Consider the following 55,521-nt stretch of genomic DNA (forward strand, 5'->3'; position numbering starts at 1 on the left):
TGGCGGCGAGCCTCTAGCAACTCCTGGCGCTTTTGATCGTTTTGCTGGATCGCGCGGCGAACTGGATCGCCGTGCGCTCCAGGAGACGTCCTATGTCAGCAGATCGAGACGAAGAAATCCGTGCCCGCGCCTATGCTCTTTGGCAAACGGACGGAGCGCCTGAAGGCCAGGACGAACATTACTGGCACAAGGCAGAGCGCGAGCTTGCCGAGGAATCTGATGTGGATCTGTCCGAGCAGGCCAGCGAAGTCAGTGCGACGCCCCTGCCCGCTGGAACGCTTGCTCGCTAGCTTCCGGGTCTGTCGATGGTTTTGACTCAAAATGCAGTGCGCCTGTCGGAAGACAAGCGCACTGCATTTTTGTTGCGCCCTAGCGTCAGACGGGCTCGGAGGCCTTGTCGCGGGTGATCCAGGCGCCATCGCGCCATTCTCGGACGGTGATCGTGATGTGCTCAGTGGTGATGTCGATCAGGTTATAGGCATTGGGCTCGCCGCGCAGACGGGTCGAGATGGCAGATGATGCCTGGGCGATCAGGATGGGCGCGACTGTAGACTTGCTGAGGCCCATGGGTTCGCCTTCGCGCGATGCGTCTGCCGCTTCGTGCTTGCGAACGTAGGACAGATGGAAATGACCGGATAGCACCAGGCGCACACCGAGGCCGGCAAAGGTGGCAAGTGCGTCATCGGCGCGCTTCACGCGTTTGGTTTTTTGCAGCATCGGCTCGGTGGGGAACAATAGCGGATGGTGGGCGACGATCACGCGGACAGCGTTGGGCGAGGCCTTATCGAAGCGATGGGCGAGGTCTTCGAGCTGGCTGCGCGAAATGGTGCCGTGGCCCCAATTCCATTCGAGGCGCGCACGACGCGAAGTGCGCATGCCGACCAGCGCCACTCCGTCCATTTCGAGGAATGGCTCAAGATCGTGGGCAATGTATTTCTTGTAGAGCCCATACGGGTTGAAGAACCGGCGCAGGATGTTGACGGCGGGCACGTCGTGATTGCCTGGTACGGCGAACACCGGGGCGTGTAGCGTGTCGAGGAAGGCGCGGGCCTGGAGGAATTCTTCCTTGGTGCCGATCTGGGTGAAATCACCGCTGGCAACGACAAGGTCGGGCTTTTGCGCATTGATGTCGTCGGCAAAACCTGCGGCCAGTGCTGGATCGTGGTGGCCGAAGTGAAGGTCGGAAACGTGCAGTATCTTCATGCGGCGGCCCCTGCGACAGTACCGGCAACCGAGGCGGCCGGCACGATGACCGACAGCGCCAGTGGGCGAATCTTGAACTCAAGGGGCGTGTGCAGCATCTCGACTTCGCCATCAAACATGACCTGAACCATGGGTTTTCGGACATTGATGGTGATGGCTTTGACGCTTTCCACCGTCAGCGCCTCATCGGACTTCCAGCGGCCAAGCAGCATGCTGGCAGTCAGGCGGAAGAAGTCGCGCGTGGTGAGGTGGTGCAGCACGTAAAGGGTCAGCGTGCCGCGATCGAGGCTTTGCCGCGAGAAGAACTGGCCGAGGCCTTCGTCATAGGAATTGCTGGCGACGGCAATGGCCTGCACGCGTTCGACGCGGCGCACGCCTTCGTTTGGCTCAATGACCACCGCGAGGCGACGGGCGCGGGCCAGGCGGCGGAAGAAGTAGCGCATGAAGCCGATCTTTGCGGAAGCGTCCTGGCGACCACGAATGTGTTCGCGCCCCGCCGCCATGCCGGGAATGAGGCCGATGACCACCTTGTGCAGGAACATGCGGCCGTTGACTTCGCCCACGTCGATGCGCTGCTCAACGCCGGTGGCAAGCGCCGCCACGGCCGATGGCAGGTCGAGCGGCACGTGCAGATCCTTTGCGAGTGCATTGACAGTGCCGAGTGGCAGGATGGCGAGGCTTTTTTCGGCGCCGACCAGCGTTGCTGCCAGCGCAGTAATGGTGCCATCGCCACCGGCGGCAACGATGGTCGATGCATCGCTGGCCATGGCGTCGTTGATCCGATCGGACAGTGGGCGATCGCTATCGGCGTCAATGGTGGCCTTGAGGCCGTTGCGAGAAAACAGTTCGAACAAGGCCTCGGGCGTAACACCTGTCGCATTGGCCGTGCCGGCATTTGCGTTCAGGATTACGTAGTAGGACGTGTCGGTCATGGTTTTGTGTTCCCGCGCACAGGTGCGTCAATCAGTGGTACGTGCCTTGGGAACGTGCGTGCGGGCCGTACGTTGCGTGCATAGTAAGGGAAAAAGCGTCACATGTTTCAACGACTGGTTTCATCCACCCATTATCGCCGGGTCCACGCCTTCGTCACCGGAGAGGCGAGGCTGCTGGCCGCAATCGCTTTGGCAAGCGGGCTGGTGCTGGCATTTCTGGGGCTGGCGGACATTGTGGCCGAGGGTGAAACGCAGGCGTTCGATAATGCCGTGCTGATGCTGTTTCGCGATCCCAACGACATCACGCAGGTGATCGGGCCCGCCTGGGTGCACGAAATGGTGCGCGATATTACCGCGCTGGGCAGCTTTTCGCTGCTGGGGCTGCTGGTGATGGCGGTTGGTAGCTGCCTGTTGCTGGCGCGGATGAGGAACTCTGCCATCCTGCTGGTTGTGTCGGTGCTGGGCGGAACCGTGCTCAGCACGCTGCTCAAGATGACCTATAACCGCCCTCGCCCGGACCTGATGGCGATGTCGCAGCAGTTTACCTCGAGCTTTCCAAGCGGGCACGCCATGCTGTCGGCGGTGACGTTTTTGACCGTTGGCGCATTGCTGGCGCGGATCGCGCCGACGCGCTCGATGAAGGTGTTCAGCATTTCGCTGGCGATTTTCCTCACCGTCATCGTGGGCTTCAGCCGGATCTATATGGGCGTGCACTATCCCAGCGACGTGCTGGCCGGCTGGTGCCTTGGCGCTGCCTGGGCATTGTTGTGCAGCACGGTGGCGACTGTGCTGCAGCGGCGGGGTGAGATTAGCGAGATGAGCACTCCAAACGGAGATTCGGCCGCCCGATAGGTGGTTACGAGACTTTGGCGGCTTTTTCGGCGCTGGCGGCGCGGTTTTCGGTGCGCAGTACGCGCAGGGAATCGCGGCTGTTGAGCAGCAGGCCACGCATAAAGCGGCGTACGATGGTCAACTCGTCCTCCGAAAAGGCCGAAAAGACGACCTGATTCATACCAATGAACCGCTCGCGGAGCGCCAAGAGGCCGGAGCGCTGCACCTCTGGGCCAATCGATAGCAGAACACCTCGCCGGTCGGTTGGGTGTGGGCTGCGGATGATGAAGCCGGCCTTATCCAGACGATTGAGCATGATGGCTGTGGCGCCCGAGGTCATTCCCAGATGCTGGGAAACGGCCTTGGGCGTGGCGGTGCCGTCGGCCGTGCGCACGTAAAACAGGCACATCAGATCGGTGTGGTTGATGCCGGCGCTTTCGGCCAGCCATCGATAGAGGTGGGTGATTTCGCCTGTCAGGTCGCGCAACAAATCGTCGAGCTCGATATCTGAGTCCACGGGGTATTCCTCGTTCACAATTTAGCTATGCAGCAAAGTATCTTTATTGCATAGCGACTTCTTGTCGTCTACATAGACCGCATCAAACGGAGCGGACTATGACACAGGGGAAAGAAATGGTGGACGACAAAGACAGCGCAAAGGCCGTGGTTTCGACCGAAGCGAATGTGGTGGCCATGCCTGTGGCGCGCGCCAAGGAGATCGAACCTGCGCCGCAGCCGGAGCTGCCGGTCGCGGCGCCCGTGGAAATTGCAGAGCCAACCGAGGTGGTTGCCGTTGCGCCCCCGCCAAACGCCAGCCGCCGGAAGGCGCGCATGTTTGGCTATGGTGTGTTGGTGCTGCTTGGCGCCATCGTCGCCTGGTATCCGCTGTCGGACCACTATGCTCCCTACGCCAGCGGCGCTTCGATCACCGCGCAGGTGACACAGATTGCACCCCGCGTTGCCGGACCGGTTCAGCACGTGTTGATCGCCGACAATGCCGAAGTGACGGCCGGGCAGCCCCTGTTCCAGATCGACGACACGACCTTCAAAATGGATCTGGCTCAGGCCCAGGCTCAACTCGATCAGGCGCTCAATGGCGCGACTGCAGGCGTTGCGGCTATCCCCGCTGCCGAGGCCAAGCTGGCACAGGCCGAGGTCGCGCTCGATACTGCCGAGCAGGATCTGGATCGGGCGACGCAGCTCAATGAACGCGGCCTGTTGCCGGTCGCCAAACTGACCGCAGCCGACGCCAACTATCGCACGGCGCAGCTCAACGTCTCTGCAGCCAAAGCGGAAGTGGAGCGCGTCAAGCTCTCGGCCAACACCGCCGACAGCAGCAATCCCAATGTGCGGGCCGCGCAGGCAGCGCTTGATCGCGCCACGTTTGCGCTGGCCAATACCACTATCGTTGCGCCAGCGGATGGCTATGTGTCCAACCTGTCGTTGGCCGAGGGGCAGTTCGTCGCCGCCGGCACGCCGGCCATGACCTTCATCAACCCATCGACGCAGATGGTGATCGCCGATCTGCGCGAAAACCAGTTGCTCAATGTGCAGCCCGGCGACCGTGCCGTGGTGATCTTTGAGGCCGCCCCCGGCCGCCAGTTTGAAGCGACCGTCGACAGCATCGCATGGGGCATCAATGCCGGCCGCACCACGGTGAATGGCCTCGCTCAATCCTCGACCGATACGCGCTGGTTCCCACCAGCCCGCAAGGTGCCGGTGCGTGTCACCATCGACGATATGTCGACCCTGCCCGCCAATGTGCGCCTTGGTTCGGAAGCGGCCGTGCTGATCCTGCCTGATGAGGGCTTCGTCCCGACCATTGCGCGTGGCCTGCTTCGGGTCTCGAGCGTTCTGTCCGGCTTCAACTAAGGATCATTGATTATGGAAGAGCTGACCCGAGTCGATCCCAACGAGGACCCCTACCTCGCGCTGCGCACTGCCTTGGCCGTGGCCATCTGCGTGATCCTGGCGGAACCGCTCGGCGTCACTCAACCCATGATGCCAATCGTTTTTGCGATGTCGCTGATGTCCAATCAGCGCGGCGCACTCAACATATCGGCTTTCGCCGGCCCGATCGCCCTGCCCGTCATGGCGTTCTTGTTCAGCTGGATCGCGGCGGCTACCGTTGCCGAACCCATGCTGTTCATCATCGTCAACGTCGTGCTGGCGGCAGCGGGCATTGCGCTCATGCTGTTCAAGGGCTCGCGCGGCGGCATCATCCTGACGGTGTTCCCGGCCATGATGTCGATGTCGGCGCTGTTCAGCGATCAGGCGCTGGTGGCTATTCGCGACAGCATGGCTTCGGGTGGCGTCATTTTGGGCGTGGCGATGCTGGTGCTCAACGTCCTGTTCCCACCGCAGACCAGCCGTGTCCATGTGGCCAAGGCCAAGCCGTTCGATACCGCCAATCCAACCGCTGAGCTGCTGATCCGGCTCGCGGTCTATGTGCCGATAATGCTGGCGACTTTTGCGACGGGCGACATGAACATGTTGATTGTGCCGATCATGCTGGCCTTTGTCTGCGCCGAGCCTGATCGCGGTGGCCGTATCGACCAGTTGGTCGACCGTGGCGGCGGCACTCTGATCGGCGCGCTGGTGGCGATTGCCGCCATGGCGATCTATCAGATGGTGCCACAGTTCGCCGTGCTGGCCGCGCTGATCACCATCATCACCTACTTCCTCATAGACAAGATGACGACCGGCAAGGCTCGCCCACTGTTCTACCAGTACATCTGCTCGGTGGCGTTGGTGATGCTGGTCTCCGCGACGTTTGGTGCCCGCGACGCGTTTGAAGTCGTGGTGCAGCGCGTGGTTCTGACCAGCGGGGCCATGGTTGGCGCTATTGCCATGCTGTCGCTGCTCGAAGCCATCTTCATCCCCAAGCGGGCTGAAGAAGTAATCGGCGTCGGCTGAACGCCAGTCGTTTCTAGGCGATATGGATCTGGATATCTGCACGCTCGAACGCCGAGAGATCCCCGGCGTTCCCCTCGACCACCAGATGATCGATCCGTGAGGCCTCGGCGAGCTTGAACGGCGCGATGGTGCCGAGCTTGTCCGAAGTGGCCGCGATCAGCAGCAAGCTGCTTTGCGACATCATTGTGCGCTTTATTTCGGCTTCGGCGGAGTCGAGGGCCGTGACGCCGATTTCCGTGTCTATGCCGCAGGCGCCAAGGACGAACATGTCGGCGAAAATCTGCGATGCCTCGCGGACGGCCTGCGAGCCAAGGCAGGCGCCCTTACTTTGATCGTAGATACCGCCGAGCACAATTACCGTGAGATTTGGATGATCCGATAGCGCCGAGGCAATGGCAGGCGCATTGGTGATCACCGTCAGTGGCTTTTCGCGCGGCAGGGCCTGGGCGATGGCAAGATTTGTCGAGCCAGCGTCGATGAAAATGGTCTGGCCGTCCTTGATCAGAGCGGCCGCAGCGCGTGCCAGATTGGCCTTGCCGCCCTGCTGATCGATGTTGCGCGCGGCCAGAGTGCCGCCATCTGGCGCAGGGAGCAGCGCCCCACCATAGACCCGGCGGCAGAACCCGGCCTTGGCCAGTTCGCGCAGGTCGCGGCGGATCGTGTCCTCGGAGACGTCAAACTGCACGGCGAGGTCATTGGCCAGAACCTTGCCGTTGTCGTTGAGCTGCTGACGAATGCGATCAAGCCGTTCTTCGGTGAGCAAATTCATCCCCTTCACGTTCTTGCACGTTCTTGCACGTTATTGCGTATTTGTGCATATTCTGCAATAGGACGCCAATAAAGATCCATTCTGCTGGCGGCGCGCCCGGCGCGATATTGCCCAAGTCACCAACCAAGCGAACGAAAAATGTCTGCTACCAACACTGTCTTGAACGCACATTCCCCGGCCGGGTTTCGCGAGCAATGGGCGACACGGGCCGTCTTCCTCGTGGCGGGGCTCGCCATGGCGGCTTGGGCGCCGCTGGTGCCGTTCGCCAAAGCGCGCGTCGGCGTTGAAGACGGCGGACTTGGGCTGCTGCTGCTGTGCCTCGGCCTTGGCTCGATCCTTGCCATGCCAATCACCGGGATTTTGGCCAACCGTTTTGGCTGTCGCGCGGTGATCGTTGGCGGTTCGCTGGCCGTAGCATTGGTGCTACCACTCCTAGCGCTGGTCGATACCGTCCCCGCTCTTGCGATTACGCTAGCCTTGTTCGGCGCGAGCGTTGGCACGGTGGACGTTGCTGTCAATATCCAGGCGGTGATGGTCGAGAAGGACAGCGGCCGTAATATGATGTCGGGGTTCCATGGGCTGTTCAGCCTGGGCGGCATTCTGGGCGCAGGTGGACTTAGTCTTCTTATCGGCGCGGGTATTTCACCACTATTGGCGACAGTGACGATCAGCGTGATGCTGGTTGTTCTGCTGGTATTCGCATTCTCGGGGCTGCTGCCTTATGGCAATCACGAAGGAGGCAAGACGCCGCTATTCGTTGTGCCAAAGGGCATCGTCATTTTCATCGGCATCCTGTGCTTCCTAGTATTTCTGGGCGAAGGCGCCATTCTTGACTGGAGCGCGCTGTTCCTGATCGGCACCCATCTGGTCGATCCATCGCAGGCCGGTTTTGGCTACACGATGTTTGCCATCGCCATGACGGTGGGCCGCCTGACCGGTGACTGGATCGTCAAGACTCTTGGCGGCATGATCGTGGTGGTCGGCGGCGGGCTGTTGTCGGCAGCGGGCTTCCTGCTCGCCGTCTACGCGCCCAGCCAGCCGCTGGCGTTTGCCGGCTTCCTATTGGTGGGCATTGGTGCGTCCAATATCGTGCCGGTGCTGTTTACCGCAGCCGGCAAGCAGACGCGGATGCCGGCCAGCCTTGCCATCGCCTCGATTACAACGCTGGGTTATGCCGGTATTCTGGCCGGGCCGGCAGCGATCGGGTTTGTCGCGCAGCATTGGAACCTAAGCACGGCTTTCGTTCTGGTAGCGGCAGGGCTGATCTTTGTGGCAGTGAGTTGGCCGTTTACGGCGCGGCGTTGATTTTCCTTGCGGTCGGCTCGGTCTCAGCGACGGGATTGGTTGACACTCACGCAGGCGATATGCAGACCTCAGAACGGTCAGTTGCGAACTGTAACTGGCCGTTTGGCTTGCAGCGTAGGACATCGATTGGGAACCGCAGACACAGGTGGCAAGGCGCCGATTGGGACGCGACTGCCTCAGCTTGAATCGACGCGCCTTTATCGCCGCATTGCCGATCTTCTTGAGACCCGCATCGAGCAAGGGCTGTTTCCCGTCGGCACGTTTTTGCCGGCGGAGCGCGAACTCGCCGAGCAGTTGGGTGTCAGCCGGACGTCGGTGCGCGAGGCGCTTATTGCGCTTGAGGTCAACGGACGCGTGGTGATCCGGCAGGGTCATGGCGTTCAAGTGCTGGCGACGGCGCAGAGTGTCGAGGACACGACGCCGCCGGATGTCGATATCGGGCCGATACAGGTGCTCGAAGCGCGGCGGCTGATCGAGCCAAGGATTGCCGAGCTGGCGGCAACCAATCACGGACCGCAGAACCTTGAGAACATGCGGGCCGCCATGGCGTTGCAGGGCAGCGCCTCGACCTGGACGGCGGATGCCTATCGCGAGGGCGACCGCCGGTTTCATGTCGAAATCGCGCGCGCCAGCGGCAATGCTGCGTTCGAGGTTCTGGTCGCCAAGCTTTGGGAATATCGCACCAAGCCGCTGTTCGAGCGGTTTGAAAACCTGCTGGTCGGTTCGGACCGTATCGGCAGGACCGTCACCGAACACGAGGCCATCTATGACGCCATTGCCAGCGGCAATTCGGCGGAAGCGGGCAAAGCGATGCGCGGGCATGTCGAGGCGGTGCTCAGCTCATTCGTCAAAGGCACTCCCGGCTAGAATCGAAAGCCCCTGCCTGATTTGCGGGGTAAGGCAACTGCGCGTCCAAACTGGCTAGACCATTGGGCCATTTGCCTTATAGATTGTTGGCAACACGTTCGAGTTGTCGCCATCGCAGGTTCGCGCATCCATGCCTCCCCCCGACAAAAGCGCTGCGCGCCTTCCCTCCCTTGAACCGCTGCGCCTATACCGGCAAATCGCGGCGCTGTTGATGGAGCGGATGGAACAGGGGCTGTTTCCGGTCGGCACGTTTTTGCCAGCTGAGCGGACGTTGGCGGATCAGTTGGGGGTGAGCCGCACCTCGGTGCGCGAGGCGATGATTGCGCTGGAGGTGGCGGGCAAGGTTTCTATCCGGCAGGGTCACGGCGTTCAGGTCTTGCCGCAGATGCAGGCTCTCGGCGTGTCGGCTCAGGATGATGTGGGGCCCATTCAGGCGATGGAAGCGAGGCGGGTGATCGAGCCGCGCATTGCCGCGAAGGCCGCCACCAATCGTAGTGACATCCATCTCGAAGCCATGCGGCTCGCGATGGCGCTGCAGGCGGAAGGGCAATCTACCAAGGAGCCGAAATATCGGCAGGGCGACCGTGGGTTTCACCTCGAAATTGCCCGCGCCAGTGGCAATCCAGCCTATGAAATCATGGTGACGACGCTGTGGGACTATCGCCACAACGCCCTGTTTGAACGCTTTGAGAGCCTGTTGCTAAAGCCTGAGCGCATTGCCAATACGCAGGCGGAACATGCGGAAATCTATCAGGCCATCGCTGATGGCGACAGCAATGGTGCTGCCAAGGCAATGCAGCGACACATTGATGCGGTGTTGGCGGCCTTCGTCGCAGGCAAGTCGGAAATCGGGTAACCGAACGGCGACGGATCAGGCCGTCCAGCCACCGTCGATGATCTGGACCTGGCCGGTCGTGTAGGTTGCACCGGCCAGATAAACCGCGAGGTCGGCGACCTCGTCAGGACGCGCGATACGTCCGATCGGCTGTCGCGCGATGAAGGCTTTCTTCGCCGCTTCGAAGTCGCCGGTGGCGTGCCAGCGCTCATGGAGGCTTGGGCTTTCGACCGTGCCGGGGCAGATGGCGTTGACGCGAATATTCTGCGTCACATAGTCGGCGGCAACCGACTTGGTGAGGCCGACGACAGCGGCCTTGGAGATGGAATAGGCGGCGCGGTTCGGCACGCCTTTGACCGAGCTGGCGACTGTGGCCATATTGATGATGGCGCCATCCTGGCGCTCGATCATCTGCGGCAGCACGGCTTGGATGGTGCGGATCTGGGCGCGGACATTGAGGTCCAGCGCGAAATCGAGGTCCTTGTCGCTCATCTCGAGAATGGTGCCGGAATGGACCACACCGGCGCAGTTGAACAGTACGTCGATCCGGCCGATCTCGGCGACAGCAGCCTTGACCGCATCGTCCGATAGCACATCGAGCAGACGGGTAGTGACGCCCGCCGTGCCATCGAGTTCAGCGAGCTTGGCCGCATTGACGTCAGTCGCGATCACCTTGGCGCCGGCCTTGACGAAGGCTTCCACGGAAGCGCGGCCAATGCCCTGTGCGGCAGCGGTGATGAGAACGATTTTGCCGGTGAGGTCAGCCATTGGAGCTCCAGTTTCAGGCGATTGGCGTGGTGTGAATGGCCGACATGATGCGGCGGCTCATCGAGTCATAGTTTCGGTCATTGGCGATTTCACCCTGAATGGCGAAGTCATGCATGACCAGCAAGCGATCTGCGATGGCTATCATCTCGGGCATGTCGCTCGATATTAGCAAAATGGACATGCCATCGTCGGCCAGGCCGTTGATGATCTCGTGGATATAGGCCTTCGCCTTGACGTCCACGCCGACAGTGGGCTCATCGATGATGAGGATATCCACGTCGGCAGCGAGCCATTTAGCGAAGGACACCTTCTGCTGATTGCCACCTGAGAGGTTGCCGACGAGTTGGGACACGCTGGGGGTACGGACGGCCAGCTTTTCGGCGAGCGGAATGGCGATGGCGTCCTCGGAAGCCTTTCGCAGCAAGCCGAGGCCGTTGGCCAATCGGTCCCAGACGGTGCTGGAAATGTTGCGCGAGATGGACTGGCTGAGAATGACGCCCTCGTGCTTCCGATCTTCGCTGACATAGCCCAGCCGCAGCCGTTTGATGGCGTCCTTGACCGAGCGGGCTTGTTTGGCTTCGCCGTCAATGAGCAGTTCGCCGCTGCGGATGCGGCCCAGCCCGAGCAATGCGCGGGCCAGTTCGGTGCGGCCAGCGCCGACCAGACCATAGAGGCCGAGGATTTCGCCGCGATGCAGAGAGAAGTTGATGTTCTCATGGCCGAAGGAGGTGGCGAGGGACTTCGCTTGCAGCCTTGGCGTGCCCGTATCGGCGACGCCCTTGCGGCGTAGCGCTGGCGTTTCGGCGCGGCCGATCATGGCTTCGATCAGCGCACTGCGGCTCATCTGGGCGATGGGAGCGCCGGCCAATGCGGTCTGACCATCGCGCAGGACGGTGATCCGGTCGCAAAGGGCGAGTACTTCTTCAAGCTTGTGGCTGACGAAGAGGATTGCCGTGCCGTTGTCGCGCAGCTGGCGGACCAAGCGAAACAGCGTTTCGGACTCACCGTCGGTCAGCGAAGCCGTGGGCTCGTCGAGCAACAGGACCTTGGATTCGCGGTTGAGCGCCTTGGCGATTTCGACCATCTGCATCTGCGCAACGCTGAGGCGGCTGACGCTCATGGCGGGATCGAGATCGAGGCCGACCTTGGCCAGCAGCAGTTTTGCCTGCTGATTGGCGCGGGCGAAGTCCACGAAACCATTCTTGGTCGGCAGGCGCTCAAGCAGGATGTTTTCGGCGATCGAGAAATGCGGGATCAGGTTGCGTTCCTGATGGACCACCGCGATGCCCAGGGCGATGGCGTCCTGCGGCGAGGTCAGCGACAGCGCGCGGCCATCGAGGGTGATGGTGCCCTCATCGGCGGTGTGAACGCCGGTGATGACCTTGATCAGGGTCGACTTCCCTGCCCCGTTCTCGCCCATCAGGGCGTGGATTTCACCGGCATTGAGGCTGAGCGAGGCGTTGTTGAGCGCGCGAACGCCGGGGAAGGATTTGACGATGTTTTCGAGGACCAGCGTCATCGTGCATTCTCCATCCCGGCGGCCCGCGCTCGGTTGATCCACACGGCGATCAGAATGAGAGCGCCGAGCAGGAAAGTGACCCAATAGGGATCGACGGCCAGCATGATCATGGCGTTCTGGATCAGGCCTATCAGCAGGATGGCGATAACGGTGCCAGTGATCGACACCGAGCCGCCAGACAGGCTGGCGCCACCGATGATCGGCGCGGCAAACGAGATGATGAGCCAGTCAGCGCCAATGGTTGGCTGCGCGGATCCCAGTTGCGCGACTGCCATCAAACCGGCTGCGGCGGCGATCAGACCGGAGATGGTGTGCGCCATGATCATGGTGCGGGGCACGGAGATGCCGGAGAGTTATGCGGCGTGTCGATTGCCACCGACGGCGAGCAATTGACGGCCTTTGACGGCGCGGTTGAGGAAGATGGCCAGCGCGATGGTGACGAGGATCGGCACGATGGCCAGCGCCGGGAACGGGCCGAGACGGCCGTTGCCGAAAGCCACGAAGTCGGCGGGCAGATTGTAGAACGGCACGGCCTTGGTGATGCCAAGATTGATACCGGTAAAGGCCGATGCAGTCGCCAGCGTGACGACGAAGCCATTGAGGCCGGTGCGCACGGTCAGCCAGCCATTGATGAAGCCAGCGAGACCACCCGCAGCCAAAGCGATGGCAAGTGCGGGGATGGTTGGCACGCCCCAGGCGTCCATCAGGCCACCGGCGATCACGGCGACGAGCCCCCCAAGCGCGCCGACTGAGAGGTTCATCTGGCCGACGCCGAGCATGACCATCTGACTGAGCGCCGCGAGCAGGACCACACAGATGCTGCGCAGCAGGACGAAGATGTTGAACTCGCTGAGGAAGGCCGGATTGGCGATGGCCAGCGCCACACCACCGACGATTACGCCAGCCAGAATGCCCGACCATTGCTGGCCGAAAAGGATGGAAGCGGTGCGTTTCATGCTTGCCTCGTCTGCTGCTTGGCCACGAGCGAGGCGCGATAGCGTTCGAGCAGGATGGCCGCCAGAAGGAACAGGCCAAGGAAGAGCTGCAGCCAGAAATTGGCGAACTGCAGGATCAGGAGGCCACTGCGAATAGTGGAGACGAGCAGCGCACCGAGGATGGTGCCGATGACCGAGACGACGCCGCCCGCTAGGGATGTGCCGCCAATGACGGGAGCAAGGAATGACGGCAGCAGCCAGTCATCACCGGCGACAGCGGGCATGGCCGCGCCGAGGCGTGCTGTCAGCATGATCGCGGCTGCGGCTGCCAGAACGCCCGACAGGACATGCACCGTGACGATGACCCGCGACACCGGAATGCCGGACATTTCGGCGGCGCGGGCATTGGCGCCGACGGCGAGGATTTGTCGCCCGAGAGCGCTGTGGGCAAAGAGGATGTAGAGCAGCACGCCGATGCCGAGCGCGACCACCGCGAGCACCGGCACGGGCCCGATGGCGGCCCTGCCAAATGCGCCGAGTTCTGGCGGCAGGCCGTTCAGCGGCAGGCCCTTGCTGAGGATCAGCATGCCGCCCGAGAACAGGCTGGCGCTGGCCAGCGTCACCACAAAGCTGTTCACGCCTGTCTTGGTGATGGCCATGCCGTTGAGCCAGCCGAGGAAGCCACCGAAGAACAGTGTTCCGGCCACGGCGACCGGAATGGGCAGTCCCATGATTTGCAGCAGATAGCCAACCACCATCACCGAGCAGACGCCGATAGCGCCCACCGAGAGGTTCATGCCGCCCGTCGCCAGTACCACCATCTGGGCGAAACCGACCACGATGTCGACCGCGACCGAACGGCCGAGCGAGTTGAGATTGAAGGTCGACAGAAAACCGGGGGACAGGTTGGAAAAGACAATCCACAGCACAACCAGCAACACGAACAGGCCGAACTGAGCGGAACTGTTGGTGAGCAGGCTCGCTATCGACATCGTTCCCTGACGGGACGGAGCGCTTACTTGCATTGGGGCAACCTCTAAGGGCGAGGCGATGATCTCAACCTCGCCGCCATGCGAAAGCGGACGCCGGCAATGCGGCGCCCGCCTGGGTCATTCACTTGCAGGAGAGGAACGTGTCCTTGAAGGTCTTCTGCATGTCATAGGTCAGGACCTTGAGGTCTTCGGGGTAGCTGTCGACATTGTCCTTGGTGACCACGACGGTACCGGAATCCACGAAGTGGGCGGTCTGTGGCGTAGCGATCCAAGGGGCGGTGTCGAGGGTGGTGCAGCCGCTGGCCAACTGGTCCAGTGCATAGGCGCCGATATAGGCCTGACCGAAGGGGTTCTGCGCGATAGTACCGGCAACGAAGCCGTCGCGGATGCCATCGCGAACGATCTTGTCATCGTCGATGCCGACCATCTTGATACGCTTGTCACCGAGGTTTTTCAGCGCGGTCGCCGTGACCACCGAGGAAATGTAGGCGGTGGCGATGATGCCGTCGATCTTGTCCTTCTGGGCTGCCAGGAGCGCATTGACCTTCTGGTCGCCCTGCTCCTGATTGTCGGTATCGCCGACGGTCTGCAGCAGAGTGACGGCGCCATTGGTTTCGTCGACGGCCTTCTGCACGGCCTGCTGGCGCAGGGTGGTGTTGGGGTCGACCAGAAGACCGGCGATGTGGACGATATTGCCCTTGCCGCCCATGGCTTCGATCAGGGCCTTGGTGCCGACATAGGCAGCCTGCGATACGTCGGTCGAGAAGCAGAACGACGCGTCGGTTGGGTCCTGTGCACAGCCACCGATCGCGATTGATGGGATGCCAGCGCCCTTGAGTTCTGCCAGCGTCGAGTTGATACCGACGGCGTCACCGGGGAAAATACCGAAGGCATTGGTGCCCTGTGCGGCAAGGCTTTCGAGCAATTGGGTCTGGGCTTCGAGCTTCCATTCGGACGGCACCTGGTAGTCGACGGCAGCGATCGAGAAATCCTTGATGGCGGCGGCAATGCCGGGTTCCCAGCCAACGAAATATGGGTGCGGACCACCGGGGACCAGGGCAATGCGGTTGTCCGATGCCTGTAGCCCCATTGGGGCCAGGACCATCGAAATAGCGAGTGCGACGCTCGTGGCGCGACGGACGTTTGACGCTCTGTTGTTGTTTGCGGTTTTCATTTTCACCCTCCTCGTGAAAGCCGGCAGCGTGGCCGGCGTGTGGTTTACATTATCGAAATTGGATCAATAGTCCAGTGGTCCAGCCAGTTAGTTTGCGGCCTCTTTTCGAGCGCCTGGCGCGCTCATAGGCTAGAGGCCGTAGAAGCGTTCGGCGTTGGTGGCCCAGACCTTTTGCTGGTCGTCTGGCGACAAGGGTTTCAGCGCGTCGGCAACGACACCGACCCATTTGCCGTAGTCGGCAACCAAATTGACCACGGGCCAATCGCTGCCGAAAACCAGCCGGTCGGGGCCGAAAATGTCGATGACGGTTTCCAGATAGGGTTTGACCCGATCGGGCGTCCAATCGGGGCCATCTTCCGTCAAAAGACCGGAGAGCTTGCAATGCACATGGGTCAGGTCACGGAACTGTTCCATGTCGCGCGCCCAGGCATCGTGCTCGCCCTTGTTGATGGCAGGCTTGGCCATGTGATCGACGATTACCGGCAAGGTGGGGTAGCGCTCGATGAAGCGCACGGTATTGAGAATGTGGCGCGGTTTGATCAGCGCATCAAAACGCAGGCCGAGGTCGAGAGCGGACTGGATGGCCGGATCGAGATCGGGGCGCAGGATCCAGTCATCGTCCGGCAGGTCCTGCAGATATGGACGAATGCCCTTGAGCGATGGGCTGCGCGCCAATTGCTCGAGATTGCCAGCAACGCCCTGCCCCAGCATATCGACCCAGCCGACAATGCCGCGGATGAAGCTGTGGCCATTGGCGAGGCCCAGCAGGTAGCCGAGTTCTTCGACGGTCGAGCCCGCAGATACCAGCACGCAGCCTTCAACATTGTACTGGTCCGCCCAAGGCTTGGCGTCGACCGGGCCATAGTCGCGATAGAGCACTTCGAGTTCTGGCGACATCCAGAGCGCATAGCTATGCTCCAGCGCCAGCGTCCAGAAATGCATGTGTGTATCGATGCGTCGCATCACGTTCTCCCAAATGGCTGCTAGAAAATCCGAAGACCGGCCAGCAGTCCACCGTCTGCAGTAAACTCGGCACCGGTGCAGAATCCGGAGCGCTCGCTCGCCAGAAATCCGATGAGTTCGGCAATCTCAAGGGCAGTGCCCAACCGACCCAGCGGAACCGGCTTGGCGAACTCCTTGTACATATCCTCGACACTTCTGCCGTTGCCATTCGCCTTGGCAAAATGCTCCTGCATCGGGGTGATGATCGAGCCCGGACAGACCGTGTTGGCGCGGATGCCGTGCTTGGCAAGGTCGATGGCCAGCGTGTGTGTGAAGGACACAATCGCGCCCTTGGTGCTGGCATAGGCGCAGACGCCCGGCGTGTTCGACGTGGCCTGAACCGAGGCGACGGTGACGATGGAGCCGCCGCCCGCTGCGATCATGTGCGGCACGCCGAAATGGCAGGCCAGGTACATCGACTTGACGTTGACGGCGAATGCCCGGTCCCAGCTGGCTTCGTCCGTCTCCACCACATCGCCAACCGGATGGATGGCGGCGGAGCACAGCATGACATCGATGCTGCCGAAGCTCTTTGCCGTGGTTTCGATGGCCTGATGCACGAAGTCGGACTGGCTGGCGTCGCCATGCAGGCCGATGACCTTGCGGCCGCCAGCTGATAGGTCCTCGGCGACGTCAAGCGTATCCGGTGCGTGGCCGACGATGACCACTTTGGCGCCGCGCTCGGCGAGCAGCCGGGCTGAGGCCAGGCCGATGCCGGAGCTGCCGCCGAGAACGAAGGCTGTTTTGCCCTCGAACTCCTGATCCAGACTCTTGGATGGCATGAGTTTCTCCTAGAGGCGCTGGCTGAACGAGGCAATGGCGGCTTCGGTCAGCGTAGTGCTGGCGCCGGGTTGCTGTGGCCGCACATAGTGGCCACCCTCGACCTTGATCGGCTCGACGAAGCAATCCTTGATCCATGGAATGTATTCCAGCATCGTCGTTGCCGGGTGCCAGTAGGACAGATGGACGTGGATCTGGCCCATATCGCCAACATGGGCGACGATTGGCAGACGGCGCGAATGGGCGCTGTGGGCGACTTGGATATATTCGGTGATACCAGCAACGCGGGTCACATCAGGCTGCACATATTCGACGGCGCGCGCGTCCATGAAGCTGTTGAACGCCTCGGCGGTATAGAGCTGTTCGCCCAGTGCGATCGGAATGGTCGTCGACTGCGCCAGCGCGGCGTGCGAGGCGATATCGTCGTACCACATCGGCTCTTCGAGCCAGAACACGTCCAGTGGTTCGGCCCGAGCGCAGAAGCGCTGAGCGGTGGGCAAGTCCCATTTGCCATTGGCGTCGATGGCGATGGTGACATTAGGGCCAACGGCCTTGCGGACGGCGGCAAAGCGCTCGATGTCGACCATTGGATTGGCATGACCAACCTTGATCTTGAGGCGCTGGAAGCCATCCACTTCGATGGCGCGCTTGCAGCCGTCGACGAGCTTGTCCTTGGGGACGGAGAGCCAGCCGATATCGGTGTTGTAGGCTTCGAGCTTGTCCGATGTGGCGCCGCCGAGCAGTTTCCACAGCGGCAGGCCAGCGGCCTTGGCGCGCAGATCCCAGAGGGCGATATCGATGGCGGCGAGCGCGATGTGGGTGACGCCTGCGCGGCCGACCCACTGAATGGCCGGGTATCGCGCCAGCTTCTGCCAGAGGCGGTCGCTATCCTGCGCATCCTCGCCCATCAGCAGCGGGCCGTAGGATTTGTCGATACAAGCGGTCACCAGCCGGTCGGTTTCGAGGTGGGCGTGGGTGCCGGTGTAACCGTAGCCGAACAGGCCGTTGTCGCTGCCGATCTTGACGCCCACCACGCCCCAATGGGTGATCGTGTGGGTGGAATCCGAGATCGACGGCACGTTGACCGGGACATGCAGGATGAATGGCTCGATGGAGATGATTTTCATGACGGACCCTAGCGGATGAAGTCTTTGCTGAGTTTGAGAACCGAACCGACATTGTGCCGGTCGACGATTGCGGCACCGGCGTCGAGCGACGGCGGCATGAGGCCAAAGCGGAGATAGAGCGCCAGCTGGACGACCGGGTAATAGCCCTGCAGGTAGGGCTGCTGGTCGATGGTGCAGTCGAGGTGCCCATCGCTGATGAGGTCGACGATGCCGGGCGACAGATCGAAGCCCGCGGCGTAGATTTGGCCTTGCGGCTGGGCCTGCGCGACAAGACCGGCGGCTTCGCTATCGGGCTGACCGGTGCCGATGATGACGCGGGCTGGGAAGTCCTTCAGCACGGATTGCAGCAGGTCGGCGCCTTTGTGCGGCTCCCTGCCGGTCACGACGTAGCGGATGTTGGCGTTGCGGTCGGATAGACCACGCGCAATCCCTGCCCCACGCTGTTCCAGTGCGCCGACGCCTTCGTCGTGCATGGTGATGATGACTTTGTCGCCGTCGGCGAGCGTGGCTGCAGCGCGGCGTCCGAGGGCTTCACCGGCGGTAATGAAGTCCTGCATCACATAGGCCAGGTTGCCACTAGCGCCTTTGGCGGCGTCGATGTTGAAGGCCACGACCGGCACGTTCTGAGCGGCAGCTTCGGCCATGACATCGCTCAATGCGTGGGCGTCGAAAATATTGAGGGCCAGTCCGTCCACATGGTCTGCCAGCGCCTGACGCACCAGAGCCTTGAATTCGGCGAGGTCGAAGCCAGGCGTACCGACGAGACTGGCGTCGACGTTCATCGCTGCAGCGGCATCGGCGAGGCCACGCGATACGACGCGAAACAGCTCCTCATCGGCTGCGATGGTGACGAAGCGAAACGTCAGTTTCCCGGATTTCATCCAGCTCCTCCAAGCTTTCGGCCAGATCACCCAGTGGTCCAGCCATTAAACCAATACTGAAGCAAGTGGCGTTGGTCAATGGCGTTGAGGGAGAGTAAGTTCGGAGGCGAAAGCCGGAAACTTCAAGGTTACGCGATCGCGAAATTTATCAGATACAACAGTTTCTTAGCAGGGTCTAAAACTGTCATCAGAACATGTGTGCCATACTGTTGGACCGCTGGTCGCTCTGCAATTTTCTAACGCGCGAACTCGTGACGCAGACTGAAAATGAAAAAGCCGTGGCGGACATTTCTGTCCACCACGGCCTTACCAGATCAAACGTTTCGCCCGGCGTCGCATGTTCCGACGGGCGGGGTTTGATTACTGGCCGACGACGGCGTTCCAGCCTTCGACGATCTTGGCGACGGCGCCCGAGAAGCTCTCAAGGTTGGTCGGGAAGTGAACATTGGCATAGGCCGAAGCTGGCAGCAGCTTGGCGGCAACTTCGGCTGGCAGGGTCACGTCACGCGTTGGGTGGGCATAGCCTTCGGCGAGCATGACCTGACCTTCGTCGGAGAAGATGAAGTCAATGGCGCCCTTGGCGGCATTTGGGTTTGGCGCGAGGGCATTGATATATTGCGAGAACAGCATGCCAACTGACGCGTCGGATGGGATGATCACTTCGAGCGGCAGGCCGGTCGCGTCGCGCTTGGCGAAACCGTCAAAGTCATAGACCAGCGAGATCGGGCATTCACCCTTCTGGATCGACGCGACATTGAGCACGACGCCGTCGCGCAGGTTGCCGGTGTCACGCAGCTTGGTGAACCAGTCGATACCCGGCTGGACATTGGTCTCGTCGCCGCCATTGGCATAGGCAGCGGCCAGAACCGAGGCGGTGGCATAGGTCGAGACGCGTGGATCGCGCGAGCAGACCTGATCCTTGTATTCTGGCTTCAGCAGGTCATTCCAGGTGGCTGGCAGAACCTTGACCTGATCTGTGTTCACGAGAAACGAGATGGCGCCCCAGTAGCCGGAAGCCCAACGGCCATCGGGATCCTTGAATTCTGGCTTGATCGAATCCCAGCTGGAATTCTTGTAGCTGGCAGCGAGGTTTTCGCCGACCAGACGGCCGAGGAAATCATAGCCGATGTCGGCAATGTCCATGACTGGTGCGTTCTTTTCGGCCAGCAGGCGGGTGATTTCTTCAGCCGAGGTCATGTCGGTGTCGACGTGCTCGACGCCGTAGATTTCCTCGATGCGGCCGAAGATGTTGCCGAGGTTCACCCAGTCATCGGACATGCCGTAGCTGATGAGGTTGCCTTCCTTGTGGGCGGCTTCGGTGATTTCTGTCGTGCTCTGGGCATGAGCCGAGGCGATGGACAGGCCCAGCACGGCGACGCTGGCAGCTTGTTTCAGGATCGACTTGAACATTGGATATTTCCTTGAGGAGAAAGGTAGACAGACAGGCGATCACGCGGTGGCGGAGGACCCACGCGTGGAGGGACGGCGTGCCGAAGACGACAGCAGCGCCATCGACACCAGCCAGGCAGCGGAGAAGCTGATCAGTGCGAGCGCACTGGCCTGACGGGCATCGAAACGGGTGAATTCGACCAGGTAGATGGGGAAGGTCTTGAGACGTGTCCCCACCAACAGATTGGCCAAAGCGAACTCGGCGAAAGCGGCCGAGAAAACCAGAAGACTGCCGCTGACCAAGCCACCGCGAATATTGGGCAGGATGACCTTGAGGAAGATCTGGACATCATTGGCGCCAAGGCTGCGGGCAGCATTGGAGAGGGCCGCCGTATCGATGGCCTCGAGCCCGTTCATGATGGCGCGGTACATGAAGGGCAGCGTGATCACGACATAGGCGGCAACCAGCATGGCGGGCGTATTGACCACCGCAATCGGCAGCGGCGAATAGAGCCGCACGAGACCCAAAGCCAGCACGACAGCCGGAAAGCCGAAGGGCAGGATGACCAGTACTTCCATCAGCGGCTTGGCGCGCGGGACGCGGGTGTGGACCCAGAACGCCGTCGGGGCGATCAACGCCAACGAGGCTAGAACGGTCGAGAGCGAGATGGTCAGCGAATTGGTCAACGAGCGCTGGAAGCCGCGCTCTGAGGTGACCTTGATCCACCAATCGAACGTCAACCCTTCGGGCAGGATGGAGCGATCCCAGCGGATGGAGACGGAGAACAGTGCCGTCGCCACAACGGGCAGGATCATGAAGGCAAGGAACAGGCCGATTGTGATGGCGCGGAACGACAGGCCGGCGCGCACTTTTGGGGAGAGGTTCTGGCTCATCTCGACACGGTCCTTTCACGGCGGGAAAAGACGCGCTGCAGAAGGATGCTGGCGGCCATGACGAGCATGGAGAGGACAGCGATGGCGTCGGCCAACGCTGGATCGAGCTGCACTTCACCGCGGATAAGGGCGGCGATCTGCACGGTGACGAGTTCGACCGAGGAACCGGTCAGCGTCCAGGCCGTGGCATAAGCACCGAAGGAATTGGCAAACAGCAGGCAGAAACAGCTGGCAATGCTTGGGCGCAGTAGCGGCAGGCCGACGAGGAGCCAATAATTGCGTGGATCGGCGCCTAGGCTGGTGGCCGCCTCGCGCCATTCCTTGCGCAGGCCCTGAACCGACGGCAACAACAGAAGGATAGCCAGCGGGATTTGAAAATAGAGATAGGCGACGACCAGTCCGCTGATCGAATAGATGCGGACGCCGGGATAGAGCGTGATGCCGACCTGAGCGAGCAGCATGGTGATCATGCCGGTGGAGCCCAGCGCGATGATGAAGGCAAAGGCCAGCGGCGCCCCGCCGAAATTGGCTGCGACGGTCGAAAGCGCGATTATGCCATCGCGCCAGCGACTGCTGCGGCCGGTGACCAACAGATAGGCGATGACGAGCCCAGCCAACGTGCCGAGCGACGCCGTGGCCAGCGACAGGCCGATACTGTTGGCAAAACCGGTGACGATGGTCGGACGTGCGGCACGGGCGAAATTGGCGAACGAGAACATGCCCGCGTCGGAAAAGGCCGACCAGACGAGCCCACCTAGTGGCAACAGTTCAAGGGCCAGAACGAAGATCAGGAAGGGTGCAAGGCCTAACCAAGCGGCGTGGGGGCGTTTCAGCATGTGACCACCGCGCCATCCGTGGTGACGGTTATTTCGCCACCAAACATCGTGCCAGCCTGTTCGAGCACCAGAGCATGCTCAATGGACGGGTAGGTGTGCGTCAGCACAAGGTGGCGCACATTGGCGCTTTGGGCGATGCGTGAAGCGGTGATGGCTGTGAGGTGGTCTTCGGTCGGATAGCCGCCGCTGAAAGAACACTCGCAGAGGAACAGATCAGCATCGCGCGCGATTTCGACCAGCGCAGGCACGTCAGTAGCGTCCCCGCTATAGACGAACGCCCTGCCCTCGTATTCGAGGCGGAACGCGATACTGTTGCTGGTGTGACCGGTGAGCGCGACCTCAACCGCGATGCCGTCGATCTGGTGGCGGCCGACGCTCAGCTCATTGAACTGTAACGCGTAGGTTTCCGGAATGGCGTCGCGGAAGATGGTCAGCAGGCGCGTGACGAATTCCTCAAGACCGTAGCAACCGATCAGGCGCAACGGCTTGATGCGCTGCCAGCCGGGCGTGGCATTGTTGGCCTGCAGCAAGGTCACGACGTCAAGAACGTGGTCGGGGTGCAGATGGGAGATGAACAGCGTGTCGATCTGACGGTAGTCGACGCCATGCGACGCCAGCCGGCCGAGTGCGCCGGGACCGAGATCAAAGATGTAGCGGCGATCGCCGAGCTCGAGCAGGTGGCAGGACGGCGAACGGCCGTGGGCGGGCAGAATAGTGCCGGCTCCGACAACGGTGAGCTTCATACTGGCTGGGCTCATGCTGCGGCTCCCAAGATGACGTGGCAGGCTTCGGGCGCAAAGCTGGCGCAAACGCGATCGCCGATTTTCCAGCTGGCGCCATGCGCGGCAGGCACATTGGCGGCAAGGCAGAGGCCGGTGTCGGTCTGGATTTCGAGATGGCGAGAACCACCCTGGAACGTGCTGCCGGCCACAGTTCCGGAGACGGCATTACTGCCCGGCTGGGACGTGTTGGGTCCAACGCTGACGGCGTCAGGCCGCACGACGAGGGCCAGTGGCGCTCCAGTAACAGCTCCTGCCAGAAGGCTTGGCGAGACCGTCGCGTCGAATGCCCCGAGATCGATTTGGCCGTTAGCCGGATCGGCCACCCTGCCCTCGAAGATATTGCCGCGTCCGATAAAGCCAGCGACGAAGCGCGTGGCCGGGCGGGCATAGATATCTTCAGGTATACCGACCTGTTCGATGCGTCCGTCGCGCATCACGACGACGCGATCTGAAATGGCCAGCGCCTCTTCCTGGTCGTGCGTGACGAACAGCGTGGTGACGCCGAGCCGCTGCTGGATGTCCCGAATGGCATTACGCAGCTCAAGCCGAATGACGGCATCGAGCGCACTCAGCGGCTCGTCGAGCAACAGCATTTGCGGATTGATAGCCAGTGCGCGAGCGATCGCGACGCGCTGCTGCTGGCCGCCACTCATCTGGTCAGGGAATTTGTCGCGCGCATGGGGCAGACCGACCAGCGTCAACAGTTCATCGACGCGGGCGGCTATTTCCGTTCTATGGCGGCGGGCGAGACGCAGACCGAAGGCGACGTTGTCGGCGGCGCTGAGATGGGGGAACAGCGCGTAGTTCTGGAACACCACGCCCATGCCACGGCGATGGGCCTGTTCGGACAGGATATTGCGGCCGCCAATGGTGACGGAACCGGCAGTCGGGGTTTCAAAACCAGCGATCAGGCGGAGCGTCGTCGTCTTGCCGCAGCCCGATGGACCAAGCAGCGAAACAAGCTCACCACGACCGATATCGAGATCGAGATGGCGCAACGCGTGTTGCGCATCAAACCGCTTGTCGAGCCCCTGGATCCGCACCCAGATATTGTCTTCAACCGCCGTCACGTAATGCCTCGCTTGGATAACGCGGCACCTTCAATCACGGGCGAATGACGGCCTCATGACAATCTTCATATTATTCATACTATATGGAAAAGCGGGGTTTCCGCTGCGCTAACCAGTCGCAAAACGAGTGTCACAAAAGCTTGGTAACGGAGCGCGAAATCCCTTTTTTTTGCTGGACTGACGACATGACAACCAAGCGCTATGCCAACTACCCGAGCCTTGAGGATCGCAGCGTCTTCATCACCGGCGGCGCCAGCGGTATTGGCGAAAGCCTGGTGCGTAGCTTCGCCGCGCAAGGCGCAAAAGTGGGCTTCATCGATATCAATGAGGCGGCAGGCCACGGTTTGGTGGAGGAGATTGCCGCGAGTGGCGCGCGGGCTCCAAGTTTTATCGCGTGCGACTTGCGAGACGTCGACGCGCTGGCTTCTGCCATCGCATCAGTAGCAGGCAAACAGGGGCCGATTTCGGTGCTGTGCAACAATGCCGGCAATGATGACCGGCACCAGACGCTCGATATCGATGCTGCCTATTGGGACGACCGGATGGCGGTCAATCTGCGGCATCAGTTCTTCGCGGCCAAGGCCGTCATTCCGCAAATGCGACAGCTGGGCGGTGGCTCGATCATCAACTTCGGCTCGATCACCTGGATGGTCGGCGACGCCGATTGCCCGGCCTATGTGACCGCAAAGGCCGCTGTTTATGGCATGACGCGGGCGCTGGCGCGCGAGTTCGGCCCCGCCGCCATTCGTGTCAATTGTCTCGTGCCTGGCTGGGTGATGACCGAGCGGCAGAAGGCGCTGTGGGTCAACGAGTCGGGCGAAAAGCAGATCGACGAGCGGCAATGCCTGACCAAGCGGCTCGTGCCAGACGACATTGCGCGCATGGCGCTGTTTCTGGCGGCCGACGACAGCGCGATGTGCACCAGCCAGCAGTATATCGTCGATGGGGGCTGGGTTTAGGAGCCGAGCAGCGAACCGCCGGTCCAGAACTGGGTCTGGGCGACTTCGGACAGGCTGGTTTGCAGAGCGCGTGCGGAGGCCAGAACGGGCTGGCCCTGCGTGAAATCACGATCCAGCGCGAAAGGCATGGACCAGCCGCCAGCTTCCTCCACCAGCAATAAGCCGGCTAGGACATCCCAACTATAGAGGTGTTCTTCGACATAGCCATCGATACGGCGACAGGCGACTTGTGCAAGCCCCAGGGCGGCGGAGCCTTGCTGGACGAAACTGAAGCCTGCGGAAAGCGCTCGATCGAGCAGCGCAACATAACGCGACTGCGGCAGCTTGGTTGAATAGCCGATGTCGATCACGGCGCGCCCTGGCGCAGTGACCTGTGAGGCGCGGATCGGTTGGCCGTTGAGACTTGCGCCTTCGCCGCGACGCGCGGCGAACAGTTCGGCGGTGGCTGGATTGTAGACGACGCCAAACTCGACTGTCCCATCGGCGACGAAAGCCACCGAGATGGCGAAATGGGCGATCCCACGGGCGAAGTTCTGCGTGCCGTCGATGGGGTCGACTACCCACATGGCTGAGGCGCCCTGCCCGAGGCTTTCCTCGGTCAGAATGCCGTCATCGGGAAAGGCGCGGCGCAGTTCGTCCTGAAACAGTGCGTCGATCTGCAGATCCACATTGGTGACCAGATCGTGGCGACCCTTTTCGCTAATCTCCACGCTCGTCGAGCGGAAACCGGCCAATGCCAATGCGCCAGCCCTCTGGCACAAGGCGTGCGTTGCCGCGTAGCGAGCGTCAATCTCGGAGCGGTGCATCAGATCTCTGCCCGGGCTTCGCGACGCGTCGAGAGCGACCGCGTGACGTCGTCTTCGGCCTCATCGAGCAGCACAAGCACCGCCGCGCTAGCACCGGTGGCGTCGCCGTTGGTGATGCAATCGATCACCTGGCGATGCAGCGGCAATGATGGACGTTGGCCGCCTGGGTTGTCGTCGGTAAGGCGGAAGCTCATCACCAGCGCGGTTTCGATGACCGAAGCCAGCGAGCCGAACAGTTCGTTGCCAGTCATCCGCAAAATGGCCTGATGGAAGGCGAGGTCGGGCTCGGCGAAGCGGATGCTGTCGTCGGCAAACTGCTCCATCTGAGAAAAATGCTCCTCTAGGAGGGCAATATGTTCGGCCGTGGCGCGATTGGCGGCAAGAGCGGCGGCGGCTGGTTCGATGGCGCGGCGTAGCTCAAAGATCGCCTTGGCCTCCTCGGCCTTGACGCCGGCGGCAAAACGCCAGTTGAGCACGTCAGGATCGAGGAAATTCCACTCCTGACGTGGGCGCACGCGGGTACCCGTCTTGGGGCGCGATTCGACCATGCCCTTGGCGGCTAGAACTTTGACAACTTCGCGGATGACTGTGCGGCTGACGCCAAACTGCGTGCTCCAGTCATCGGCATTGGGTAGGGCCGCACCCGGCACAATATCGCCGCGCACGATACTCTGACCCAATTGCGTCAGCACCATTGCATGCAAGCCCCCTGCCGCAACCGGCCGCCCTTTGGGAATCGTCATCAGTCCTCACATCGTGTCGAATGGCGGCACTATGGTTATATCATATGAAGATTGATTGACGGACGTGCGGTTTGTTTGGGAGGGCAATCGGCCACCAGACCGAAGGTTTAGCTGATACCCGACAGCAGCCGTCTGGGCTGTCACAAGGAACATAAATGTCATGGGGGAAAGTGGCGGAGAGGAAGGGATTCGAACCCTCGAGAAGCGATAAAACCTCTGCGCCCTTAGCAGGGGCGTGCCTTCGACCACTCGGCCACCTCTCCGGCACAGGGTGGATACACGGGCAAAGCGCGGATGCGCAAGGGGTATTATCTCGATAGCGGCATTTTCCCCAAGGCAACCCGATCCGGTTGACACTGACTCAGGACCCCGATTTAAGCTTTGTTAACTTGGGAGAACTCCATTGCTTAAAGTTCTTAGCGCCTCAGCTACTTTCGCCGTTCTCAGCGTTTCGGGGGTGATGGCGCAGAACCTGTCGCTGTCGCAGGCAGATCCGATTGCCATGGGCACCTCGGATTTCTCCTGGACCGGCTTTTATGCCGGCGTGAACGGCGGGTATGGCTGGGGCAACCTAACAACCACCAATCTCGACGAGCACGAAACGTTTGACGTGAACGGGGGCATTGGCGGCGTACAAGTCGGCTATAACCAAGATTTCGGCGGTTTCGTGCTCGGCATAGAAGCTGACTTTGGCATTAGCAACGTCACGAAATCGGTGGATTTTTATGACCAGGGGATCTTCTTTGGCACCGCCACCAACGGGGTGAGAAATCTTGCAACTGTCAGGGGCCGAGCTGGTGTGGCGATCGATCGCCTGCTGCCCTACATTACCGGTGGCCTGGCAGTGGGCTCAGGGCAACTACAGTATAATCTGCTTGGGGAAACCTTCGGCAGCACACAAACCCACGTTGGCTGGTCGCTCGGTGCCGGTTTGGAATATGCGGTGAGCGACAGGCTGACCGTCCGGGCTGAGTATCTCTATACCGACCTTGGAACTGCCCACTATGACGCCGCATCGAAGCCACCTTTTTTTTTAGGAACCCCCTTCGACAACAAGATCAATTTCGGCACTGTTCGCGGCGGGATCAACTTCAAGTTCTAGCCTCACGCAGGAGATTGGGTCCGGGATTTGCCCGAACCCAATCGTTGGTGTCGATCAGCGCTGATTGAACAGGATCTTTTGCGCTTCCTTGTCGTCGGCAAGGCTCTTGGCGGTGGCGTCTTTACCCCAGGCGAGGCCGCGTTCGACGGCGGGGCGGGCATTGAGGCGTTCGATCCAGGCGACGACGTTGGGATATTCAGCCTTGGTGATGCCGTAGCGTTCCCAGGCCTGGGCCCAGCCGATGGCGGCGATGTCCGCGATCGAATATTCGCCGGTGATGAAATCCTTGCCTTCGAGCTGGGTGTTCAGCACGCGGAACAGACGATGGGTTTCATCGGTGTAGCGCTTCTGGGCGTAGGGGATTTTCTCGGGCGCGTAGACGTTGAAGTGGTTGTTCTGACCCAGCATTGGACCGAAGCCGCCGACCTGCCAGAACAGCCACTCATCGACCTTGACCTGCGCGCGCGGGTCGGTGGGATAGAGTTGGCCGAACTTGAGGCCGAGATATTTCAGGATCGCGCCGGACTCAAAAATGGAGATGGATTCGCCGCCCGGACCTTCTGGGTCGACGATGGCGGGAATCTTGTTGTTTGGCGAAATCTTGAGGAATTCGGGCGTGAACTGATCACCCTTGCCGATGTCGATGCGGTGGTAGTTCCACGGCACACCGAGCTCTTCGAGCATGATGTGGACCTTCTGGCCATTGGGGGTGGGCAGCGAAAAGGCCTCGATTGGCTTGGTCTGGGTGGTCATGGACGATTCCGTTGGTTGGTTCGACGTTTGCACCAGATATATCGGTCATTTACGATGAAGGGCAAGGCGTGTCGGCGCCCTGCCCTTTTGTTGTCGCTGTGATCATGCGCGACGCAGAACCATCTGCGGATTGCCATTGCCGCGCATGGCGGACGACACGCCGCGCAAGTCCACGGTCGACACCACACGCTGGCGGAGCGCCGCGAACATGAAGGTCGGCGTGACGTTCACCGGCTCGTCGAAATTGATGGTCACCTTGTAGGTGGCCATATCGCTGAGCATCTGCACGCCGATCAACATGCCGGTGAAAGGCTGATCGAGGTAGAGCCCACTGACGCGCATGCCGACCTGCCAGGGAGAGACGATGCGATCGGGCAAGGCGGCACGGGCAGTGTTCCAGTCGCGATAGCCGTGCGAGCGGGCAACCACTTCGAGGGCAGCACCATGGGACAGGGTTTCGCCAGCATCGGCGCGCTGTAAACGCAGGGCCTTGGCTTCGGATTTGAGGGTTTGGGCGGATGGGGTATCGAGCGAAAACGACATGACTTAGGTCCTCTCATTTGCAATGAGGCGACTATTCCATGGGGGCTCGCGTTGCCATGATGCGCCTTGCAAGGATGAACCGTTGGTTCGTTCTCAAGCTTGGGTCTGGACTTCACCATCGGATTTGCATCCGGCGAGCGGCGGGTGCCAGCGACCTGAGACGGATATGATCCTCCGTACCTATTTTGTCAACTACAGCGCCCTGTCGATCAATTGGGGTGATGAGGCGATCAAGTGAAAACGTTGGGCAGACGCGGGGATGCGGGGTATGGGCTGATGTTTGAGGGTTTGCCCGGCCCATGCCGGTCGTGATGGGGTTGTAGATCAGATGATTATCGAGACGCTGTTCCTGCTGATTGCCGGCCTGTTGGGTGGCGCGGTCAATTCGCTGGCCGGAGGTGGCTCGTTCATCGTGTTCCCCGCTCTGCTCGCCGTTGGCGTGCCGCCGGTGATCGCCAATGCGTCCAACACCTATGCAGCCCTGCCCGGCTATGCCAGCGGCGCGTATGGCTATTGGCATGCCATGGTCAAGTACAAGGACCGGCTGGTGCTCTACACGATCATGGCCGCCGTGTTTGGCTATGTCGGCGCGGAACTGCTGCTGGTCGTGTCGGACGAGCAGTTCGGACTGGTCGTGCCATGGCTGATGGCCTTTGCCGTGCTGCTGTTTATTTTCGGCAACCAGATCAATGGCTTTGTCGCGGCGCGTAGTGGTGGTCGGCGCGGCATGAAGCTGCTGGGCAGCGGGCTGCTGCTGCTGTTCCTCGCCGGTGTCTGCGTCTATGGCGGGTTCTTCAATGCGGGCCTTGGCATCTTGCTGCTGGCCTTTCTGGCAACGGCCGGGATGAGCGATATCCACGCGATGAACGGGCTGAAGCTTTACGTTTCGGCTGTCGTTGCGCTGGTGGCGGTGGCGCGGTTTGCGTTCAGCGGCTCGATCGACTGGTACCACGGCTCGATTGCGCTGGTTGGCGTGGTGATCGGCGGCTATGTGGCAGCCAAGAACGCCCATCGCATTCCCACCCAGTGGATCCGATATGCAGTCATTGTATATGGGGTCTTCATGACCGGGTATTTCTTTTGGGGCGCTTATTTTTCGTGAGGGGCCGAAACCCTAGTCGACACCGTGTTCCTTCGTCATTGCCCGGCTTGTCCGGGCAATCCATGCTTCAGCAGATGTGGAGAGATGGATTACCCGGACAAGCCGGGTAATGACGATGGGACAAAAATAGCGCCCCTTGGCCTGCTCCACTCCCGTCACTCATCCCAATCACTCAGCCCGTCTGATCCAGACCGCTGCATCGTGGAAGGTGGCGCCGCCGAAGGGTGGGGCTGGGGTGGCGTTGGTTAGGGTGTTGATGCCCTTGCCGCCGCGGTGGGATTTGTTCTGGTGGAGGCCTTCGGCGATCAGGACGCCGGTGGGCAGGCCGGTGCGGATGCGGGCGGTTAGATCGACATTACCGCGACGATTACCGACGGTGACGAACTGCCCCTCTTCGATACCCAGACGTGCCGCGTCTTCAGGATGAATGAAGACGGACGGGACGCCCTCGCGCTTCTGGCTGCCCGGGGTTTCGTTGAAGGACGAATTGAGGAAGGCGCGCGCCGGGCTGGTGGCGAGGCGGAATGGGTGGGTGTCATCGGTGGCTTCGGTGATGGCCCAATGGTCGGCGAAGCGCGGCATGTCGGCCGGGTCGCAGGTCCAGAAATAACCCTTCTTGTCGGCAACCGCCTGCCAATTGGGCTCAAAGCGGAAACGCTTGTCGGGCCAGGCGAAGCCATCGGCAAAGCGGGCAACGGCATCGGGGCGTTCGCGATCGACGAAGCCGGTTTTTTCGACCTCAGCCAGATCGGGATAATTGGAACGGCGGAAGGTTTCGGCGATGACGTCGCGATCTTGGGTGCGGAAGATATCGTCGTCGAGGCCAAGGCGCAGGGCCAGCGCGTTGACGACTTCATGGTTGGAGCGCGTATTGGCCAGCCGGTCGATCACCGCTGGCCCATAGAGGACGCGGGTGTGGCCGCCGCGCGTGTAGTAGTCATTGTGCTCGAGGAACATTGTGGCCGGGAGCACGATATCGGCCAGTTCGGCCGTCTCGGTCATGAACTGTTCGTGGACCACGGTGAACAGGTCTTCGCGCTCGAGACCGCGACGGGTCAGGGTCTGGTCGGGCGCGACGGAGGCCGGATTGGTGTTTTGCACGATCATGGCCATGACCGGCCCGCCATGCTTGAGCGCCTTGGCATCGCCGGTCAAGATCGGGCCGATCTCCGACATGTCGAGCCAGCGCGGATCGCCCTTTTGCAGATGGGTGCCTTCGAGGCGCGACTTATCGAGCTTCCAAGTACCCGAATTGGAGTGGAAGGCGCCGCCGCCACGGTGTTGCCAGGCGCCGGTCATGGCCGGAATGCAAAGGGCGGCGTGCATGGCGGTCGAGCCATTGCGCTGGCGAGTGAAGCCATAGCCGAGGCGGAAATAGCTGCGTGGCGTGGTGCCGACGAGGTGGGCGAAAGCGGTGATGTCTTCGACCGTGAGGCCCGTGATGTCGGCGGCCCATTCTGGTGTCTTTGTCGCCAGATGGGCTTCGAAATCGGGGCCGAAATCGGTGTACTTTTCCATATAGGCGCGGTCGGCAAGATTGTCGCGCAAGAGGATATGCATGACAGCGACAGCCAGCGCGCCATCTGTGCCGGGGCGCAGCACGAGGCCCAGATCGGCCTGCGCCATGGTGGCGGTCTGATAGATGTCGATGACGACGATCTTGGCCTTGCGCTCCTTTTTGGCGCGCATGGCATGGGTCATGACATTGACCTGGGTGTGCACGGCATTGGTGCCCCAGATGACGACGCAGTCGCTTTCGGCCATTTGCTCGGGATTGACCCCGCCCAACATGCCGGTGCCGGCGATATAGCCGGGCCACGACGTGCCGGTGCAGATGGTGTCGTATTGGCGCGAATAGCCCTTGGCGGCGCGCAGCCGGTCGATGCCGTCTCGGTGCACGTGGCCCATGGTGCCGGCATAGTAATAGGGCCAGATCGCTTCGGGGCCATGTTCGGCTTCGATTGCCGTGAAGCGGGCGGCGATCTCGTCGAGGGCTTCGTCCCAGCTGATCGGCTCGAACTGGCCGCTGCCCTTGGGGCCGGTGCGGCGCAGCGGCTGGGTCAGGCGCTCGGGGTGATGCACGCGCTCGGCATAGCGGGCGACTTTTTCGCAGATGACGCCGGCGGTGTATGGATCGTCCTTGGCGCCGCGCACCCGGCCAATGGTGTGCGCGTCGATGATGTCCACATCCAGCGCACAGGCGGATGGGCAATCATGCGGGCAGACCGTGCGGGCGGTGCGGAGGACGACAGGCTGGTTCATGGGGCCAAATTATCCGAGAGGCAGGTTGCGCTCAATTGAATTGGCGTGATGGCGGGTATTCGCGGCAGGAATGGCATGGCGAAGCGCCGCCTGAATTGCGGGTGTCATGACAGGCGGAGCCCCGAGACGGTTTTCGCCCCTGGTTTAGGTAAGTTTGTGAGACGAAAACCGTCTCGGGGCGCCGGGCCTTTACTCGATAGGCGGTATCGCGATCTCAGCGGTCACCGTAGCTCACGCCAGAACATCCGTCCGCTCAACCCGAAGCGGAGCGCGACCTCCACTTCCCCGGCTGTCTCACCGGACGCCGGTCGCTGCAGCGCCGCCTGTATCCCGAGGAGATGGGGTGGATGATAGCGGAGGTTTTGGGGGTGGGGATAAAATTGGGGGGTGGGAGCACGAAGGAAGAATACCCCCACCTAACCTCCCCCTGAAAAGGGGGAGGAATCTCATCTGTGGGTTGGGCTAGATTTTGCCCGACACTCGATCTGGTCCCTCCCCCTATCAGGGGGAGGTTAGGTGGGGGTATCCCCTCACCTAAAGCGCAGCAAACGCCTTGCTCGATGTCTCGGCATTGCGGCGGGCGCGGTTGGTGGCGTGGAGGGCCAGTTGGGCGGCGCCGGAGTGGAATTGGGAGAAGGTGACACGCTGGGCGTCGTGGGTGGCGATGGTGATGCCGCGCCAGTTGGGGCGGACCGAACGGACGTCAGACCAGGCGATCTTGGTCTGGCGACCCAGCGCGGTGCGGTGTTCGAGGACGGTGTTGTTCCAGCGGATTTTGGTGAACAGACCGCCGAGACCAATGCCGAGAGCGCCCGCTGCGAGCAGGATCGAAGCGGCGAAGGTGGCGGCCATCTGGGTGGCGTCGACCTGCTTGGTGCTGCCGATGACGATGATGGCCGACATAAGCACCGCCGAGAGCGCCGCGGCGCCGTAGCACGCGAAATATTCGACCATGGATGGGCGCAGTTCGGACCAGCCATCAATGCTGGCGGCCTCTTCGCTTTGCACAAGGCGCAGCGCGAGGAAGGCGGCGTAACCGAAGGCCACCACGCCGGCGGCGCGGGCGAGTGGCAGATGGGCGGTGAACGGCACGTATTTCAAAACGATCAGGCAAACGACTACGAATAGTGGCAAAGCCACTTCCTGCCAGCGCAAGGGCACAATTGCTCTCCAAGTATTTGGCGGGCCGGTGACGCGACTTCGGCATTGCTTGGAACGAATCTAGCAAGCTTGGAGCAATTGGCCATTAACAAAACTGGGAGCGGCTAAATTGGCCCGGAACCACAGCTTTTTTGCAACAGTGGTCGGGCTGATGTGGTGATTCAACTGGCTGGCGGGTTGAATCCGGGTGTCGGAGCAAGTGCCTGAAAACAAAAACACTTCCTGCGGTTCTGGCGCAGGAAGTGTTGAAATTGCGTCTGTGGCTTGATTGCTAGCTGAGCACCTTGAGGCCGACAATGCCGGCGACGATGAGGGCGATGGAGGCCAGACGGCCGGCGGTGGCTGGGTCGCCGAACAGGTACATGCCCAGGATCGCGGTGCCGACCGTGCCGATGCCGGTCCACACCGCATAGCCGGTGCCGACGGGCAGATCGCGCAAAGCCAGACCGAGCAGAACGACGCTGATGACCATCGCGACCACGGTCAGTATGCTGGGGCCGATGCGAGTAAAGCCTTCGGTGTATTTGAGGCCAACTGCCCAGCCCATTTCAAACAGGCCAGCGATAACGAGGTAAACCCATGCCATGGGATGGCTCCTGCAGTGGCGGGTCGTCCCAGCCGGAATAACGGGAAAAATGCGGGGTCGTCCCCGCGTCGAAGGCTTATATTTGAGGCGTCAGCGAAGGTGAAGTGCCGTGGCGGACCATCGGATAGTCAAAATTTGCATGGCCGGTGAAACAAAATCGGGTGGACCGCGTATTTGCTAGCGAATGTGAGAATTTGCTGTGCCCGCCTTCTACCGCCTCCGTGCCTCCGACCGCCTGCAAGACACCATCGCCGTCCGCATTTTCGCCCTGCCCAATGGGCTGGGAGGGGTGGTGAGCTGGCCCCTGCCGACACCGGGATTGCGGGTGTTCAACCCGACGGAGTCACAGCCCGAAGGCGTGCTCGACGCCCTGCCCTATGCGCAGTTTTTGAGCGAGCATCTTAGCGTCGAGCGCATCACCATCGAGATCGACGATGACGTGATGTGGCACCCCAGTTGGGGCGAACTGCTGGATTGAGAACGGCCCGGCGAACCGGGCCGCTCAGTTTTAAACGCCGACTGCAGCGGCCGCTGCGTTTTCCTCAGCCTCGATTTCAGCCTCGGGCTCCTTGCGCAGCGTGGTGGCCAGCGGGATTTCCTTGAGCAGGAAGGACAGCGCAAAAGCCAGCAATGCGGCGGCGGATGCGGTCAGGAAGACCGGATGCAGCGCGGCCGAAAAGCCTTCGAGCACCTGGATGCGGACCGGCTCAGGCAGAGCCTGAATGGCCTGGGCATTGAACGCATTACCGCCGCCTTCGGGCATGGCATCGCCCAGTTGGGCCGCAAGGCCGCTGGAGAAGATGGCGCCGAACACCGACACGCCAATCGAGCCGCCGATCTGGCGGAACAGGGTTGTGCCTGCCGTGGCGACGCCAACCAGCGAGCGCGACACGGCGTTTTGGGTGGCGGTGACGCTGACGCTGTTGACCGGGCCGATGCCGACACCGACTAGGAACATGTAGATCGCAACCTGCCAGTCCGGCGTATCGAGTTGCATCATGCCGAGCAGCAGCAGACCGACAAACAGCACCGCCGTCGAGAGCGTGGGCAGGATCTTGTAGCGGCCTGTCTTGCTCATGACGAAGCCCGAAATGGTCGAGGCGCCGATCAGGCCGATCATCATCGGCAGGAGCTGGAGCGCCGAGCCGGTCGGGGTCACGCCCTTGGCGATCTGGAGATACATCGGCAGGAAGGTGATCGAGCCGAACATGGCCATGCCGACCAGAAAACCGATGGAGTTGGAAACAAGGAACGTGTTGTTGCGGAACAGCTGCAGCGGCAGGACGGGCTCTGCAGCGCGGGCTTCGACCCAGATGAAGGCCGCCAAAGCGACCGCGGCCAGCACGACAAGGCCGATGATCTGGATGGACGTCCAGGGGAAGGTGTTGCCGCCAAGGCTTGTGGCCAGAACGAAGGCTGACAGCGCCGTGGTGAGCAGCACAAAGCCCATATAGTCGATCTTGTGGGCAACGCGATCTGGCTTGGGCTTGAGGGCAAAGCCGATGACGGCCAGCGCCAATACGCCCAGCGGCAGATTGATGATGAAAATCCAGTGCCAGCTAAGATGCTCGACGATAAAGCCGCCAAGCAGCGGGCCGACAACGGTGGCAACGCCGAACACGGCGCCGAAAATGCCCTGGATCTTGCCGCGCTGGCGTGGGGGGATGATGTCGGCAACGACGGTCATGGCGACGACCATCAGGCCACCACCGCCAAGGCCCTGCACGGTGCGGGCGATGATGAGGAAGGTCATCGACGACGCGACGGCAGAGAGCACCGCGCCGATCAGGAAGATGACGATGGCGGCCTGCAGCACGATCTTGCGGCCGAACAGATCGCCCAGCTTTCCATAAACCGGGGCGACGACGGTGGAACTGAGCAGATAGGCGATAACCACCCAGGTCAGATGATCAAGGCCGCCGAGTTCGGTGACAATGGTTGGCAGCGCCGTCGAAACGATGGTCTGGCCGAGCGAGGCCAGCAGCAGCGTGACGGCGACAGCGCCGATGACCAGGCCCACCGACTGCGCCTGCGGCGCATCGGCGGATTGTGTGTCTAGGGACATTGGGGGATCCTTTGACCAGCAGGACGGCGCAGAGTCGCGCCCCTTGCGGGATGAATAATTGCAGCATATATCTGCCCGACGCAATTACATGTCAATAGCATGCAATTGACGAATGCATGTTAAATCGTGAGGACTGCCATGCCCGAAACCGGCGGCAAGACCGATATCAACGCCCTGCTCCGCAAGGCCGGAATCGCTGAAGAGACCGTGGAAGCGGTGATCAGCATCGACGCGCTGCTGCAGAACTGGCGGCGGCGCTCGATGAAGCGCGAACTCGGGCAGCGGGCGCTGGTTGATCTCAAGATCGGGCTCGATCTGGCGCAACTCGATGTGCTGATCGCCATCGACGCGCCAATCGGCAGCTATGGCGAACCCAAGATCGGCGAGACCATGGTGGCGACGGTGGCCGAGCGGCTCAATATCGACCCATCCCGCGCCAGCCGGATCGTCAGCGACATGGTGGAGCAAGGCTATGCCCGGCGCGCCGTCAGCCAGGCCGATGCGCGGCGGACGATCATCGAGCTGACCGATAGCGGGCGGACCGTGCTGGAAGCGGTGCGCGCCTACAAATTCCTGATCATGGGCGATTTCCTCAGCAGCTGGGGCGCCGACGAACTCGCTAGCTTCCTGCCGCTGCTGGGCAAGTTCGGCTATTGGTCGGACCATTCCGAACACGCCAACGAAAAGTTCGCTGACGATATCGCGCTTTTGAGCGCCCAGATTGCGGCTTCGGTGAAGGCAAAGACCACCGAAGTCGCGTGAGCTTTCTCGGCACGTCACGCAGAAGCAGCTCTGGTCCGCTGCAGTAGGTTCCCGCACTGACCACGATGCCTTTGCGAAAGGCATTGTGGCTGCCCGCTGCGTCGTCGCGACCGCTGGCCGAGCGGACACGCCCCATACCACCGAACTATGCCAATCGACATATATCGGCACACCAACATCGGGCTCACGCGTTGATCGATGCGCGGCAGAACCGTGTGGCTCCACAAGATCGAAGCGCCGCGCAGAGATGGCATATCTCATTGTTTTAGACAGTAATTACTCACTATTCTAGGACGCAATTTCGTGGGCCTTCGTCGCCTGCAAGAATCTGCCGTGACAACATCTCAAGCGAGGCGTATATGACGGTCGTCATAGTTTTCTCAATGAGATTGAGTGATGCCGTTTATGAGAAGCCGTTCTCGGCGGGCTGTAGGCTTGCTTGCCCTGCTCGCGGCCGTTTTGACTTCACCGCTTCACGCAGCAGAAGGAATGGGTGCCTTGTCGATCAATGAACTGAAACAGACGCTTCTTGGAGAGTGGAGCAGCATTGCTCCCGAAGTGCGGCCCAGTGCAGCCAAAAACCCTGATGGAACGCTGAAGCCGTTCTATCTGACGCGCGACTTCGCGGTTTTGCCCAATGATGAGTTCACGCTGACAATCGTCAACTTTGCCGATCCGTATGGGAAAGTGCCGCTGGCGCGCATTGCCATCAAGGGGCACATGGAATGGCGGGGCGAACACCCGATCGCGCCGGGCGCGCAGAAGGTCGATTTCACGGCGGACACCGCCTATGAGGTGACGCCTTTGCTGGCGGGCTTTGCCGACGTGCTCAACAAGGTGGCCACGGATGGCTATGATGCGTGGGAAGTCGGCAAGGCCCAGAGCATTTTCGGCAAGACCTTTGTGCCGTTTGGCCTCGTGGCTGGCGAGAATTTCAAGGAATTCGATCTGGTCTACCTGTCGCATGACCTGTTGTTCTGGGGCGCTCGCAATATCGACGGGCGGGGCTTTGACACCGAAGAAAACCGACCGACCAACCTGCAGATCCCGTTGGCTCGCAAGTAGGACCAAGCAAGCGGCCTCCGGTGATCGGGGGCCGCTTGCGGACTTGAGATGACCACCTGGCTTGCGTATTGCTTTGGAGCGGATGCACCTGACCATACGGGTGCCTGCTCTCTCGGGAAGACCTGTGGCTAGCAATTCAACACGACAGAATATCATCGAGCGCACAGTCATGCTGATCGCGCGCAAGGGGCTGCAAGGGGCGTCGTTCAGCCAGATTCTCGAGGAATCCGGGGCGCCGCGCGGCTCGCTTTATCACCATTTTCCCGGCGGCAAGGACGAGCTGGTGCTTGAAGCGATCGTGCTGGCTGGCGATCAGGCGCTTGCGGTGCTCGATGCGCTCACCGGCAAGAGCGCCGAAGAGGTTGCGACGACCTTTGTTTCGCTGTGGCGGGCCTTGTTGAGCCACTCCGATTTCAGCGCCAGTTGCTCGATTGCGGCGGTGACCGTCGCCACGGATTCGGTCACGTTGCGCGAGCGGGCGGGCGAGATTTTTCGGACATGGCGGACGCGGCTGGCGGAGCTGCTGGAAGATGGCGGCGTGCCGGCAGGGCGCGGCACGGCAGTGGCGGCATCGCTGATCGCGGCGTGCGAGGGCGCGGTTATTTTGAGCCGGGCCGAGAAGTCGATGGAGACGTTCAACTTGGTGACGGGCGAGCAGTTGAGCTTGATCAAGGAGATCAGCAAGGGTTGGTCGCCAAAGCGGGGGTGATGGGGACACGCGCTCGTGGTTCGAGTCTCGGCAAGGGCCTCGCACCTCACCATGAGGGCTACTGGTGGGATAAGGTTTCCTCGGAGCGCGACTAGCTGGCGACGATGCCTTCGCGGGCGCAGAGTTCGGCTAGTGCGCTGCCGGGGACTGGGGGGGCGATGTCGGCGCGGCCGCGTTGGGTGAATTGGCTGCGCCAGAGGTGGACGCCGAGGGTTTCTGGGCGAATGGCGGGGTCAATGCTTGAGCCGGGCAGCAAGAGCGTCGGGATTTTGGTGTAGGGGATCGGATAGAACACAGTGCTGGGCAGGACGCGGTCGATCAGGCCGCGTTGCTTGACGTAGTGGGTCAGCGCCATCGGGCCGGTGGCGCCATATTGCATGTGGTGCGGCAGGACCTTTTCGCCGAACAGGCGGCGGACGGCGACTTCCATGCGGCGGAACGGCGGCAAGTGCGGCTCAAACAGAGGGCGGCCATCGGGCTCGAAAATGGCGAGCAGATCATCGAGCAGCGGCGCGTCGGGCGGAATGTAAAGCACGGCGCTGTTGACCGAGCCGGGGCGCTCGTAGCTCATCAGGTAATCGGTGGGCGTCGCGATGGGGCGGACGCAATAAAGGTCCAGATCGGCATAGACGCCCCTGCCCTGTTTGAGCAGCAGGACACGGAAGTGGTCGGAAAAAACGGCCGGAGTGCCCTTGTCCTTGTAAAAGACCAGGCTGTCGCGCGGCAACACTTCGGCGGCGTCGCGAGCGACGGCGCCGGGCGGCAGGCCGGGGACTGGATCGAAGGAATAGACCTCAACCGTGTGACCGTGGCGCTGGAACGAGGCGATGCACAGCGCTTCGAGCCAGCTCATGGGCCCATGCCAGAAGCTGACGATGGTGGGGCGTTCTGGCATGTCTGGTTCCCGCGTACCCGACCTCGTGGTTCGACAGGCTCACCATGAGGTCTCAATAGCTATCGGTCGAGTTCACCGCTTGGGCTAGTTGGGAGTGGCTCTCGGGTCAAGCCCGAGAGCAGCGTTGTGTTCTGGCGGGTTGGTGCCACGACCTCGTGGTTCGAGGGTCGCTTTGCTCCCGCCTCACCATGAGGTCTACGTCTTATGCCGAGCGTTAGACCTGGGGCTTGCGCTTGGCCTTGTGGTCTTTGGGTGGCTTTGGCTTTTTGGGAGCGGCTTCGCCGTCAGCTGCCTTGCCGGCCCATTTTGGCTTGCCCTTGTCCTTGCTTGGTGGAGCCTTGCTGACCTTGGGGGCGCGTGGCTTGTCAAAGTCGGGCTTGGGTGTGCGTGCTTCAGGAGCGGCAGCCGGATCCCAGGCACCAGTGGCTGGCGCGGAGAAATCGTCATTGCTCAGGCCAGCCGAACCGTAGCGGGCCTTGCGATCAGCACGTTCGGGACGGGGTGCGTTTGGATCGAAGCGTTCGATCGGGCCTGGTGGGCGACGCTGGCTTGGTGGTGGGCCAGCACGGCGCTCGCCGGGACCGTCGACGGGCATGATCGAGACGCCACGTTCGCCCGAACCGTTCTTTTCGACGCTCTTGGTGAAGGCGTCGGCCTTCTGGGCGGCAACTTCAAAGATGGATTCGGTATCGAAAATGCGGATCGAGCCAATGGCGGTCTTGGTGACATTGCCGGCCTTGCACAGCATGGGCAGCAGCCAGCGCGGCTCGGCCTTCTGCTTGCGACCAACGGTGACCTTGAACCAGGTGCCGCCTTCGAAGCGCTCGCGGGTGCGCGGGTCCTTGTCGCCGACCTTGTCAAAGACTGGGCCTTCGGTGACATCTTCCGGCGCCGGACGGGCAGCAAGCTGCTGGCGCAGATAGGCGGCGGCGATGGATTCGACCGAATGGCGCTCCATCAGCTGTGCGACGAATTCGGCTTCGTCCTCGGCCACTGGCGTGCTGAGCATGTCATTGCTCAGGATGCTCTCGCGGTAACGGGCCTCGATTTCCTCGGCGGAAGGCGGGCGCATCATGGTGACGTCGATCTTGGCGACCTTGAGGACGCGCTGGGCGACGGCACGGCGGTGCATCGGGGAGATGATGACGCAAGTGCCTTTGCGGCCGGCACGACCGGTACGACCCGAACGATGGAGCAGCGTATCGGGATTGGTCGGCAGATCGGCGTGGATCACCAGATCAAGGTTGGGCAGATCGATGCCGCGCGCGGCAACGTCGGTGGCGACGCAGATGCGGGCGCGGCCATCGCGCATGGACTGTAGCGCATTGGTGCGTTCGGCCTGGCTGAGTTCGCCCGACAGGGTCACGACGTCGAAGCCGCGATTGTGGAGGCGCGCCGACAGGTGTTTGACGCCTTCACGGGTCGAGGCGAACACGATGGTGTTGACGGCCTCGAAGTAGAGCAGCGTGTTGATGATGGCGTTTTCGCGCTCGGCAGACGGCACCAGCATCAGCTTGTAGTCGATGTCGGCGTGCTGTTCGTTGGCGCTGGTGGCGGCGACGCGCAGGGCATCGCGCTGGAAGGTCTTGGCCAGCTGGGCAATCGGCTTTGGCACGGTTGCCGAGAACAGAAGCGTGCGGCGATCTTCGGGCGCTGCATCGAGGATGAATTCGAGGTCTTCGCGGAAGCCCAGATCGAGCATTTCGTCGGCTTCATCGAGCACGACAGCGCGCAGCGCCGACATGTCGAGAGCGCCGCGGGTTATGTGATCGCGCAGACGGCCGGGGGTGCCGACAACGATGTGGGCGCCACGCTCAAGCGCACGGCGCTCGGTGCGGGCATCCATGCCACCAACGCAGGAAGCGGTCTTGGCGCCGGTTTCGGCGTAGAGCCATTCGAGTTCGCGCTGCACCTGGAGGGCGAGTTCGCGGGTCGGGGCGATCAGCAGGGCCAGCGGAGCGCCGACCGAGGTAAAGTGGTCTTCATCGCCCAGCAGGGTTGGCGCAATGGCCATGCCGAAGGCGACGGTCTTGCCGGAGCCGGTCTGAGCGGAAACGAGCAGGTCGCGGCCAGCGGTTTCTTCTTCGATGATGGCCGACTGGACGGGGGTCAGCGTCTCGTAGCCTTTGGCGGCGAGAGCGCGAGCGAGTGGAGCGAGGATAGTATCAGGCAGGGACAATGCGGTTCTTTCGTGGGACGTCGATCAAGCAACGACGTCATTCCCGCTTAAGCGGGGATGCCCACTTTTTGCGGATGGATCGGTAAGGGAGATTCCGGCCAGAGCCAGAATGACGCTGTGGTGTTACCGGCACCATAGCACAAGCAAAGCAAAAAGGCCGCCCGACGGGCGGCCTCGAATATATCGGGCTGCATATTCTTCTCCCCATCGGGGAAAGTGGCGCGCAGCGCCGGATGAGGGGGCACCAGGATTGGCTAAAAAGCCCCCTCACCGACCCGGCTGAGCCGGGCCACCTCTCCCCGATGGGGAGAGGAAAAACAGTTAGCCGACCAGTTCTGCGTCGGTGAAGAAGAACTTGATTTCTTCAGCAGCGGTCTCAGGAGCGTCCGAACCGTGAACCGAGTTTTCGCCGATCGAGAGGGCGAATTCCTTGCGGATGGTGCCGTCAGCGGCGTTGGCTGGGTTGGTTGCGCCCATGACTTCGCGGTTTGCGAGGATGGCGTTTTCGCCTTCCAGAACCTGAACGACGACTGGCGATGCAATCATCTGCTCGACGAGTTCACCAAAGAAAGGACGATCCTTGTGCACGCCGTAGAAGCCTTCGGCCTGGGCGCGGGTCATGTGGATCTTCTTGAGCGCGATCGGGGTCAGACCAGCGTCTTCGAACTTGGAGATGATCTTGCCGATCAGGTTACGACGGACGGCATCTGGCTTGATAATGGAGAAGGTGCGTTCGAGCGCCATTGGGTCGATCCTTGAATGGGTCTGTTGGAGAAGGTGGCGCCTTGTAGCGGCGAAGTTTGACGGAGGCAAGACGGGGCAGCCGCGACAGGTCGACTACCCCGTATTCGTCAAACGCAGGCGAGCGGGCTGATCAGCGCTCGACCATCAGCTTGCCGAGCGGCAGCACATCGCCATTTGCGGCCTTGAGCGAGAGGTCGACCTTCTTGATGGCGACGGCAGCATCGACGGTGACGTCGACCGGGATCAGGACGATCTGCATGGTGCAGATTTCGGCCGTATCGCGCGATGGGAAGACGACAGCCAGCGTATCGGCGGTTGCCGTAGTCTCAGGGGTGTCGATGGCCTGGCAGGCGCCGCCATCAACGGTGAACTTGATTTGCACCTGCGTGTCGCTGAGGCGGGTTGCGGTGGCGTCATGCAGCATGGATGCGCCTTCGGCCTGCTCGGCTGGTGGGGCCATATCGAAGTCGCTTGGCGGGGCATCGGCAAAGGCCGGAATGGCGACAAGGGCGAAAGCGGCGGCGAGCGTAAACTTGGCGAGAGACATAGAAAGCTCCTGGCTTGCAGTCGGGTTCGTCGGTGAACGGGCTCTGTTTGGACAAGGATTCGGACAGAATGGCGGCAGCCATGCGGCAAAGCCGGTTGCCATGAGGCTGGCTTAACTTTATCCAGCCATCAACACTTTATCGCAGGCTCGCTGCCACGACTTCGCTCGTGCCACACAACAGCCCGCCACATCCCGTAGATTGCCGTTATCATGCTGAGTATCAACAACCTGACCTATCGCATCCAGGGCCGCGAGCTTTTCGAGGACGCCTCTGTGGTTTTGCCGACGGGGTCCAAGACCGGGTTCGTAGGCAAGAACGGCACGGGCAAGACCACGCTATTCCACCTGATCCAGGGGCATATCCAGCTCGATTCCGGCTCGATGGAGCTCAACAAGAAGGCGCGTATCGGCGCGGTGGCGCAGGAAGCGCCCGCCGGCAATGAAAGCGTGCTGGATGTTGTGATGCTGGCCGACAAGGAACGCACGGCGCTGATGGCGGAGGCGGAAACCGCCACCGACCCGGACCGCATCAGCGAGATCTATACGCGCCTGGCCGATATCGACGCCTATTCGGCGGAAGGCCGCGCTTCAGCAATTCTCAAGGGTCTCGGCTTTGAGCAGGACCGTCAGCTGGCGCCGACCCATGAGCTGTCGGGCGGCTGGCGTATGCGCGTGGCGCTGGCCGGCGTGCTGTTTTCCCAGCCCGACCTGCTGCTCCTCGACGAGCCGACCAACTATCTCGATCTTGAAGGCACGCTGTGGCTGGAAAAGTATCTGGCCACCTACCCCTACACTGTCTTCATGATCAGCCACGATCGTGACCTGCTCAACAAGTCGGTCAACTCGATCATCCATCTCGAGCACAAGAAGCTGACCTTTTACAAAGGCAATTACGACACGTTCGAAACGACGCGTCGGATGCAGATGGAGCTCAACAACAAGGGTCGCGAGAAGGCCCTCGATCAGGTTGCGCATCTGCAGAAGTTCGTCGACCGCTTCAAGGCCAAGGCGTCCAAGGCCAAGCAGGCCCAGTCGCGCATGAAGATGATCGAAAAGCTCAAGCCACCGGCAGCGATGTTCGACGAATACTCGTCGCCGTTCACCTTCCAGCAGCCCAAAGCCGAACAGGCCACGCCAATGATCACGCTCGACGGCGTGTCGGCGGGCTATGGCGACAAGACCATTCTGCGGCATGTGAACATGCGCATCGATCCAGGTGATCGTATTGCGCTGATCGGCGTCAACGGTAACGGCAAGTCGACCTTTGCCAAGCTGCTGGCCGGCGACATCAAGCCGATGGGCGGCAGCTTTGGTAAGGGCAAGAAGCTGGAAATCGCGCATTTTGCGCAGCACCAGATGGACAAGCTCAAGCCCGAATGGACCCCATTCGAGCACGTCGTCGACATGATGCCGACCGAAAGCGAAGCCAAGCGCCGCTCGCGGCTCAGCCAGATGGGTCTGACCAAGTCCCGCATGGATACGCTGGCCAAGAACCTGTCGGGTGGCGAGCGCGCTCGTCTTTTGATGGGCCTGATCACCTTTGGTGGTCCGGGCATGATGATCCTCGACGAGCCGACCAACCATCTCGATATCGATAGCCGCGATGCGCTGGTGCATGCGCTCAACGATTATGAAGGCGCCGTGCTGATCATCAGCCACGATCGCCATCTGATCGAGGCGACCTGCGACACGCTGTGGATCGCCGAAGGCGGCACCATTCGCGAGCTGGACGAGGATCTCGACAGCTATCAGCGCAGCATCACGTCCAACAAGGATAGCAAGGGTGGCGGCGGCAAGGGCGGCAACAAGCTGTCCAAGCAGGAGGCAGCGGCCAAGCGGGCCGAGGTCGCGCCGCTCAAGGCTTCGATCAAGGACGCTGAGACCAAGATTGCCCGCCTCAAGGTGGAAGTCGAAAAGGTCGAAGCCCAGCTGGCCGATCCCAAGGTCTATAACGGCCCAGCCGACAAGGTGATTGCCCTGGGCAAGGACAAGGCCCGGCTGAGCAATGACCTCGATACGACCGAGGAAAAGTGGCTGGCGTTGAGCGCCGAGCTTGAGGCCGCCGAACGCGGATAACGTCTGGTCACCATCTTGATAAGGAGTGGTCGCGCGCCGTTGACAGGCGCGCGGCAATCCAATTTGCTGTCATTGTACGCGGACTCTGAAAGAGCATCATGCGCCTGACTGTATCCAAGCTCGCCTCTGCCCTGGTTTTATTGGTGTTGCTGGCGACAGGTGCTGTACAGGCACAAGACCTCAGCAAAGAACAGCGCAATGAAACGCGCCGCTTTGCCGCCAATAACAGCCTGTTTGTGCTGTATCACGAGATCGGGCATCTGCTGTTTGACCAGCTTGAACTGCCCGTGCTTGGCCGCGAAGAAGACGCCGCCGACAACATGGCAACGTGGACCCTGCTCAACCGGGCCGATGCGCGCAGCGAAAAGACACTGACCGATTCCGCGCAGGGCTGGCTGTTGTCAGGCGTCGCCTATGACAGCGGCGGCGACGAAAGCGATTATGCGGCGGGCCATAGCCTCGACAAGCAGCGCGCCTATCAGATCGTCTGCCTGATGGTGGGCAAGGACGACACGGCTTATCGCCGTATTGCCAATGAATATCGCATCGACCGGGACCGGCAGGAAAGCTGCTACTGGGACTATGACATGGTCAAACGCTCGTTTGACAAGCTGCTGGGCAGCCGTTCGATGAAAACGGGCGCCACGGGCACCGAAGTGATCGTGACCTATCACGATGTCGGTGGGCGGCTGAAGGCGGCGGCCGACGCGTTCAAATCGAGCGGGATTTTCGAGGAAGTCGCCGAGGAACTGCGCACCAAGTATAGCGTGCGGGTGCCGGTGCGGTTCAACGCCAAGCGCTGTGGCGAGGCCAATGCGTTCTATGATCCCGACACGGTGGAAGTGATCTTCTGCTACGAACTCATGCAGGACTATATGGACCTCTACACCAAGAACCTGTTCGAGCAAGGCGCCGTGCCGCGCTCGACGGGCGACAAGACGAAGAACAAAAACAAGAACAAGACGCCGTAAAAGGCTGCCCCGGCATAAAGCTGATATTGACAGTCAACTATCATTAGCTCCAGAACCTGCGGCAGAACAATGCCCTGGAGCGCGTCGATGTCCATCAGCCTGAACCGCCGTCGTTTTGCCCTTGGAACCGCGGGCTTGGGCCTGTCGGCGCTGCTTCCGATGCCTGCCTTTGCGCAGGAGACGCGGTCAGTGACGACGGTTTATGGCACATACGACATTCCAGCCGACCCGAAGCGCGTCGTTGCCATCGACTCGCGCCTTGATCTGCAGCCTGCCCTCGCACTGGGCCTGCCGGTGATTGGCTATGGCCATTCGGTGCCGGGCAAATGGGTGCCGGTTCCGGAAGGGCTCGAATTTTATGGCTCGGAGGTCAATATCGAGCAGGTGCTGGCGGGGGACCCCGATCTGGTGATCTGCGCGGACTACGATCCCGACAGCCCATGGTGGCCATCGAACAAGCTGCGGACTGTGGTGCCGGTGGTGCCGACCGACACTGAGCATTCGTGGAAGCAGGCACTGCAGGAGCTGGCGACTGTGCTGGGTCTAGACGGCGCGGCCGACAAGGCGATTGGCGAGTACGATGCGCTGGTGGCCGAGATCAAGGCGCGCCACGGCGACAAGCTGAGTACCAAGACCGTGGTCAGCATCCAGCCCGGCGAAGGTGTGCTGTATCTGATGAATGGCCCCAAGATGCTGGTGCCGCAGGTGCTGGCTGATCTGGGCGTCAAGACCGTGCTGCCCGCGGAAGGCCAGGACTACAATAGCGACGAGATCGCGGCCGAGGCGTTTGCCAATGTTCTGGGTGACGTCGACGGAGCGCTGGTGGTGACGGGGCTGGATGAACTCAATGTTCTGGACGGCGATGCGATCTGGAGCCGCCTGCCCTTCGTTCAGGCTGGCGCGACGGTCGCCTCGAACGGCAACATCAACTATGGCAGTATCTACTCCGCCATCTATGTCGCCAAGCTGGTGGACGCGCTTTACAGCAAAATTGCGTAACTGAAGCGGGGGCCCATTGGGGCCCCTGCGTTATTCCGTGTGTACCACCGCAACGGCTAGCTGAAGCCGACGTAGCGGCCGGGGCGGTGGTTGGTGGCGATGATCATGTTGAGGACCAGAGCGCCGAGGATCGAGTAGATCACCCGGTCGAAGGGCAGCACGAAGAAGGCAGCCAGCAGGATCACCGCGTCGACGCCGAGCTGAAAATAGCCGGCGCGGATGCCGAAATTGTCCTGCAGGTAGAGCGCCAGGATATTGATGCCGCCGACGCTTGCCTTGTGGCGGAACAGCGAAAGAATACCCAGCCCGATCATGCCGCCGCCGACCAAAGCGGCGAAGAGTGGATTGATGCTGGAGACGTCGATCCAGTCGGGAATGTGGGCGGTGAAAAACGACACCAGCGCCACGGAGGCGAAGGTTTTGATGGCAAAGGGCCAGCCCATGCGCAGCACCGCCAGCACGTAGAACGGCAGGTTGATGCCGAAGAACAGCCAGCCGAACGGAATGCCGGTGACGTATTGCAGCAGCAGGGCGAGACCCGCAGTGCTGCCGGTGGTGAGGATAGCGTCGGCGTAAAACACGATGCCGAGCGACACCAGCATGGTGCCGATCAGGATAGCAAAAATGTCTTCGTGCAGCTTGTGACGACTGGGGGCGGACAGGTCGGTCGTCATGCCTTTTTGACCCAGCGTCCGTCTTGTTCCTGCTGCCAATAGGTCAGCGCATTGCCATCGCGCAGCGCCCGCCAGGCGAGCCGCGCTTCTGCCACCGCATCGGGGTCGTGGCCGGAAAACATATAGACGATGCGCTCATAGCCATCGGCCGATTGCGGCACAGCGCGATCGATATAGAAGCGGCAGGCTGCGCCATTGGGATTTTCAGTGCCGGTGGTGATCAGGACGGGCTGCAGCGCGTCCTGATCGTCGCCTTTTGCAAGGCCATGGGCCAGAAAGCTGTCATCGCGCCATGTCCACAGATGGGCATCGAGCGCTTCGGCGCGCTCGATGGTGCCGACCTCGACAACGGCGCGCCAGCCCCGCTCAAGGGTCTTTTCCAGCAATTGTGGAATGACCGCTTCGAGCGGGCGCGCTTCGAGGTGATAGAAAAGGACGTCGGCCATGGGGTGAACTTAGCTTTCGTAGTAGTCCCTGACCAGCCGATCGAGCAGGGCAACACCGAAGCCTGGCGCCCAGGAGGTGTTCACATCGGAGGACCCGCCGCCAAAGGCCGTGCCGGCGATATCGAGATGAGCCCATGGCACATTGTTGACGAAGCGCTGCAGGAACTGGGCGGCGGTGATCGAGCCAGCCGGGCGGCCGACCGAATTGCGAATGTCGGCGAACTTGGATTCGATGAGCTTGTCGTAAGTCGGCGACAGCGGCATGCGCCAGAGCTTCTCGTTGGCACTGAGGCCAGCGTTGAGCAGCTGGATCGAAAGCTCGTCATTGTTGGAGAAGAGGCCCGCATGTTCGTGGCCGAGCGCGACGACGATAGCGCCGGTGAGGGTCGCCAAGTTTATCATGAAGCGCGGCTTGAAGCGGTCCTGCGTGTACCACAGCGCATCGGCCAGCACGAGACGGCCTTCGGCGTCGGTATTGATGACCTCGATGGTCGTACCGCTCATCGCCTTGACGATATCGCCGGGGCGCACGGCATTGCCCGAGGGCATGTTTTCAACAAGACCAATGACGCCCACAGCATTGACCGGGGCTTTGCGGGAAGCGAGCGCCAGCATCAGGCCGGTGACGGCGGCAGCTCCACCCATATCGCCCTTCATGTCTTCCATGGATGCAGCTGGCTTTATCGAAATGCCGCCGGTGTCGAACACCACACCCTTGCCGACGAAGGCCAGCGGGGCCTGATCCGGATCGCCACCGCGCCATTGCATGACCACGAGACGCGCCGGACGGTCAGAGCCCTGCGCGACGCAGAGCAGCGAGCCCATGCCGAGCTTTTCGAGGGCTTCGGGCTCAAGGATTTCGACAGTGACGCCGAGAGCGGAGAGGTCAGAAGCACGAGCGGCGAATTCAACGGGGCCAAGGACGTTGGCCGGCTCGTTGATCAGGTCGCGCGCCAGAAGCGTGCCGTCGACTGTCGCGCCGCGATTGGCGATGGCGGTTTCAGTCGCTGCGGGATCGGCGACGTGCAGGGTGATTTCGAGATCGCCGGCGTCTTCAGACTGGCCGGTTTTGTACTTGTCGAACTTGTAGTGGCGCAGGCGCAGACCGGCCGCGAGTTCGGCGATGGCGGCAGGGCTGGCGCCCGGTTCATCGATTATGACGGCGATATTGGTGGCGCGGGTGGCGGCCAGCTTGGCGAGCAGCGAGCCGCCTCGATCAGTCCAACCATTGAGCGGCACATCGGCCCCCGCCTTGCCGCTACCGAGGACCAGCAGGCGCTTGCCCCCTGCCCCCAGAATGTCGAGTGTCTGACCCTGCTTGCCCTTGAACGATGTAACGGACGCGGAGACCTCCCAGTCCAGACCGGTGGCCGCCCAGATGGCGGCAGCGGCGCCGGCTGGCGCTTCGTTTTCGGCAGTGTAAATGACGGTCAGGGCCGCGGCAGCTCCGGTGAGGGCAGCAACGCGGATCGAAATGGACTTGGACATTGGGAGGCCTTGGTGGGCTGTGCGGACAGAGACGCCGAACGACGTTGATCCTTACATTGAGGTCTTTGCCGCCCGCGTCAATCCCGCAACAGACGCCACAACAAAACGTGGGCGGGCTGGCCACGACCTTGTATCGGCAGGCAAACTCCATCAAGGTCCGGCCGATCCGAAGACTCGCCTGAAAGCGTTGGCACGACCGTATGAGAAGACTGACGGCCTATCTGTCGCGCCTGTTTGCCACGGATGCCATTATCCTGTTCGGCATCGTGTGTTTCCTGCTCTGGCTGGTCAATTGCCTGCGGGCGTTTGACGTCATTTCGGTCAAGGGACAGAGCATTTTGGTGCTGGGCTGGCAGGCGCTTTTGACCATGCCACAGCTGGCCACGGCGTTCTTTTACATCTGCATCGGCATCGGGCTGGCACGGGCGCTGCAAGCGCTGCAGGCCAATCGCGAATTGCACATCATTCACACCAGCCACGGCATGGGATCGCTATGGCGCGCCAGCGCTTTCGTGACGGCTATTGCGGTGCTGTGCGCGCTGTTTCTGTCGAATTTCCTCGAGCCCTACGCCAATCGCCGCCTGAACGTGCTCAACGCGGAAGTCGCGGCCGATATGGTGAGTTCGACGCTGCGGCCGGGGCGCTTCACGCAGATTACGCCGGGCGTTGTTTTGTTGATCGGTAGTCGCGGTGACAGCGGCGAAATCAGTGAGTTCTTCGCCGATGACCGGCGCGATCCCGAGATGCGCCGTACCTACATCGCCGAGTCGGCCAAGGTTTCGTCGGACGGAAAAGATTACGTGCTTGAGCTTCGCAATGGATCGCTACAGAGCAGCGGTGTCGATGGCCGGTTCACCGAGATTTCGTTCGACCGCTACGACGTGAACGTCGACCGCCTGTCGCAGCCGCTGGCCAAAATTGACCCGCGCGCCGAGCAGGACACCGTGCAGTTGATCATGACCTCGATGGAATCGGGGAAATGGCGCAAAGGCACCGACAGCATGATCATCAACCGCCTCGCCGAGGGGCTGCGGGTGATCGGCATTGCCATGGTCGTGCTGGCCATGATGGCGTTCCCGAGCGGCAAGCGCTCGCGCTTCATGGTGCCGATGGAAGCGGTTGTGCTGCTGATCGCCTTTGGCGAGCGCGGTATCAGCGCCTATAGCCCGCTGGGCGGCGCTACCGGTGCGGTGGTATTGATCGTGGTTGCCGGAGCGGCGCTGTTCTGGCGCACCAGACCACGGCGCATCCCCATGGCGGTGACGGCATGAACCGCATCGACTGGATCGTGCTGAATCGCGTCGGTAGCCGCATCCTCGTGACGGTGCTGATTTTCTACGGGCTGATCGCGCTGGTAGAATCGCTCGACACTTGGCGGTTCAATTTTGTCGCCAGCAATAATGGCGTGCCGCTGGCGATCGTCATGGTGGCGGCGAGCGCGGTCAAATGGACCATCAAGACGCTGCCGGTGACCGTATTGATGGGCGCCATTCTGGGCTTTATCGATCTCAAGGCGCGGCACGAGCTGACGGTGATCTATGCCAGCGGCGTATCGATCTGGCGGGCTGTGCGGGCGCCAGTGATCGGGCTGATCGTGGTGAGCCTGATGATCTCGCTTGGGCTCGAAACGGTGAGCGCGCAGATCAACCGCCAGCTCAACCCTACCCCGCCGGGTGAAACCACCATGCTGACGCCGCGCGGCGAGGTGTGGCTTGAGCAGCGCAGCGGGGACGCCCACTATATCCTGATGGCCAAGAGCATGGACCCTGACCAGGGGCTTTTGGGCAATGTGACGCTGTTTCATATATCCGGCAGTGCCGACGAGCGCGTCGAAGCAGCGGAAGCGCAGCTGGAGGATGGGACGTGGACGCTGACCAAGGCCGTGGTGCGCAATGCGGACCGGCCGGCGCAAACCGTGGCGAGTTATGTGGTTCCCACCATGTCGTCGCGGGCGGAACTGGGGCTGCAATTGTCGTCGCCCGAGGACATGACATTTTTCGAGTTGAGCGCGCTTTTACAGGCCGGCGTGGCCGATCCGAGCATCCGCTCTGCGGCCACGATGCGGCTGATCAAGCTGCTGTCGCTACCGCTTGTGTTGATCGGCTCACTGTTCATTGCTTTTGCGTTTACCGCAGGTTATCGAAGAAGCTCTAATTATGGTCCTGCGGTTCTCTACGGGATCGTTCTTGGGTTCGTTGTATTCGTGATTACCGAGATGGCCGACCGTGCCGGGTCGTCCGGCGTTCTTGACCCCACGTTTGCGGCAGTTGGACCGGCGTTTGTAGCCATTGTCATTGGCGTGACAGTGTTGCTGCACAAGGAAGACGGGCGAACGTGACGATGAAGGCGAAAGCCAAAAGCGGGAAAACTGCGTTCCGTCTGGCCGTGGCCAGCGGCGCGTTTATGCTCGCTTTGTCATCAGTCGCTTATGCGCAGCTGGTCCCGCGCGACCTGTTCACAGCTCGTATAAGTCAATCGGCGCCTTTGGGCGTCGAAGCGAACGGGCTGACATTTAATGCCGATACCAACACGATTACCGCGAGCGGTGATGTCGTGTTGAAGCAGGACGGCTATACCCTGACCGGGCAAAGCCTCACCTATAAACGCGCGTCCAACGAAGTGTCGTTTGCCGGCGCCGTGATCATCGTTGACCCCTCCGGTAACGTGTTGGAGGCGCAAGACTTTCAGCTCACTGGCGGCATGAAGCTGGCGTTTATTCAGGCGCTGACGATTCGAACCTATGACGGCGCGCGGATAACGGCCGATAGCGCGGATTACGACGAAGCTCTTCGGACAATCCTGCAAAACGCGACTTACACCCCATGTGGCGAGTGTATCGATGCGCAGGGACGCCGTATTGGCTGGTCCGTCAGCGCACAGCGCGTCACCTACAATGCCGTAGATGGCTCCCTGCAGCTTGAGCAGCCTAGCCTGGCTTTGCTTGGTGTGCCGGTAGCATGGCTTCCCTATCTTTGGCTGCCCGATACGAGCGACAACGCGCTCGCCAATCTGCCAACGCCGAATATCGATTCAAGCGACCAGATTGGCATTAAAGCGGAAATCCCTTTCACTGCCTACTCCAACCGCTGGACCGACATTATCCTGACGCCAACTTTGTTGACGCGGCAGAGCTTCCTGATGGGCGTCGAATGGCGCCAGCGGTTTGACGCTGGCTCGTTCCGCATCAAGGCAAGCGGTTTATACCAGCTGGATCAGTCTGCATTCACCTTCGCTGATGCCAAACGCGACTGGCGCGGGGCGCTGCAGACATCGGGCAGTTTCCGTCCCGTCACAGACTGGACGGTTGGCTGGAGCTACACGGCTTTTACCGATCCGGCATACCTGACGGACTATCGGATGACCCGCAGTGAATCCTCGGTTAACGAGGTTTACGCGACGCATTTGACGTCAGATACGTTCTTTGATCTCCGCGTGCAGCAGTTCAACCGACTGGGCAATCATGGTCCTGTAGCACAAGGCCAGCAAGCAAGAGCTGTCCCCACTGTTCGGTTCGAGCATATCGAAGACCTGGGTCCGGGCCTCGGGCGGCTTGAAATCAGTGGACGTCTTCTCGGTGTTCAACGCGACTATGGTAGCCGTCTAAGCCGAAACGGCGTGCCCTATGTCCTCGGCTATGAGGGCAACAAACAGCATGCGAGTTTGCAGGCTGGATGGCAGACGCAGTGGATTGGTGCTGCTGGTTTCGTCGCTACGCCTTACCTCGGCGGTCGCGCAGACTTTGCGTATTATGACGGGACGAGCCCGATTGGGCCAGGCGAGACGACGCTGTGGAGCGCTACGCCGATTGCGGCGATGGATGTGCGGTTCCCGATGGCGGCCAATGATGGATCGACGGTGCATCTGATCGAACCCATCGTGCAGTTGGCCTATCGCGGCTCGGACGTGACGGCCGTCGGCATCACCAATGATGATTCCCAGAGTTTCGTGTTCGATGACACGAATTTGTTCAGCTACAACCGCTTCTCGGGCAATGACCGTCAGGAGACGGGCCTGCGCGCCAATGTTGGCGGGCGTTATCAGGCCAATTTCGCCGATGGCGGCTATTTCGAAGTCGTGGCCGGACAGTCATTCCTTCTCGCAGGCGAGAACGCCTTTGCTGCGGCTGATCCTGCGCAGACGGGCGTAGGCGCGGGGCTTGATGCAACCGCATCCTATGCGGTGCTTGGCGCTTATGGCTCGTTTGTTCCGGGCTTCAAAGCTGGCGGCAAACTGCAGGTCGATACGTCGGATTTCAGCGTTGCGCGCGCCGGACTGGGTGCCAGCTACTCCAACGACGGCTACTCGGCTGACTTCAGCTACACCTATCTCCCAGCCAATACCGATGGCGGAATCCTCAAGGATCAGCACGAAATCGGGGGCGAAATTGGGGTTCCAGTGGCGGACTACTGGACCGTCAAGGCCAGCACGTATTGGGACCTGGCATCCAATACCTGGCTGCAGGTCGGCGGCGGCGTGGTCTATGACGACGGCTATCTGGTCATGGGCGGCCATGTCACACGGAATGGCCCGACACACGACAAGCCGGACGACACGCGCTTCACCGCGACGTTCCGCGTGAAGGCTCCGGCCGGCCTTGATGTCGGCTACAATGGGCGGGTTGCCCGCTAGTATCGGATTTTGGCCTCATTCATGGGGCAATTGACAGCGTGCCCTTCCCCCCTCATTGAGGGGGTGTAATTTGACGCGAGGCGGATGACAAAGATGGCCAATGGTTTTTGGGGGCGCGCAATCAGCGCCGTTATCGTAGCGGTGATGCTGACTATTGGCGCCGCCGCGCCGAGTTTTGCGCAGAGCGTTCGCGTCAGCGTGAACGGCACGCCGATCACCGACTCGCAGATTGCCCAGCGCGTGCGGTTGTTTGCCATCGAGGGCAACAAGACAGGCTCGCGTGGCGCTACGGATCAGTTGATCGATGAAGCCATCCAGCTGGCGGAGGCCAAGCGCCTGGGGATCACCGTCACCAATGCCCAGATCGATGATGCTTTGCAGCAGATCGCTCGCAACATGAATGTCAGCAAGGACAAGCTGATCGGGCTGTTGCAGCAGGGTGGCGTTGGCATGGACACACTGCGCGATCGCCTTCGCGCCGCCATTGCCTGGAATGCCGTGACCGAGCAGGCGATCATGCCACAGGTTCAGGTTTCTGATCTGCAACTCGACCAGCAGGCGGCCAGCAAGGTTCAAACCTACCAGACCTTCGATTACATCCTCAAAGAGATCATCTTTGTCGGCGCGGGTTCCAGCGGTCGGACCGGTCAGGCCAATAACTATCGCTCCAAGTTTGCTGGCTGCGACAGTGCAGTGAACCTGTCGATGGGCTTTACCGATGCTGCCGTGATCGATGTTGGTCGTCGCCATGCAACGCAGCTGCCAGAAGCCATTGCCAAAGAACTGGCCGGCCTCAACGTTGGCGGCATCACCAAGCCACGCGTGGTTGGAACGGGCGTTTCGATGCTCGCCGTTTGCGAGAAGGTGCAGGCGCAGGACCTGACCTTCATCAAGAGCGACCTGCGCGCCGATGCTGGTAACGCTGCCCTCAAGGGTCAGGTCACCACCTATCTGGCAGACCTGCGCAAGAGCGCAAAAATCATCTACAACTAAGCAGAACGGGCCGCTTCGGCGGCCCTTTTTGTCTGTTCTCCGACGGGGCTGAGATGAACAAGCCGCTGGCCATCAGCATGGGTGAGCCTGCGGGCGTCGGCCCGGATATAGCATTGTCACTTTATGCACGGCGCGCCGAACTGGCGCTGCCGGCATTTTGCATTTTTGGGCATGTCGAATTTCTGAAATTGCGCGCCGAACGATTGGGGCTGAAGCTCGATATCGTGAAGGTTGCGCCAGAAGAGGCCGCTGCGGCGTTTGGCGAGGCGCTGCCGGTTGTTGACGTTGCGGGGCTCGTTCCGGATCAGCCAGGCGAGATTTCGGCGGTTTCGGGTGGCGTGGTAATCCGTTCCATTGAAGCGGCGGTGCGTGCGACTTTGACCGGTGGATGCCGTGCGCTGGTGACGGCGCCGATCCACAAGGGTGCACTTTACAATGTCGGGTTCCGCCATCCC

General features: G+C 61.4%; 55 protein-coding genes, 1 tRNA gene and 1 pseudogene (2 of these 57 cut by a window edge). 23 read left to right on the plus strand and 34 right to left on the minus strand.

Going from position 1 to position 55,521, the window contains the following annotated elements:
* Nucleotides 1-17, plus strand: partial view of an SRPBCC family protein gene (locus ABIE28_RS09590; RefSeq protein WP_354062333.1) — the end only. The gene continues 466 nt to the left of window position 1, outside the view; 17 of the gene's 483 nt are visible here — the last part of the coding sequence; the start codon falls outside the window, past its left edge; its stop codon occupies nt 15-17.
* A 75-nt stretch (nt 18-92) separates the two neighbouring features.
* Complete coding sequence (locus ABIE28_RS09595) at nt 93-290, plus strand: DUF2934 domain-containing protein (RefSeq protein WP_354062335.1); 198 nt, start codon at nt 93-95, stop codon at nt 288-290.
* Between the two features lie 85 nt (nt 291-375).
* Here ABIE28_RS09595 and ABIE28_RS09600 read toward each other — a convergent pair whose 3' ends face one another.
* Together ABIE28_RS09600 and ABIE28_RS09605 are read right to left on the minus strand one after the other, a co-directional pair.
* Nucleotides 376-1,203, minus strand: a complete 828-nt coding sequence (locus ABIE28_RS09600) for a metallophosphoesterase family protein (protein ID WP_354062337.1) — start codon at nt 1,201-1,203, stop codon at nt 376-378.
* Nucleotides 1,200-2,135, minus strand: a complete 936-nt coding sequence (locus ABIE28_RS09605) for a diacylglycerol/lipid kinase family protein (RefSeq protein ID WP_354062339.1) — start codon at nt 2,133-2,135, stop codon at nt 1,200-1,202. Before ABIE28_RS09605 ends, ABIE28_RS09600 begins: the two co-directional genes overlap by 4 nt.
* 102 nt (nt 2,136-2,237) lie before the next feature.
* Between ABIE28_RS09605 and ABIE28_RS09610 the strand changes: the two genes are divergently transcribed.
* On the plus strand, nt 2,238-2,987 hold the full coding sequence (locus ABIE28_RS09610) for a phosphatase PAP2 family protein (protein ID WP_354062341.1): 750 nt from the start codon (nt 2,238-2,240) through the stop codon (nt 2,985-2,987).
* A gap of 4 nt (nt 2,988-2,991) precedes the next feature.
* Here ABIE28_RS09610 and ABIE28_RS09615 read toward each other — a convergent pair whose 3' ends face one another.
* Nucleotides 2,992-3,483 carry a MarR family winged helix-turn-helix transcriptional regulator gene (locus tag ABIE28_RS09615; protein ID WP_354062343.1) on the minus strand — a complete coding sequence of 164 codons (492 nt, stop codon included), beginning with the start codon at nt 3,481-3,483 and terminating at the stop codon, nt 2,992-2,994.
* Nucleotides 3,484-3,581: 98 nt separating this feature from the next.
* Between ABIE28_RS09615 and ABIE28_RS09620 the strand changes: the two genes are divergently transcribed.
* Entirely contained in the window at nt 3,582-4,838 is a 1,257-nt protein-coding gene (locus tag ABIE28_RS09620) for an HlyD family secretion protein (RefSeq protein ID WP_354062345.1), read from the plus strand.
* A gap of 12 nt (nt 4,839-4,850) precedes the next feature.
* A complete protein-coding gene (locus tag ABIE28_RS09625; protein WP_354062347.1) occupies nt 4,851-5,882 on the plus strand; it encodes an FUSC family protein in 1,032 nt (343 codons plus the stop codon).
* A gap of 13 nt (nt 5,883-5,895) precedes the next feature.
* Here the strand turns inward: ABIE28_RS09625 and ABIE28_RS09630 are convergent, their stop codons facing one another.
* Nucleotides 5,896-6,651, minus strand: coding sequence for a DeoR/GlpR family DNA-binding transcription regulator (locus tag ABIE28_RS09630; protein ID WP_354062349.1), 756 nt, complete (start codon nt 6,649-6,651; stop codon nt 5,896-5,898).
* Between the two features lie 138 nt (nt 6,652-6,789).
* Between ABIE28_RS09630 and ABIE28_RS09635 the strand changes: the two genes are divergently transcribed.
* From ABIE28_RS09635 to ABIE28_RS09645, 3 genes are all read left to right on the plus strand, one after another.
* Entirely contained in the window at nt 6,790-7,956 is a 1,167-nt protein-coding gene (locus ABIE28_RS09635) for an MFS transporter (RefSeq protein ID WP_354062351.1), read from the plus strand.
* A gap of 126 nt (nt 7,957-8,082) precedes the next feature.
* Complete coding sequence (locus ABIE28_RS09640) at nt 8,083-8,823, plus strand: FadR/GntR family transcriptional regulator (protein WP_354062353.1); 741 nt, start codon at nt 8,083-8,085, stop codon at nt 8,821-8,823.
* A 130-nt stretch (nt 8,824-8,953) separates the two neighbouring features.
* A complete protein-coding gene (locus ABIE28_RS09645; RefSeq protein WP_354062355.1) occupies nt 8,954-9,679 on the plus strand; it encodes a FadR/GntR family transcriptional regulator in 726 nt (241 codons plus the stop codon).
* Between the two features lie 15 nt (nt 9,680-9,694).
* Here ABIE28_RS09645 and ABIE28_RS09650 read toward each other — a convergent pair whose 3' ends face one another.
* The 14 genes and pseudogenes from ABIE28_RS09650 to ABIE28_RS09715 form a co-directional block, all read right to left on the minus strand.
* On the minus strand, nt 9,695-10,426 hold the full coding sequence (locus ABIE28_RS09650; protein ID WP_354062357.1) for an SDR family oxidoreductase: 732 nt from the start codon (nt 10,424-10,426) through the stop codon (nt 9,695-9,697).
* A gap of 13 nt (nt 10,427-10,439) precedes the next feature.
* Nucleotides 10,440-11,945: a sugar ABC transporter ATP-binding protein gene (locus ABIE28_RS09655; protein WP_354062359.1), complete on the minus strand. Its 1,506-nt coding sequence runs from the start codon at nt 11,943-11,945 to the stop codon at nt 10,440-10,442.
* A pseudogene (locus tag ABIE28_RS09660) lies at nt 11,942-12,901 on the minus strand (ABC transporter permease). The gene ABIE28_RS09655 and the pseudogene ABIE28_RS09660 overlap by 4 nt, the downstream one beginning before the upstream one ends.
* Nucleotides 12,898-13,872 carry an ABC transporter permease gene (locus tag ABIE28_RS09665; RefSeq protein WP_354062361.1) on the minus strand — a complete coding sequence of 325 codons (975 nt, stop codon included), beginning with the start codon at nt 13,870-13,872 and terminating at the stop codon, nt 12,898-12,900. The pseudogene ABIE28_RS09660 and the gene ABIE28_RS09665 overlap by 4 nt, the downstream one beginning before the upstream one ends.
* 121 nt (nt 13,873-13,993) lie before the next feature.
* Nucleotides 13,994-15,046, minus strand: coding sequence for a sugar ABC transporter substrate-binding protein (locus ABIE28_RS09670; RefSeq protein WP_354062363.1), 1,053 nt, complete (start codon nt 15,044-15,046; stop codon nt 13,994-13,996).
* Between the two features lie 129 nt (nt 15,047-15,175).
* Nucleotides 15,176-16,009, minus strand: a complete 834-nt coding sequence (locus ABIE28_RS09675) for an amidohydrolase family protein (RefSeq protein WP_354062365.1) — start codon at nt 16,007-16,009, stop codon at nt 15,176-15,178.
* Nucleotides 16,010-16,029: 20 nt separating this feature from the next.
* Complete coding sequence (locus ABIE28_RS09680) at nt 16,030-16,830, minus strand: SDR family NAD(P)-dependent oxidoreductase (RefSeq protein ID WP_354062367.1); 801 nt, start codon at nt 16,828-16,830, stop codon at nt 16,030-16,032.
* 9 nt (nt 16,831-16,839) lie between these two features.
* A complete protein-coding gene (locus ABIE28_RS09685; RefSeq protein WP_354062369.1) occupies nt 16,840-17,955 on the minus strand; it encodes a mandelate racemase/muconate lactonizing enzyme family protein in 1,116 nt (371 codons plus the stop codon).
* A gap of 8 nt (nt 17,956-17,963) precedes the next feature.
* Nucleotides 17,964-18,836: a substrate-binding domain-containing protein gene (locus ABIE28_RS09690; protein WP_354062371.1), complete on the minus strand. Its 873-nt coding sequence runs from the start codon at nt 18,834-18,836 to the stop codon at nt 17,964-17,966.
* 360 nt (nt 18,837-19,196) lie between these two features.
* Nucleotides 19,197-20,246 (minus strand): ABC transporter substrate-binding protein, encoded by a 1,050-nt coding sequence (locus tag ABIE28_RS09695; RefSeq protein WP_354062373.1) that lies wholly within the window; start codon nt 20,244-20,246, stop codon nt 19,197-19,199.
* 39 nt (nt 20,247-20,285) lie between these two features.
* On the minus strand, nt 20,286-21,119 hold the full coding sequence (locus ABIE28_RS09700) for an ABC transporter permease (RefSeq protein ID WP_354062375.1): 834 nt from the start codon (nt 21,117-21,119) through the stop codon (nt 20,286-20,288).
* Nucleotides 21,116-21,955, minus strand: a complete 840-nt coding sequence (locus ABIE28_RS09705; protein WP_354062377.1) for an ABC transporter permease — start codon at nt 21,953-21,955, stop codon at nt 21,116-21,118. Before ABIE28_RS09705 ends, ABIE28_RS09700 begins: the two co-directional genes overlap by 4 nt.
* A complete protein-coding gene (locus ABIE28_RS09710; RefSeq protein ID WP_354062383.1) occupies nt 21,949-22,713 on the minus strand; it encodes an MBL fold metallo-hydrolase in 765 nt (254 codons plus the stop codon). Before ABIE28_RS09710 ends, ABIE28_RS09705 begins: the two co-directional genes overlap by 7 nt.
* Nucleotides 22,710-23,807: an ABC transporter ATP-binding protein gene (locus ABIE28_RS09715; RefSeq protein ID WP_354062385.1), complete on the minus strand. Its 1,098-nt coding sequence runs from the start codon at nt 23,805-23,807 to the stop codon at nt 22,710-22,712. The genes ABIE28_RS09710 and ABIE28_RS09715 overlap by 4 nt, the downstream gene beginning before the upstream one ends.
* Before the next feature lie 185 nt (nt 23,808-23,992).
* On the opposite strand from ABIE28_RS09715, the gene ABIE28_RS09720 reads away from it, so the two are divergent.
* Nucleotides 23,993-24,766: an SDR family NAD(P)-dependent oxidoreductase gene (locus ABIE28_RS09720; protein ID WP_354062387.1), complete on the plus strand. Its 774-nt coding sequence runs from the start codon at nt 23,993-23,995 to the stop codon at nt 24,764-24,766.
* Here the strand turns inward: ABIE28_RS09720 and ABIE28_RS09725 are convergent.
* From ABIE28_RS09725 to ABIE28_RS09735, 3 genes are all read right to left on the minus strand, one after another.
* A complete protein-coding gene (locus ABIE28_RS09725; protein ID WP_354062389.1) occupies nt 24,763-25,572 on the minus strand; it encodes an inositol monophosphatase family protein in 810 nt (269 codons plus the stop codon). The genes ABIE28_RS09720 and ABIE28_RS09725 overlap by 4 nt on opposite strands.
* Complete coding sequence (locus ABIE28_RS09730; RefSeq protein ID WP_354062391.1) at nt 25,572-26,315, minus strand: FadR/GntR family transcriptional regulator; 744 nt, start codon at nt 26,313-26,315, stop codon at nt 25,572-25,574. The genes ABIE28_RS09725 and ABIE28_RS09730 overlap by 1 nt, the downstream gene beginning before the upstream one ends.
* A gap of 171 nt (nt 26,316-26,486) precedes the next feature.
* A tRNA-Ser gene (locus ABIE28_RS09735) sits at nt 26,487-26,578 on the minus strand.
* A 140-nt stretch (nt 26,579-26,718) separates the two neighbouring features.
* Here ABIE28_RS09735 and ABIE28_RS09740 point away from each other — a divergent pair.
* Nucleotides 26,719-27,417: an outer membrane protein gene (locus tag ABIE28_RS09740; RefSeq protein WP_354062393.1), complete on the plus strand. Its 699-nt coding sequence runs from the start codon at nt 26,719-26,721 to the stop codon at nt 27,415-27,417.
* Between the two features lie 54 nt (nt 27,418-27,471).
* Here ABIE28_RS09740 and ABIE28_RS09745 read toward each other — a convergent pair whose 3' ends face one another.
* Nucleotides 27,472-28,170, minus strand: a complete 699-nt coding sequence (locus ABIE28_RS09745) for a glutathione S-transferase family protein (RefSeq protein ID WP_354062395.1) — start codon at nt 28,168-28,170, stop codon at nt 27,472-27,474.
* A 102-nt stretch (nt 28,171-28,272) separates the two neighbouring features.
* Nucleotides 28,273-28,713, minus strand: coding sequence for a glyoxalase superfamily protein (locus tag ABIE28_RS09750; protein ID WP_354062397.1), 441 nt, complete (start codon nt 28,711-28,713; stop codon nt 28,273-28,275).
* Nucleotides 28,714-29,041: 328 nt separating this feature from the next.
* Here ABIE28_RS09750 and ABIE28_RS09755 point away from each other — a divergent pair, with 328 nt between their 5' ends.
* A complete protein-coding gene (locus ABIE28_RS09755; protein WP_354062399.1) occupies nt 29,042-29,815 on the plus strand; it encodes a sulfite exporter TauE/SafE family protein in 774 nt (257 codons plus the stop codon).
* A 168-nt stretch (nt 29,816-29,983) separates the two neighbouring features.
* On the opposite strand, the gene ABIE28_RS09760 is transcribed toward ABIE28_RS09755, so the two are convergent.
* The 3 genes from ABIE28_RS09760 to sugE form a co-directional block, all read right to left on the minus strand.
* Nucleotides 29,984-32,077, minus strand: coding sequence for a molybdopterin-containing oxidoreductase family protein (locus ABIE28_RS09760; protein WP_354062401.1), 2,094 nt, complete (start codon nt 32,075-32,077; stop codon nt 29,984-29,986).
* Between the two features lie 534 nt (nt 32,078-32,611).
* Nucleotides 32,612-33,238: a hypothetical protein gene (locus ABIE28_RS09765; protein ID WP_354062403.1), complete on the minus strand. Its 627-nt coding sequence runs from the start codon at nt 33,236-33,238 to the stop codon at nt 32,612-32,614.
* Nucleotides 33,239-33,509: 271 nt separating this feature from the next.
* Complete coding sequence (gene sugE / locus ABIE28_RS09770) at nt 33,510-33,824, minus strand: quaternary ammonium compound efflux SMR transporter SugE (protein ID WP_354062405.1); 315 nt, start codon at nt 33,822-33,824, stop codon at nt 33,510-33,512.
* Between the two features lie 199 nt (nt 33,825-34,023).
* Between sugE and ABIE28_RS09775 the strand changes: the two genes are divergently transcribed.
* Nucleotides 34,024-34,302 (plus strand): hypothetical protein, encoded by a 279-nt coding sequence (locus tag ABIE28_RS09775; RefSeq protein WP_354062407.1) that lies wholly within the window; start codon nt 34,024-34,026, stop codon nt 34,300-34,302.
* Between the two features lie 30 nt (nt 34,303-34,332).
* Here ABIE28_RS09775 and ABIE28_RS09780 read toward each other — a convergent pair whose 3' ends face one another.
* On the minus strand, nt 34,333-35,889 hold the full coding sequence (locus ABIE28_RS09780; protein ID WP_354062409.1) for an MDR family MFS transporter: 1,557 nt from the start codon (nt 35,887-35,889) through the stop codon (nt 34,333-34,335).
* Between the two features lie 138 nt (nt 35,890-36,027).
* Here ABIE28_RS09780 and ABIE28_RS09785 point away from each other — a divergent pair, with 138 nt between their 5' ends.
* The 3 genes from ABIE28_RS09785 (at nt 36,028) to ABIE28_RS09795 (ending at nt 38,425) form a co-directional block, all read left to right on the plus strand.
* Entirely contained in the window at nt 36,028-36,651 is a 624-nt protein-coding gene (locus tag ABIE28_RS09785; protein WP_354062411.1) for a MarR family winged helix-turn-helix transcriptional regulator, read from the plus strand.
* Nucleotides 36,652-37,149: 498 nt separating this feature from the next.
* Nucleotides 37,150-37,716, plus strand: coding sequence for a hypothetical protein (locus ABIE28_RS09790; RefSeq protein WP_502913378.1), 567 nt, complete (start codon nt 37,150-37,152; stop codon nt 37,714-37,716).
* A gap of 82 nt (nt 37,717-37,798) precedes the next feature.
* Nucleotides 37,799-38,425, plus strand: a complete 627-nt coding sequence (locus ABIE28_RS09795; RefSeq protein ID WP_354066428.1) for a TetR/AcrR family transcriptional regulator — start codon at nt 37,799-37,801, stop codon at nt 38,423-38,425.
* Nucleotides 38,426-38,516: 91 nt separating this feature from the next.
* Here ABIE28_RS09795 and ABIE28_RS09800 read toward each other — a convergent pair whose 3' ends face one another.
* The 4 genes from ABIE28_RS09800 to ABIE28_RS09815 all read right to left on the minus strand — a co-directional run bounded on the left by ABIE28_RS09800 (nt 38,517) and on the right by ABIE28_RS09815 (nt 42,790).
* Nucleotides 38,517-39,320, minus strand: coding sequence for a hypothetical protein (locus ABIE28_RS09800; protein WP_354062415.1), 804 nt, complete (start codon nt 39,318-39,320; stop codon nt 38,517-38,519).
* Between the two features lie 214 nt (nt 39,321-39,534).
* Entirely contained in the window at nt 39,535-41,499 is a 1,965-nt protein-coding gene (locus ABIE28_RS09805) for a DEAD/DEAH box helicase (protein ID WP_354062417.1), read from the minus strand.
* A 321-nt stretch (nt 41,500-41,820) separates the two neighbouring features.
* Nucleotides 41,821-42,243 carry a nucleoside-diphosphate kinase gene (gene ndk / locus ABIE28_RS09810; RefSeq protein WP_354062419.1) on the minus strand — a complete coding sequence of 141 codons (423 nt, stop codon included), beginning with the start codon at nt 42,241-42,243 and terminating at the stop codon, nt 41,821-41,823.
* A 130-nt stretch (nt 42,244-42,373) separates the two neighbouring features.
* Nucleotides 42,374-42,790 (minus strand): hypothetical protein, encoded by a 417-nt coding sequence (locus ABIE28_RS09815; protein ID WP_354062421.1) that lies wholly within the window; start codon nt 42,788-42,790, stop codon nt 42,374-42,376.
* A gap of 210 nt (nt 42,791-43,000) precedes the next feature.
* Between ABIE28_RS09815 and ABIE28_RS09820 the strand changes: the two genes are divergently transcribed.
* From ABIE28_RS09820 to ABIE28_RS09830, 3 genes are all read left to right on the plus strand, one after another.
* A complete protein-coding gene (locus ABIE28_RS09820) occupies nt 43,001-44,866 on the plus strand; it encodes an ABC-F family ATP-binding cassette domain-containing protein (protein WP_354062423.1) in 1,866 nt (621 codons plus the stop codon).
* A 98-nt stretch (nt 44,867-44,964) separates the two neighbouring features.
* Nucleotides 44,965-45,837 (plus strand): DUF4344 domain-containing metallopeptidase, encoded by an 873-nt coding sequence (locus tag ABIE28_RS09825; protein ID WP_354062425.1) that lies wholly within the window; start codon nt 44,965-44,967, stop codon nt 45,835-45,837.
* An 87-nt stretch (nt 45,838-45,924) separates the two neighbouring features.
* A complete protein-coding gene (locus ABIE28_RS09830) occupies nt 45,925-46,836 on the plus strand; it encodes an ABC transporter substrate-binding protein (RefSeq protein WP_354062427.1) in 912 nt (303 codons plus the stop codon).
* Nucleotides 46,837-46,892: 56 nt separating this feature from the next.
* On the opposite strand, the gene ABIE28_RS09835 is transcribed toward ABIE28_RS09830, so the two are convergent.
* From ABIE28_RS09835 to ABIE28_RS09845, 3 genes are read right to left on the minus strand one after another with little or no spacing between them, the layout of a single operon-like run.
* Nucleotides 46,893-47,510 carry a YitT family protein gene (locus ABIE28_RS09835; protein ID WP_354062429.1) on the minus strand — a complete coding sequence of 206 codons (618 nt, stop codon included), beginning with the start codon at nt 47,508-47,510 and terminating at the stop codon, nt 46,893-46,895.
* Nucleotides 47,507-47,956, minus strand: coding sequence for a DNA polymerase III subunit chi (locus ABIE28_RS09840; RefSeq protein WP_354062431.1), 450 nt, complete (start codon nt 47,954-47,956; stop codon nt 47,507-47,509). Before ABIE28_RS09840 ends, ABIE28_RS09835 begins: the two co-directional genes overlap by 4 nt.
* A gap of 9 nt (nt 47,957-47,965) precedes the next feature.
* Nucleotides 47,966-49,444, minus strand: a complete 1,479-nt coding sequence (locus ABIE28_RS09845; RefSeq protein WP_354062433.1) for a leucyl aminopeptidase — start codon at nt 49,442-49,444, stop codon at nt 47,966-47,968.
* A gap of 200 nt (nt 49,445-49,644) precedes the next feature.
* Here ABIE28_RS09845 and ABIE28_RS09850 point away from each other — a divergent pair, with 200 nt between their 5' ends.
* From ABIE28_RS09850 to pdxA, 5 genes are all read left to right on the plus strand, one after another.
* Nucleotides 49,645-50,715 (plus strand): LptF/LptG family permease, encoded by a 1,071-nt coding sequence (locus tag ABIE28_RS09850; RefSeq protein ID WP_354062435.1) that lies wholly within the window; start codon nt 49,645-49,647, stop codon nt 50,713-50,715.
* A complete protein-coding gene (locus ABIE28_RS09855; protein WP_354062437.1) occupies nt 50,712-51,782 on the plus strand; it encodes an LptF/LptG family permease in 1,071 nt (356 codons plus the stop codon). Before ABIE28_RS09850 ends, ABIE28_RS09855 begins: the two co-directional genes overlap by 4 nt.
* A 2-nt stretch (nt 51,783-51,784) precedes the next feature.
* Nucleotides 51,785-54,073 carry an LPS-assembly protein LptD gene (locus ABIE28_RS09860; protein ID WP_354062439.1) on the plus strand — a complete coding sequence of 763 codons (2,289 nt, stop codon included), beginning with the start codon at nt 51,785-51,787 and terminating at the stop codon, nt 54,071-54,073.
* Between the two features lie 93 nt (nt 54,074-54,166).
* Nucleotides 54,167-55,066 (plus strand): peptidylprolyl isomerase, encoded by a 900-nt coding sequence (locus ABIE28_RS09865; protein WP_354062441.1) that lies wholly within the window; start codon nt 54,167-54,169, stop codon nt 55,064-55,066.
* Nucleotides 55,067-55,119: 53 nt separating this feature from the next.
* On the plus strand, nt 55,120-55,521 hold the beginning of the coding sequence (pdxA, locus tag ABIE28_RS09870; protein ID WP_354062443.1) for a 4-hydroxythreonine-4-phosphate dehydrogenase PdxA. It continues 597 nt past the right edge of the window; 402 of the gene's 999 nt are visible here — the first part of the coding sequence; the start codon lies at nt 55,120-55,122; its stop codon lies beyond the right edge, outside the window.

It is taken from the genome of Devosia sp. 2618 (assembly GCF_040546815.1).
GTDB lineage: Bacteria > Pseudomonadota > Alphaproteobacteria > Rhizobiales > Devosiaceae > Devosia.

What these genes read in the sequence shown, in the direction of transcription:
- ABIE28_RS09650 (WP_354062357.1), bottom strand. Translation starts at nt 10,426, where the DNA reads ATGGCTGACCTCACCGGCAAAATCGTTCTCATCACCGCTGCCGCACAG.
- ABIE28_RS09695 (WP_354062373.1), bottom strand. Translation starts at nt 20,246, where the DNA reads ATGTTCAAGTCGATCCTGAAACAAGCTGCCAGCGTCGCCGTGCTGGGC.
- ABIE28_RS09745 (WP_354062395.1), bottom strand. Translation starts at nt 28,170, where the DNA reads ATGACCACCCAGACCAAGCCAATCGAGGCCTTTTCGCTGCCCACCCCC.
- ABIE28_RS09680 (WP_354062367.1), bottom strand. Translation starts at nt 16,830, where the DNA reads ATGCCATCCAAGAGTCTGGATCAGGAGTTCGAGGGCAAAACAGCCTTC.
- ABIE28_RS09725 (WP_354062389.1), bottom strand. Translation starts at nt 25,572, where the DNA reads ATGCACCGCTCCGAGATTGACGCTCGCTACGCGGCAACGCACGCCTTG.
- ABIE28_RS09780 (WP_354062409.1), bottom strand. Translation starts at nt 35,889, where the DNA reads ATGTCCCTAGACACACAATCCGCCGATGCGCCGCAGGCGCAGTCGGTG.
- ABIE28_RS09820 (WP_354062423.1), top strand. Translation starts at nt 43,001, where the DNA reads ATGCTGAGTATCAACAACCTGACCTATCGCATCCAGGGCCGCGAGCTT.
- sugE (WP_354062405.1), bottom strand. Translation starts at nt 33,824, where the DNA reads ATGGCATGGGTTTACCTCGTTATCGCTGGCCTGTTTGAAATGGGCTGG.
- ABIE28_RS09815 (WP_354062421.1), bottom strand. Translation starts at nt 42,790, where the DNA reads ATGTCTCTCGCCAAGTTTACGCTCGCCGCCGCTTTCGCCCTTGTCGCC.
- ABIE28_RS09835 (WP_354062429.1), bottom strand. Translation starts at nt 47,510, where the DNA reads ATGACGACCGACCTGTCCGCCCCCAGTCGTCACAAGCTGCACGAAGAC.
- ABIE28_RS09690 (WP_354062371.1), bottom strand. Translation starts at nt 18,836, where the DNA reads ATGAAATCCGGGAAACTGACGTTTCGCTTCGTCACCATCGCAGCCGAT.
- ABIE28_RS09700 (WP_354062375.1), bottom strand. Translation starts at nt 21,119, where the DNA reads ATGAGCCAGAACCTCTCCCCAAAAGTGCGCGCCGGCCTGTCGTTCCGC.
- ABIE28_RS09760 (WP_354062401.1), bottom strand. Translation starts at nt 32,077, where the DNA reads ATGAACCAGCCTGTCGTCCTCCGCACCGCCCGCACGGTCTGCCCGCAT.
- ABIE28_RS09845 (WP_354062433.1), bottom strand. Translation starts at nt 49,444, where the DNA reads ATGTCCAAGTCCATTTCGATCCGCGTTGCTGCCCTCACCGGAGCTGCC.
- ABIE28_RS09665 (WP_354062361.1), bottom strand. Translation starts at nt 13,872, where the DNA reads ATGTCGATAGCGAGCCTGCTCACCAACAGTTCCGCTCAGTTCGGCCTG.
- ABIE28_RS09605 (WP_354062339.1), bottom strand. Translation starts at nt 2,135, where the DNA reads ATGACCGACACGTCCTACTACGTAATCCTGAACGCAAATGCCGGCACG.
- ABIE28_RS09595 (WP_354062335.1), top strand. Translation starts at nt 93, where the DNA reads ATGTCAGCAGATCGAGACGAAGAAATCCGTGCCCGCGCCTATGCTCTT.
- ABIE28_RS09840 (WP_354062431.1), bottom strand. Translation starts at nt 47,956, where the DNA reads ATGGCCGACGTCCTTTTCTATCACCTCGAAGCGCGCCCGCTCGAAGCG.
- ABIE28_RS09625 (WP_354062347.1), top strand. Translation starts at nt 4,851, where the DNA reads ATGGAAGAGCTGACCCGAGTCGATCCCAACGAGGACCCCTACCTCGCG.
- ABIE28_RS09860 (WP_354062439.1), top strand. Translation starts at nt 51,785, where the DNA reads ATGAAGGCGAAAGCCAAAAGCGGGAAAACTGCGTTCCGTCTGGCCGTG.
- ABIE28_RS09710 (WP_354062383.1), bottom strand. Translation starts at nt 22,713, where the DNA reads ATGAGCCCAGCCAGTATGAAGCTCACCGTTGTCGGAGCCGGCACTATT.
- ABIE28_RS09610 (WP_354062341.1), top strand. Translation starts at nt 2,238, where the DNA reads ATGTTTCAACGACTGGTTTCATCCACCCATTATCGCCGGGTCCACGCC.
- ndk (WP_354062419.1), bottom strand. Translation starts at nt 42,243, where the DNA reads ATGGCGCTCGAACGCACCTTCTCCATTATCAAGCCAGATGCCGTCCGT.
- ABIE28_RS09795 (WP_354066428.1), top strand. Translation starts at nt 37,799, where the DNA reads ATGCACCTGACCATACGGGTGCCTGCTCTCTCGGGAAGACCTGTGGCT.
- ABIE28_RS09865 (WP_354062441.1), top strand. Translation starts at nt 54,167, where the DNA reads ATGGCCAATGGTTTTTGGGGGCGCGCAATCAGCGCCGTTATCGTAGCG.
- ABIE28_RS09750 (WP_354062397.1), bottom strand. Translation starts at nt 28,713, where the DNA reads ATGTCGTTTTCGCTCGATACCCCATCCGCCCAAACCCTCAAATCCGAA.
- ABIE28_RS09685 (WP_354062369.1), bottom strand. Translation starts at nt 17,955, where the DNA reads ATGAAAATCATCTCCATCGAGCCATTCATCCTGCATGTCCCGGTCAAC.
- ABIE28_RS09825 (WP_354062425.1), top strand. Translation starts at nt 44,965, where the DNA reads ATGCGCCTGACTGTATCCAAGCTCGCCTCTGCCCTGGTTTTATTGGTG.
- ABIE28_RS09720 (WP_354062387.1), top strand. Translation starts at nt 23,993, where the DNA reads ATGACAACCAAGCGCTATGCCAACTACCCGAGCCTTGAGGATCGCAGC.
- ABIE28_RS09855 (WP_354062437.1), top strand. Translation starts at nt 50,712, where the DNA reads ATGAACCGCATCGACTGGATCGTGCTGAATCGCGTCGGTAGCCGCATC.
- ABIE28_RS09620 (WP_354062345.1), top strand. Translation starts at nt 3,582, where the DNA reads ATGACACAGGGGAAAGAAATGGTGGACGACAAAGACAGCGCAAAGGCC.
- ABIE28_RS09730 (WP_354062391.1), bottom strand. Translation starts at nt 26,315, where the DNA reads ATGACGATTCCCAAAGGGCGGCCGGTTGCGGCAGGGGGCTTGCATGCA.
- ABIE28_RS09850 (WP_354062435.1), top strand. Translation starts at nt 49,645, where the DNA reads ATGAGAAGACTGACGGCCTATCTGTCGCGCCTGTTTGCCACGGATGCC.
- ABIE28_RS09705 (WP_354062377.1), bottom strand. Translation starts at nt 21,955, where the DNA reads ATGCTGAAACGCCCCCACGCCGCTTGGTTAGGCCTTGCACCCTTCCTG.
- ABIE28_RS09830 (WP_354062427.1), top strand. Translation starts at nt 45,925, where the DNA reads ATGTCCATCAGCCTGAACCGCCGTCGTTTTGCCCTTGGAACCGCGGGC.
- ABIE28_RS09630 (WP_354062349.1), bottom strand. Translation starts at nt 6,651, where the DNA reads ATGAATTTGCTCACCGAAGAACGGCTTGATCGCATTCGTCAGCAGCTC.
- ABIE28_RS09645 (WP_354062355.1), top strand. Translation starts at nt 8,954, where the DNA reads ATGCCTCCCCCCGACAAAAGCGCTGCGCGCCTTCCCTCCCTTGAACCG.
- ABIE28_RS09800 (WP_354062415.1), bottom strand. Translation starts at nt 39,320, where the DNA reads ATGCCAGAACGCCCCACCATCGTCAGCTTCTGGCATGGGCCCATGAGC.
- ABIE28_RS09785 (WP_354062411.1), top strand. Translation starts at nt 36,028, where the DNA reads ATGCCCGAAACCGGCGGCAAGACCGATATCAACGCCCTGCTCCGCAAG.
- ABIE28_RS09675 (WP_354062365.1), bottom strand. Translation starts at nt 16,009, where the DNA reads ATGCGACGCATCGATACACACATGCATTTCTGGACGCTGGCGCTGGAG.
- ABIE28_RS09670 (WP_354062363.1), bottom strand. Translation starts at nt 15,046, where the DNA reads ATGAAAACCGCAAACAACAACAGAGCGTCAAACGTCCGTCGCGCCACG.
- ABIE28_RS09755 (WP_354062399.1), top strand. Translation starts at nt 29,042, where the DNA reads ATGATTATCGAGACGCTGTTCCTGCTGATTGCCGGCCTGTTGGGTGGC.
- ABIE28_RS09655 (WP_354062359.1), bottom strand. Translation starts at nt 11,945, where the DNA reads ATGACGCTGGTCCTCGAAAACATCGTCAAATCCTTCCCCGGCGTTCGC.
- ABIE28_RS09600 (WP_354062337.1), bottom strand. Translation starts at nt 1,203, where the DNA reads ATGAAGATACTGCACGTTTCCGACCTTCACTTCGGCCACCACGATCCA.
- ABIE28_RS09635 (WP_354062351.1), top strand. Translation starts at nt 6,790, where the DNA reads ATGTCTGCTACCAACACTGTCTTGAACGCACATTCCCCGGCCGGGTTT.